Raw genomic sequence first — 55338 nt, 5'->3', positions numbered from 1 at the left:
GCGCCGCCGGTGTTCGCGGAGACGTCGACGGAGCGGGCGTCACCGCTGACGTAGGCGACCTTGATCCAGTAGGTCCCGGCCTTGCCGACCACGACGTCGTTGAAGCGGAGCTTGCCGCCGAGGTACAGGTTGCCGATCTTCTTGCCGCCGGAGCAGGTGGAGCAGTCGGCCGGGGAGGCGTTGCCGCCGAGGGCGTTCGCCGGGGACTCGGCCTCGTAGGCGGTCGTGGTGAGCGCGCTGCCCTGCGGGGTGACGGTGAAGAGGCGGGAGCCGTGGGCCGGGAGGGCCTGGGTGACCTTGTTCTTGTACGTGCCGAGGTCCTCGTGGTTCCACAGGTCACGGACGGCGGCCTTGCCGGTGAAGCCGAGGGTGGACCAGTCGGCGGTGACGGCGGCGGGCGCGTCGGCGAGGTTGAACAGGGCGACGGTGTAGGTGCCGTTCGGGTTCTTCGCGGCCCACACCTGCTGGGGGTCGGAGGCGGTCACCGGGCGCGCGGGCGGGGCGGCGCCCTGGTTGAGGGCGATGACCTCGCGGTTGGTCAGCAGGGACAGGCCGTAGGAGTCGAGGCGGGTGAGGTCGTCGCCGGTGTAGAGCGGGGACTTGGCGATGGCCCACAGGGTGGCGTAGCTCTGCCGCTCGGCCTTGGTGAGGCCGTCCATATCGCCGTTGCCGACGTCCAGGGCGTCGAGGTCGTTCCAGCCGCCGGGGCCGGCGTGCCGGGTCCAGGCGGGGGTGTCGTCCCAGCGGTCGTCGACGGAGTTCTCCCAGCTGACCAGCGTGTTGCAGTAGCACTCGACGTCGGTGTCGATGCGCCAGCCGTTGGAGTACTTCTTCCAGTCGGCGGCGTGGCCGATGTCGAGGGACCAGGACAGCTCGAGGTGGATGGGGCGGCCCGCACCGGCTATCGCCTTGTTCCAGGCGGCCACGTCGGCAATGTTGTCGTACTGGTCGCCGCTCTTGCCGGAGCCGGGGCCGACGCCGTCGAGCTTGAGGAAGTCGTAGCCCCAGTCGGCGATGAGCTGTGCCTGGGAGTCGATGTACTTCTGGGTGCAGGGGCGGGAGAAGTCGAGTTTGTAGGAGCTGTCCCAGCCGTTGGTGGTGCGCAGGTCGCCGTAGACGATGTCGGCGGTCGTGCAGCCCTCGGCGTTCCGGACCGGGACCTTGCCGGCGCCGTACGCCTCCTTCTCCAGGCCGGCGGGCAGGTAGATGCCGGCCTTGAGGCCCTTGGCGTGGATGCGGTCGGCGACGGCCTTCATGCCGCTGGGGAAGCGGACCGGGTCGGCCTTCTGGCGCCCGTACTCGTCGAAGGCGGGCTTCCAGGCGCTGTCCCGCCACCAGCCGGCGTCGATGTTGACGTACTCGTAGCCGTACTTCTTGAGCTTGGCGGCCATGGCGTCGGTCTGCTTGAGGACGTTCGCCTCGGTCAGGTAGCTGTACTCGCCGTCCGGGTTGAGGCCGGGGTACTTGGACGACTGCATGCTCCAGCTCGACCAGCCCATGTAGGGCTTGGCGGCGAGCTCCGGGGCGGCCGTGACGGCCTGCGCCACCGGGGCGGCGGTGACGGCTCCGGCTGCGAGGGCCAGGACCACCACGGCTCTGAGGGCGCGTGCGGGCAGGACGGAGTACGAGGATGACCACATGGGTCGTACCTCCCGGGGTCGGCTCTGCGGGTGGGCGGGTGGGTGGGTGGTCGGGGCGCGCGAGGGCACGCTCTAGGTGTCGGCTCGGATGAAGGACTGGATGGCGGTGGCCGCGGCCCCGCGCGCCCACTCCTCGAAGGGCAGCGGGCGGGTCTGTACGTCGCACTGCGCGGCGGAGCCGAAGGCGGCCGCGGCGAAGGAGTCGCGGATCTGCTCGGCGAACAGGTCGTGGGCGGCCAGGCCCTCGCCGGAGATGATCACGCGCTCGGGGCCGAGGAGGTTGGCCACGGTGGCGATGCCCCGGCCGATCGCCTCGCCCGCGCGCGCGTACGCCTCGCGGGCTCCGGGAACCCCGCGGCGGGCGAGCCGTACGGCTTCCGCCGTGTCGGCGACCTCGACGCCCGTGGTCTCGCGGATCCGTCTGAGGATCGCGGCGTCTCCCGCGATCGCCTCCACGCAGCCGCGGTTGCCGCAGTGGCACAAGGGTCCGGCCGGGTCGACGGTCACATGACCGATCTCGCCCGCCACGCCATACGCACCGGCGACCACCCGGCCGTGTACGACGAGGCCGCAGCCGATGCCGGCACCGACCGTCACCACGGCGAAGTCGGACAGGCCGACGCCCGCGCCGAACCACTGCTCGGCGACGGTCAGCGCGCGCACGTCGTTGTCGACGGTGACGGGCAACCCCGTGGTCGTGGCGGTGAGTTCGGCGAGCGGGACGTCGCGCCACTCCAGGAAGGGCGAGTAGCGGACGACACCCGCGCCGCGATCGACGTCACCGGAGACGGCGATACCGAGGCCCAGGACGCCCACACCAAGACCGGCCGCCTCGGTCAGTAGTTCCTGGACCACGTCCGCCGTCCCGGCCAGCACCACCTTGAGGTCACGGTCCGTCAGCGGTACGTGGCAGGCGGCGCGGATCCGGCAGCACAGGTCGGTGAGCACGCCGATGATCTCGTCGCCGGTCACCTTGATCCCGAGGAAGAGCGCCCGCCCGCCGTCGACCCGCACCAGGTTCGCCGGCCGCCCGAGCGCGGGTCGCGCCTCCTCGTCGGCGTCCTCCACCAGGTATCCGGTCTCGATCAGCGGCCGTACCGCCTTGGTGACGGCGGCCGGTGACAGCCCGGCCCGCCGGGCCACCTCCAGGCGGGCGAGGGGGCCTTGGGACAGGACGATGGTGAAGATCTGGGCGGCGGCCGGGGTGTTGACGGGGAACGTCTCGGCGCTGTGCGTCTGGCGCATGGCCGGGAACCTAGAGGGGTTCTTTTCTGTCGTCAATAAAAGAAGCAGAATTCGCATCGCGGTGCGGCCACTTCTGGAACGGCCGTGGACCTCTTCGCGAAATGGTCGATTTCAGGCAATTCGGAAGCGATACTGCGCTATCCGCATCGCGCAGTGATCACCGAGTGGCCAACCGTGTGCCCATTGTGCGGATGTGACTCGCCGACAGAAACAGGAGAGCAGTCGCATGGCATCTGCAATGGCGCGCAGGGGCACAGTGGTGGGGGCGGTTCTGCTGTCCTTGCTGGCGGTTCCCGCGCAGGCCGCACCCCGGGAATCGACGGCCATCGAAGCCGGCACGACCGCGGCGGGCACGCTGCCCAAACCCGATCTCGCCGGTCTGCGCGGTGTCCTGCGCAAGGCACTGAAGCAGGGCGCGCCCGGCGCGATGGCCCGGATCGACGACGGCGGCACGGTTCGCCTGGCCGCCGCGGGCGTCGCGAACCGGAAGACACTGCGGGCCATCGGCGACGCCGACCGCTTCCGCATCGGCAGCGTCACCAAGGTCTTCACCGCGACGGTGCTGCTGCAACTGGTCGACGAGAAGAAGCTGAAGCTGGGCTCGTCGGTCAACCGCTATCTGCCGGGTCTGCTGCCGGACGGCCGGATCACGGTGCGGCACGTGCTGAGCCATCGCAGCGGGCTGTACGACTACACGAACGATATGTTCGCGAGGACGGTCCCGGGGTTCGAGGCCGTCCGCACCAAGGTCTTCACCCCCCGCCAGTTGGTGGAGCGGTCGCTGCGCCGGCCGCGGACCAACGCGCCGGGCGCCGCCTACTCCTACTCCAACACCAACTTCGTCGTCGCGGGGATGCTCGTCGAGAAGCTGACCGGCCACTCCCTGCGGACCGAGTACCAGAACCGGATCATCAACCCGCTGAAGCTGAGCGACACCTTCTACGCACACCCCGGTACGAAGATCCCCGGCCGCCACGCCCGCGGCTATCTCACCCCCGACCAGGCGGGCGCCGCACTGGTCGACGCCACCCGGCAGACCGTGTCCTGGGCGCAGGGCGCGGGCGCGCTCATCTCCAGCACCCGGGACCTCAACACCTTCCTCACCGCCCTGCTCAGCGGCCGGCTGACCTCGGCCGCGCAGCTGGCGCGGATGCAGCGGTGGATGCCGGCGGGCACTTCGCAGGCGTACGGGCTCGGCCTGCGCCGCCGCAACCTGTCGTGCGGTGTGTCCGTGTACGGCCACACGGGCGCCGTCCAGGGCTACTACACGTACGCCTTCACCACGAAGGACGGTGGACGCAGCCTCAGCGCGCTCGCCAACACCTCCAACAACGGGGAGGTCCTCAACACGATGCTGGGCACGCTGGAGTCCGCGTTCTGCGGCAAGCGGACGAAGGCGGCGCGCGGCGTTGCCGCTCCCGTCGAACGGCATGAGGACATCGCTCCGGGGATCGCCCTGGACTGACCCGGGTGGGCGGGCGAGGCGGGGAACGCTCGCGCGCTGACGCACGTTGTCCGGACGACCCCCCAGGGGTCCCGAACGACGACATCAGGGCGGCACGATGAGCGAGTTGGTCCCCGGGGGCAATCTGCCCCTCCCGGGCGGTCCCGTGACCGTCCGGGTCCCCGGCCCGTTCGACGTGTCCGCGCTCATCACGGACGACGACGGCAAGGTCGGGGGCGACGACGACTTCGTCTTCTACAACCAGCCGGCCGCTCCGGGCGCCCGCCTGCACGGCGACACGCTGATCGTCGACCCACCGCGGTTGCGCGCCGGCGCCACCCGGCTCACCGTGCTGGTCAGCCCGGCCGATCCCGCCACCTCGCTGGGCCGGCTGCCCGCCCCCACCCTGCACGTCACCAACGCGAGCGGCCGTCCCCTGGGCCGGTTCGTCCCGCCACGCCCGCGCCAGGAGACCGTCCTGCTCCTCGCGGAGATCTACCGGCGCGGCGACGGCTGGAAGCTGCGGGCGCTGGGCCAGGGATACGCCGACGGACTGGCGGGCCTGGCCCGCGACTTCGGGGTGGACGTCGCCGACGACCCACCGGCGCCGACGACCCGCCCGGCGCCGTCCCCCTCCTTCCCGGCAACCCGGCCGCCACGGACGGCACGCCGGATATCGTCGGCCCCCGACCCCGACGGCTTCCTCGGCCTGGTCAACTCCGCCCGGGCCGCCGCCGGTTCACCTCCGGTCGCCCTCGACACGCGTCTGGCCACCGCGGCGCACGCCCACGCGTCCGTCATGGCCTCGGCGGGGCGGCTCGGCGTCGAGGGTGCGGACGGCGTCTCCCTCCACCAGCGCGTCGCCGCCACCGGATACGCGTATGTCACCGTCGGCGAGCACCTGGTCTCCGGCCCGCGCACCCCCGCCGAGTTCGTCGCGTACTGCCTGCGCACCGAACAGCCCCGGCGCACCCTGCACGACCCGGCGTTCACCCACGCCGGACTGGCATACATCACCGACGGCCGATCAGGCGACACGTTCTGGACCGCGCTCTGGGCCAAACCCCTCACGCCCGCCGAGCTGGCGCGAACGCAGGCCGACGTCGTCGAACTCACCAACCGGGAACGGGCCCGGGCCGGATTGCCGCGCCTCGCGGTGGATCCGCCGCTGGCCGCCGCCGCGCAGGCGTACAGCACGGACATGGCGGCCCGCGCGTTCTACTCCCACACCTCGCCCGAGGGCACGCAGCCCTGGGACCGGGCCGCCGCCGCGGGCTCCACTCTGCGTTCGATCGGCGAGAACATCGCCTGCGGGCAGCGCTCCCCCGCCGAGGTCGTGGAGGGCTGGATGAACAGCCCCGGTCACCGTGCCAACATCCTCAAGCCCACCTTCACCCGCATAGGGGTCGGCTTCGCGGGCGGCGGCCCGGCGGGCACGTACTGGACACAGCTGTTCGGTGCCTGAAGCTGCCGTTCCCGAGACGGGCTCGGCCGGGACAGCCGGACCGGAGGAAAACGCCCCGACCCGCGATCTTGGCGGAGGGCATCCCTCCGGGACAGGATGCCTGCATGAAGGGTGACCTGTTTTCCAGCGAGCACATGGTGCAGCCGGCCTCCGCGCCGGGCATGACGGTCGAGAACTCCAAGTGCATCAAGTACGCGGTGCACGGCGAGATGCTGGCCCGCCAGGGGGCGATGGTCGCCTACCGCGGCAATCTGCAGTTCGAACGCAAGGGCCAAGGCGTGGGCGGCATGCTCAAGCGCGCGGTCACCGGGGAGGGCCTCGCGCTCATGGCCGTGCGCGGGCAGGGCGAGGCCTGGTTCGCTCACGAGGCGCAGAACTGTTTCGTCGTCGAGGTGGACCCCGGCGACGAGTTCACCGTCAACGGCCGCAACGTCCTGTGTTTCGACGCCACGTTGTCGTACCGGATAGCCACCGTGAAGGGCGCCGGCATCACCGGCGGCGGTCTCTTCAACAGCGTCTTCACCGGTCACGGGAGGCTGGGCCTGGTGTGCGAGGGCAACCCGCTGGTCATTCCGGTCTCGCCGCAGTACCCGGTCTACGTCGACACGGACGCGGTCGTCGGCTGGACGGCGGGACTGGGAACCTCGCTGCACCGTTCGCAGTCCATCGGGTCGATGCTGCGCGGCGGTTCCGGAGAGGCCGTGCAGCTGATGCTCCAGGGCCAGGGCTACGTCGTCGTCCGGCCGAGCGAGGCCACGCCCCAGAAGGCCCAGCAGCACTGAGCCCCATGAAGTGATCTGCGCCTCACGGGCAACCCGTTCGGCTCCGTCCGCGTCTTGATCGGCAACAGACCAAGCCCCGGCCTTCGGGCCGGGGCTGATTTCCGACGCACTATACGCTCTATGTATACATGCAATGTATAGACAAGGTGTATACCGACCGAAAGGCATGCATGTACGGCAAGGCATTCGCCCCGGAGTACCAGGGCGCCCTCACCACTCTGTCCGTGAACTCCTCGCTGACCGACGTACTGGCCGCCGGCACCGAGCAGTTGAGGGCCGCCGAGCGAGCCGGTCAGCACGGGGAGGCGGCCCGCTCCGGGCTGGCGGTCGCCGAGGCACACCGCCGGCTGGGCCGGATCGGGGAGGCGGACCGGGCGTGGAAGGCGAGTTACCGTGCGGCCCGGGCGGCCGGGGACATCGCAGCGATGGCCTGGGCGCTGTGGAGCGGCGGCACGCTGGCCCGGCAGCGCGGCTCCCTGGCGCTGGCCCGGCGACTGCTTCACCTCGCGGCCGAACTGGGAGAGCGCGGCGGCGACATCGTCGTCCGCGGCTACTCCCTCGCGGGCCTCGCCGAGACCGGCCGCATCCAGGGTGACTACGAGGCTGTCGGCAGGCTGCACGAGCAGCTGCTCTCCGAAGCCCGTCGGCGCGGCGAGGCGCGGCACACGGTATGGGCCCTGGAGGGCATCGCGCAGATGCACCGCAACACCGGCGCGTACGACATGGCATACGCGATGTTCGAGGAGGCGGCCGGTATCGCCGCGCGCGCCGACGACCGGCGGGGGCACGCCTGGGCGCTGCGCGGCCTCGCCGACGTCGTCTCCGTGCGCGACGGCGACACCGAGCGGGCGCTCGCCCTACTGTCCGAGGCGGAAACGACGTGCCGCGCGATGAAGCTGTCCGGCGCGTTGGCCTACAACCACAAGATGCGCGGCAACGTCCTCTACCGCGCCGGGCGTTACGGCGAGGCCCGGGACCAGTACGAGAGGGCGCTGGCGGAGTTCCGTGCCATGAGCGAGCCGCGCGGGGAGGCCCTGGCCCGGCTCGGGCTGGCCAAGTCCCTGGCCCGGCTGGGCCGCGACCGCGCCGATACCGCAGCCGAACTGGCCGACCTGGCGGTGGCGTTGGAGCGGATCGGCCTGCGGCACGCGCGCACGATGGTGGCGCGGGCGGAAGAGGAGTTCGGCCTGCGGGCACAGGGGCAGGACAGCTCGCGGGGGCAGGAACACTCCGGCCTGCGGGTCCAGAAGGCGTCCGGGCTGCCGGCACCGGGGCAGGACAGCTCGCGGGCGCGGGAACACTCCGGCCTGCGGGCGGAGGTCGTGCGGTGACGGCGCTGACGTCGGCCACAGCCGCGCCCGAAGTCCTCGGCCGCTGCCGCACATTGGTGCGGCCCGCGTTGCGGGAAGCCGTCGGGCGGATGCATCCGTGGGTCGGTGAGATGGCCGCGTACTCCTTCGGCTGGTGCGAGGTCGGCGGCGGGCCCACCCTCGCACCCGGCGGCAAGGGGCTGCGGCAGGCCCTCGCCGTACTCGGGGCCGAGGCGGCCGGTGCGCCCGGGCCGGCCGGGGTACCGGCGGCGGTCGCGGTCGAGCTGGTGCACACCTTCTCCCTGCTGCACGACGACATCATGGACGGCGACGCGGCCCGGCGCCGCCGCCCGACCGTGTGGAAGGCGTACGGGACGGGTCCGGCGGTCCTCGCGGGTGACGCGCTGTTCGCCCTGGCCGTGGAGACGCTCGCCGCGACACCGACCGGCCCCGGGGCCCTGCGCCTGCTGTCCGTCGCGTTGGGCGACCTGGTGCGCGGCCAGGCCGACGACCTGCTGTTCGCCACGCGCCCGTGGACGGGGCCGCGCCGGGTGCGGCCGGGCGAGTACCGCACGATGGCCGAGCACAAGACCGGCGCGCTGCTGGGCTGCGCGGCCGCGCTGGGCGCCCTGCTCGGCGGAGCGCCGCCCGCCGTGGTCAGCGCCTTCGACCGGGCCGGACGGCATCTCGGGATCGCGTTCCAGGTCGTCGACGACGTCCTGGGGATCTGGGGCGACCCGGCCGTCACCGGTAAGCCCGTCCACGGCGATCTGCGGGAGGGCAAGAAGACCTTCCCGGTGCTGGCGGCGCTCGACTCGACAGGTCCCGTGGCCGGACGGCTCGCCGCTGTCCTGGAAGGCGCCGGGGAGCCCGAGGAGGCTGCCGCGCTGATCGACGAGACGGGTGGCCGGGCAGCGGCGCTTGCCGAGACGCGCCGTCATGTCGCCGCCGTCGAGTCGGCCATCGCCGACGTGCCGATCGTGGCGGGCGCGGCCGACGACCTGCGGTCGCTGCTGGACTTCCTCGTACGGCGCGACCTCTGATGCCGGGTTCACCCGCGTAATACCGGGTTGACCCGCGCCGCCTCGCACGCCAGAGTGCGAGACGGCCTGGATCATCGCCCCGCGCCGGGAGGATGAGTGCCTTGATCGGGATCACGGACATCGAGCACGCGGCCGAGCAGATCGCCGGACACGTCGTACGCACCCCGACGGTGCCGAGCCCCGGCCTGTCCGCGCTGCTCGGTGTCCCTGTCACGGCAAAGCTGGAACTGCTTCAGCGCACCGGCTCCTTCAAGGCGCGCGGGGCCACGGCCAGGCTGCTCGCGCTGACCGGGGCCGAGCGGGCGGCCGGGGTCGCGGCGGTGAGCGGCGGCAACCACGGGATCGCCCTCGCGGCCATGGCGGCGGCCCTCGGCGTGAAGGCGACGGTCGTCATGCCGGGTTCGGCGCCCGCCCGTTCCGTCGAGATCGTGCGGGAGGCGGGCGCGTCGGTGCGACTCACCGACGGTATGGACGCCGCGTTCTCGCTCGCGACCCGGCTCCGGGACGAGGGGCTGACGCTGGTGCACCCGTTCGACGATCCCGTGGTGATCGCCGGACAGGGCACCGTCGGCCTGGAGTTCGCCGAGGATGCCGACGACCTCACCGACGTCCTGGTGAGTGTCGGGGGCGGCGGGCTGATCGCCGGTGTCGCTGCGGCGTTGCGCGCCCGCCGTCCGGGGCTGCGGATCTGGGGTGTGGAGACCGAGGGCGCCGAGGCCATGTCCCGGGCGCTGGCGGCGGGCGGGCCGGTACCGGTCCCGCTGTCGTCGATCGTGTCCACGCTGAGCGCGCCGTCCGTGTCGCAACTGACGTACGACCATGCGTCGGCCCTGGTCACCGAGGTGCTCGTGGTCTCCGACCGGGAGGCGGTGCGGGGCTCGCTCGAACTCGCCGAGCACGCCAAGGTGTGGGCCGAACCCGCTGCCGGCTGCCTGCTTCCCGCGGCCCGGCGGGTCCTGCAGCGGGTCGGTGAGAGCGCCCGGCTGGGACTCGTGGTGTGCGGGGGCAATACGACGACCGGTGACGTCCTGGCCTGGTCCGAGCGGTTCGGACTGCGCTGAGGTGTCAACTCCGGTCGTCGACGGACAGTTCCTACTGACCGGTCGTACAGCGGATGAACAAAAGAAAAGAGACGCCGTTCAGTTGAGGATTCATTGAACATATCCCGCCGCGGCCACCGTACCTCTGTGAAAGGTGAGAGCCAGGGGTTCAGCGAGGGATGACCATGGTCAAGGCGCACGTCTCCACACACGAGTTGGTCGCCGGAAGGTACCGGCTCCTGGAGGTCCTCCACCGCGAGACCAACCGCATCTGCTGGTACGGCGAGGACATCCAGGTCGAGCGCCCCTGTCTGCTCACCCAGATCGGGCTGCCGGCCGACCCGGACGGGGAGAACGCCCGCCGGGTCACCGCGCGGATCATCCACATGTCGGAGACCCTGGGGCTGCTGTGCCCCGGCCGGATCACCCCGGTCGTCGACGCCGTCGTGGAGTCCGACACCCTGTGGACCGTCACCGATTGCATCGACGGCATCCCGCTGGGCGAAGTGATCGGCCGACACGGCCCGTTCAACTACGTGCGGGCCGCACGCATCGGCCTGGAGCTGCTCGACGTGCTGGAGGCGGCGCACGGCGAGGGCATCACGCACGGCGAACTCAGCCCCGGTCAGGTGTTCGTACGGGAGGGAGGCACCGTCGTCGTCACCGGCTTCGGGCTGGCCGGCGCGACCCTCGCACCCAGGGTCGCTGTGCCGTCGTACGCCTCCCCGGAACAGGCCCGCGACGAACGCATCGGGCCGGCCGCCGATCTGTGGGCGCTGGGCGCGATCCTCTACACGATGATCGAGGGCCGTCCGCCCTACCGCGACCGGGACCGGCCCGAGTCCACCCTCAAGGGCGTGGACCGGCTGCCGCTGCGGGCGCCGTTGCGGGCCGGGCCGCTCACCCAGACCGTACAGGGTCTGCTGCGCAAGAACTCCACGGAACGCCTCACCCGCCCGGTGGTCCGCGACGCTCTCACCCGCGTCCTCAACGAGGACCCGGACATGGCCATGAGCTCGATGCCCAGGCCCCGGCTGCGCGGGATGTACACGGCGGGCCCGGGGTGGAGCAGGCGCACCATGGTCGCCGGTACCGCCCTGGCCGTCGTCACGGTCGCCGTCGCCGTCCTGGCCGTGACCCGCCAACTGCCGGGCACCAGCACCTCCGCGAGCGACGCGCCGCCGAGTCCCTCCCCCTCCGCCTCCGCCGTCGCACCCGGCGACGGCACCGGCGGACAGACCTCCCGGCCGCCGGCGACACCGTCACCCACAACGCCGACACCCACACCTACACCCACGCCCACCCCGACACCGACACCGACCCCGACGGTGACCCCGGAGGGCAACGGCCTGCATTCCGGATACAGCGTCTACCACTCCCCCGAGGGCTTCTCCGTGGCCCTCCCCAAGGGCTGGAAGCCGCTGAGCACCACGCGCCAGTCCGATCTGGCGTACCGCGTGGTCCTCGGCGCGAAGGACGACCCGCGCACGCTCGCCGTCACCTACAGCGAACGCGTGGGCGAGGACGCCGTCGCCGTGTGGCGGGACGACGTCGAGCCGGACCTCAAGACGTCGGGGGACTACCGGCGGATCGGCGAGATACGCGCCAGGACGTACCAGGGGCACGAGGCCGCCGACATGGAGTGGCTCGCCGACGTCGACGGCACCCGCGTGCGCACGTTCGGCCGCGGCTTCCTCATCGGAGGAGGCCGCGGCTACTCGCTGCGCTGGACGACCCCGGCCGCGGACTGGAACGACAGCGCGAACCGGGAGGCGCTGGACACCTTCCTCGACACCTTCCGACAGCCCTCAGACTGACCCGCGAGGAGCCTTCATCGAGCGGATCCGCCCGCCGTGCAGCGGCTGCGTGCTCCACCGCGCCGTAAAGGTCCGGTCGGTGAGCGAGCACGTCACCACCAGGTGGTGCGGGGTCTCCAGGCAGGCCAGGTCGACGACAAGGGTGCCCGCGTCGGTCCATCCCCCGTCGGACGCGACGGGAACCGGCTCCTCGGTGACCGTCCAACCGCCCAGCCCGAACGGCAGGTCCAGCCGGTGGCCGTCCTCGACCAGCGTCAGGCACCAGCCCTCTCCGTCCGCCGACACCCGCGCCTCGGTCAGCGCCCGCAGGGTCCGGCGCACGACGTCGTCAGGGGTGAACTCGGCGCCGGACCAGGCCTCCACCCGATCCGGCGGCGCCGGCTTGCCCGGGGCCGGCGGCAGCGCCAGTCGGCCCATCCGTTCGGCCAGGGCCGCGTCCTCCTCCTGCCGGCCAGGCAGTGGTTCGGGCCCGAAGGCGGGCAGCAGATGCTCCCAGGCCAGATCCAGGACCGCCTGCATGTCCTCGCTCGCCGAGGTCATCGCGACGACCACGTCGTGCTCGGGCAGCACCAGGCAGTACTGCCCGTACGCCCCGTCGCCGCGGTATCCGTGCCGGGACCTCCAGAACTGGAAGCCGTAGCCCTGCCGCCAGTCGGGCAGCGTGCCGTCGTCGTTCGCGACGTGCACGCTGGTCGCCTCGGCCACCCACCCGTCGGGCAGCAGCCGCTCGCCCTCCCACACCCCGTCCCGCAGGTACAGCAGGCCGAGCCGGGCGATGGCGTCGGTGGTGGCGTGCAGCCCGCTGAAACCCAGCTCACGGCCCGCCCGGTCCCGCGTCCACGCCACCTCGCCGATGCCCAGGGGATCCAACAGGCGCGGCCGCAGGTACGCGCTCACCGACTGGCCGGTGACCCGCTCGATGATCGCGGCCAGCGTGTACGTGGTGGGCTGGCTGTAGGCGAAGACGCTCCCCGGATCCCGGTCCGGCGGCAGCAGCAGGAAGCCGCGGACCAGCTCGTGCGGGTCGAGTGCGTGCGCCCGTTCGTAGGTCTCCTCGAGGTGACCGCTGGCCATGGACGCCACATGCCGTACGAGCATCGCGCGGCTGCGCGGGTCGGTGATGTCGGCGTCGAACTCCGGGAAGTACGAGATCACCGGGTCGTCCAGGCCCAGGAGCCCCTCGCCGGCCGCGAGGCCCACGGCCGTCGCGGTGAAGCTCTTGCTGAGGGAGTACAGGAGATGGAGGCGGTCCGGGGTGTACGGCGCCCACCAGCCCGACGCCACCACATGATCGTGCCGCAGGATCATCAGGCCGTGCGGCTCGATGCCCGGGTCGGCTTCCAGGGCGTCGAGGAAGGCGTGGACGCCCGACGCGTCGACGCCCTGGGCGGCGGGGGCACTCGTGGACAAGCGGCGAGGAGGAAGACGGCGAGCAGTCATGCGGGCATCCTCTCCCGAGCCCCCCGCGGTGATCGAGAGGCCGCGATCGGCCGTTTTCCCTGCCACTGACCGGGGACCCGGCCCTTATGGTGCAAATCGGATACACGATGATGACCGAACAGACCGGCCCTCGTGAACTCGTCGACCATGTGGTGCGGGCCGAGGAGGTGGGCTACGACTTCTCGGTGACCTCGGACCACTACTTTCCGTGGCTGCGCTCCCAGGGTCACTCGCCGTACGCGTGGAGCGTGCTGGGCGCCGCCGCCCAGGCGACCTCGCGCATTCCGCTGATGACGTACGTCACGTGTCCCACCGTCCGCTACCACCCGGCGATCGTGGCGCAGAAGGCCGCGACGACGCAGCTGCTGTCTCAGGGCCGGTTCCGGCTGGGGCTCGGCTCGGGCGAGAACCTCAACGAACATGTGGTGGGCGGCGGTTGGCCGTCCGTCGACGTGCGGCACGAGATGCTCGAGGAAGCGGTGGAGATCATCCGCGCGCTCTTCAAGGGCGGCCATGTGAACCACCGCGGGACGCACTTCGACGTCGAGTCGGCCCGGCTGTGGGACCTGCCCGACCAGCCGCCGCCGATCGGCATCGCCGTCTCCGGCGAGCAGTCCTGCGACCTCGCGGGCCGACTGGCCGACCTGGTCATCGCCACGGAGCCCAAGGCGGGGCTCCTCGACGCCTTCGACCGGCACGGCGGCGCGGGCAAGCCGCGCGTGGGCCAGCTGCCGGTCTGTTACGACGCCGACCGGGACGCGGCCGTCAAGCGCGCCCACGCCCAGTTCCGCTGGTTCGGCAACGGCTGGAAGGTCAACTCCGAGCTGCCGCACCCCGATGCCTTCGAGTCGGCCACGCAGTTCGTCACGCCCGACGACGTCGCCGACTCCATCCCGTGCGGCGACGACCCGGAGGACTTCGTCGAGGCGGTACGGCCATACGCCCAGGCCGGTTTCACCGAGATCGCGCTGGTGCAGATCGGCGGGGACTCGCAGCCCGCGTATCTCGACTGGGCGGAGAAGACCCTGCTGCCGGCGCTGCACGACGCGTTCGACTGAGCGGGCCCGGGCCGCCCGGGCGGCACCCGGAGGTGCAATAGGCTTCCGAGCCGCGCAGTGTGCGCTCCGACCAGCCTGCCCAGGAGAATGACCCGTGACCCTTGCGATCGTCCCGTCCGAGACGTCCCCCGTGCCCCTGTCCGACCTCGTGGCGCGGGACGCCCGCGAGTTCGGCGTCTATGCGCGGACCGGAGGCTGGGCCTTCGGCCTGATGGTGGCCCGCAGCGTGCGGCCCGGCGGCCAGGGCGCGGACGAGACGCCGAAGGTGTCGGCGAAGGAGTTCGCCGAACTGGCCGGCTGCTCGCCCGAGCGCGTCATGCGCTACTACAAGGCCTGGGACCGGGCCGCCGACGACGGTCTCGTCCCGCAGTTCGAGGCGCTGGCACCGGGCCAGGAGGTCGAACTGCCGGACGCCGACGTGTGGCTCGGCTACTACGTCTCCCGCAACAGTGCCACCTCCGAGCGCGGCACCGCCATCGCGGAGGCCGCCGAGGCCGAGGGCATCCGCCCGACCAAGGCGCTGGAGGTCGCCGAGAACCCGACCGCGCTGCGCGCCGCGATCCTCGCCGACCCCTCCACCGCCCGCGCGGCCCGCAGCGCGCTCCTGGACCGGCTGCGGGAAGACCCCGAACTCCAGGCCGAGTTGGCGCGTGACATCGTGCGCACCGACGACCTGAAGAAGGCCGTCGCCACCGAGAGCCGGGCGGCCGACCGGATCGGATACGTGCGCCAGATCGCCGAGTCCGGCCAGGTCAGGACCCCCGCCGGGCAGACCGTCGAGGCGCCCGTCGACCTCCGCCAGGAAGCCGAGCGGCATCTGTCGCTCCTGGACGAGCTGGAGGAGAACGAGGACACCGGCGAGTGGGCGACCGAGGCGTACGACACCATGAAGTCGCTCGTCGTCGAGGCCGTGGAGGCCGATCCCGAACTCCGTGTTCAGGAACGGCGGACGAAGTTCTACAGCAGCCTGCAGAAGGCCACGAAGGTGTTCGAGGAACTCACCTTCGACGACGCCCAGGAGTTCTACGAGGACGACATGGTCCAGCGCCTGGAGGAACTCCAGGGCGCCATCACCACCTGCATCACGGCGCTGCGCGGAGCGCGCGGGAATCACCCGTTGGGCTGAGCATCTTGTGCGCGACGGGGGTACTAGAGGGCTCTACGACTGTTCCTTCCGGAGGCCCTCTCGTGAACTCCTTCGTGCACAAGACCCTCGTCGTGCAGCTGCAGGCCGGCGCCTCGGACCGGTGTCCGGTGCTCGCCCACCTGAGCTACGACGCGGCGGACCCGTTCGCCGTCACCGCGGTGTTCAGCCATGACGGCCGGGTGCTGGCGCGGTGGCGGCTGGACCGGGAGATGCTCATGGAGGGGCTGGACCGCCCGGTCGGGGTGGGCGACGTGCGCATGCGTCCCGTCTCGACCGGGGTGTGGGAGGAGCTGTGCCTGGAGTTCCTCGGAGACGCCCGCCCGGACGGAGGCCGCCAGCGCGCGGTGGTCTTCGCCTGGGCTCCGGCGCTCGCGACCTTCCTGAGGGAGACCCGGGAGGTCGTGGCGCCGGGGCGGGAAGAGGTGCGGGTCGACGACTTCCTGCAGGAGGTCATCGCCGGGAACTGACGCGGGCGCACGGGTCAGGAGTTGTCACTTCTGCGTGTGGCGGCGCCGCGTCAGCATCGGTACGACGAACCAGCACAGCAGGTACCAGAGGACCACTCCGGCCACCAGCCAGGGCACATACCCGTCGTCGGTCGCGACCCGGAGGATCAGCAGGAGGGCGGCCGTCATGGTGGCGAGCAGCAGCACCAGGCCGACGAAGGTCAGTCGGGAGGCCCACTCGACCGCCTGCGGTTTGACCCTGCGCCCCGACACCAGGCGATGCAGGGACACCGGGCCGATCAGGGCGCCGGTGGCGGCGGCGCCCAGGACGACCGTGACGATGTAGATGTTCTTGTCCGTGCTCGTGAGGTCGACGTACCTCGGCGTGAACACGACGGTGAGCAGGAAGCCGAACAGGATCTGCACACCCGTCTGGGCGACCCTGACCTCCTGGATGAGCTCCGCCCACTTCCGGTCGGCTCTCTCCTCCTCGGTCTCGTTGCGCCCTGTGCCGGTGGTGCCCGCTGCGCGTCCCCTGGCCGACAAGCTTCCTCCCTGCCCGAACCCCGCTTCGTTCCTGTGCACCGGGTTCCCTGTTTCGAGTGTTTCTGACCGGTCGCGACAGCTGAGGAAACGACCGTGACGGAACGTGTTTGCGAGGGAGTCGAACGGCAATCCGGACTCCATGACGGAATCGGACAAGGACACGAGCAAGAAGACAGCAACCGCCTCGACCGCCGCGGACAAGACGCGGCAGAGCGCGGACAAGGCGACGGCCCCGGCGGCGCGGACCGCGCGCGAGGTGGCCACGAAGACCGACGAGGCGGCGTCGGCCGCGAAGGCGGGCGCGCAGCGGGCGGCCGACGCGACGAGCGCGGCCGCGCACACCGCGGCCAGGAGCGTCGAGGTGGGCCGACAGGCGGTCGTCTCGGCCTCGGGCCAGGTCGCGGCCGGCGCGAAGACGGCATGGACGGTGCTCAGCCACCGAAAGCTGGTCGCCGCGGGCGTCGGGGCGGGCCTGACCGCGCTGGGCGCGGCCTCCTTCGCGGCGGGCCGCCGGGCGGAGCGCCACACGTACGGGCCGGTCACCCGGCTGACCGGCGGCCGCATCTAGGGGCGCGGCCGGGGCGGGCGGCTGTTTCGGCGATCACCGGGCGGTTACCCGGAGCGTGAGACGAACGGCGTGACGGCCACGGCCGTCACGCCCGCCCCTTACGCCGACCGTTCGAGGAGTCCCGTTGACCACGCCCGGCACCGAACTCACCGTCACGCTCTCCGGCGGCAGCGCCGCCGACGCGCAGAAGGTCGTACGGGCTCTGGAGCCCGCCTTCGGCGCTCCCGACGAGCTGCCCGCCGACGAGAACGCCACCGTCCACACGGCCACCTTCGCCGCCGGTGGGGGCGGGACCTCTCGGGGGACCGCCGGTCACCTGTCCGCGCCGGTCACGGTCACCGTGCAGGGTGCGCCGGAGGCGGTCGAGAAGGCGAGCGACACCCTGGCCCGCGCCTTCTCCGCGCACGACCAGGGAACCGCGTCGGGCGACCAGGAGCAGGACCGACAGCTGCTCCTCACGCCCTGACCGGGCCGGAGGCCATACCGGTGGACACCTACCAGCGGCCTTCCACCTGGTCCTTGATCCGCCGGTCGTACAGCTCGCGGATCGCGGTGAGCGTCGCCTCCGGCAGGTCCGGCAGCTTCGCGGCGGCCGCGTTGGCGCGGGCCTGCTCGGGCGAGCGGGCGCCGGGGATCACGGTGGTGACGCCGGGCTGCTGGATGATCCAGCGCAGGGCCAGCTGGGCCGGGGTGTGCCCCTCGGGGGCGAGCGCGGCGAACTCCGCGGCGGCCTCGACGCCGGTCGTGTAGTCCACGCCGGAGAAGGTCTCGCCCTGGTCGAAGGACTCGCCGTGCCGGTTGTAGGTGCGGTGGTCGTTCTCGGGGAAGACGGTGTCCTTGGTGTACTTGCCGGACAGCAGGCCCGAGGCCAGCGGGACGCGGGCGATGATGCCGACGCCGGCCTCCCGGGCAGCGGGCAGCACCTCGTCGAGGGGCTTCATGCGGAACGGGTTCAGGATGATCTGCACGCCGGCCACGCCCGGCCGGGCGATCGCGGTCAACGCCTCCTGGCAGGTCTCGACGCTGACGCCGTAGTGGGCGATGCGCTCCTCCTCGACCAGGGTGTCGAGGGCGTCGAAGACCTCGTCCGTGGAGTACACGGGCGTGGGCGGGCAGTGCAGCTGGACCAGGTCGAGGCGGTCGACGCCGAGGTTGCGCCGGGAACGGTCGTTCCACTCCCGGAAGTTGTCCAGGACGTAGTTCTCCGGGATCTGGTCGACGCGGCGGCCCATCTTCGTCGCGACCAGCACGTGCAGATCGGGCCGGCTGCGCAGGAAGGTGGCGATGGTCTGCTCGCTGCGGCCGTCGCCGTACACGTCGGCCGTGTCGAAGAAGGTGACTCCCGACTCGGCCGCCGTCTCCAGCACCGTGAGGGCTTCCTTGTCGTCGACGTCTCCCCAGTCGGCACCCAGCTGCCAGGTGCCGAGACCGACGACGGATGCGTGCTGTTGCGACCTGCCGAATGTGCGCTCGTCCATGGCGTCAGTCTGTCATCCGCCCTCGGCCGAGGCGGAACCGACTGCTCCGGCCGGTCACCTGTGCGTCTTCACCCACACGAGTGATTCGACGACAGGGAAGGCATGCACGTGTCAACAGGCCCCTAGCGTGATCCCGTGACTGATCGTGTAATGAGCAACCGCCCACCGGAAGACTCGTCGTGGACCCGCCGAGGCTTCCTCCGCTCCACCGCCGCCCTGGCCTCCGTACCCGTCCTGGTGGCCGCCGATCCGGCGGTCGCCGCCGAGGAGTTGCCGGACTTCCCGTCGGGCGTCGCCCTGTACCGCTCGGCGTACCGGAACTGGGTCGGCGAGATCACCGCCGACGGGCTGTGGGCCTGTGCCCCTCAGGACGGCGAGCAGGCGGTCGCCGTCGTCAACTGGGCCTGGCGGCACGGCTGGACGGTGCGGGCCCGGGGTTCCTCGCACGGCTGGTCGCCGCTGACCGTCACGGAGGGGACGGCGCCGGACGCGCCAGTCCTCCTCGTCGACACCGCCTCCCATCTCACCGGGCTGGCCCTGGAGTCAGCCTCGTCCGTCCGCTCCGGCACCGGCGTCACGCTGGAGGCGCTGCTCAGCTTCCTGGAGGAGCACGGCCTCGGCGTCACGGCCGCGCCCGCGCCCGGCGACCTCACGCTCGGCGGCGCCCTGGCCGTCGACGCGCACGGCACCGCCGTACCGGCCGAGGGCGAGCGGCGGCAGGCCGGGCACACGTACGGCTCGCTGAGCAACCTGGTGCTGTCGCTGACGGCGGTGGTGTGGGACGAGGCCGGCGGTGCCTACGAACTGCGGACCTTCCGCCGCGACGAGGCGGACTGTGCCGCGCTCCTCACCCACCTCGGGCGGGCCCTGGTCGTCGAGGTGGTACTGCGGGTGGGCGCGAACACCAGCCTGCGGTGTGTGAGCCGGGTGGACATCCCGGCGGGCGAGCTGTTCGCGGGCCCCGGCGAGCAGGGTCGGACGTTCGCGAGCTTCCTGGAGGAGTCCGGGCGGGTCGAGGCGATCTGGTTCGCCTTCACCGAGTTCCCGTGGCTGAAGGTGTGGAGCGTCTCCCCCACCCGGCCGCTCACCTCGCGGCACGTGACGTCGCCGTACAACTACCCGTTCTCCGACAACGTCCCGACCCCGGTGGCGGACCTGGCCGGGCGGATGGTGTCGGACGCGGCCTGGTATCTGGCCCCGGTACTCGGCAACGCGCAGTACGACGCGGCGGCACTCGGGCTCGTGACCACACTGTCCGCCGACATCTGGGGACCCTCCAAGAACACACTGCTGTACCTCAAGCCCACCACGCTGCGGGTGACGGCGAACGGGTACGCGGTGCTCACCTCCCGGGCCCAAGTGCAGCGCGTCGTCGCCGAGTTCACCTCCTTCTACCGGGAGCGGCTCGCGGCGTACGCGGCCCGGGGCCGCTTCCCGGTCAACGGCACCGTCGAGATCCGGGTGACCGGCCTCGACGAAGGGGCCGACGTCGAGGTGGACGGAGCCCGTGCCCCGCTGCTGTCGGCGCTGCGGCCGAGCGAGGGCCACCCCGAGTGGGACACGGCCGTGTGGCTGGACGTGCTGACGCTGCCCGGCACGCCGTACGCGGAGATGTTCCTGCGCGAGATCGAGCGGTTCCTGCTGGACACGTACGACGGCGGGCACGCCCTCACCCGGGTCGAGTGGTCCAAGGGGTGGGCGTACACGAACGATGCCGTGTGGAGCGACGAGGAGGTGCTGGGCACGGTGGTGCCCGCCTCGTTCGGCGAGAGCGTGTGGGGGCAGGCGGCCGGCACACTCGACCGGCTCGACCCGCACCGCGTCTTCGGGAACGCCTTCCTCGACCGGTTGTTCCGATGAGGTGCTCCGGCAAAGCTACTCGCCTGAGGCCGGCGCCCACGCGTGCACGGTCCGCGCCACCTTCGGTCCGAGCCGGCGTTTGAACCTGCGCAGCGCCTCCAGTCGTCGAACTCCAGGCGCGCCACCGCATCTCCCCGGCGTGGTCGGCCTCGACGGCAGCCATCGCACGATTTGCTCCGAAGATCACGGGTACCCGCGCGGGGCAACCCGACGAGACGAAGGAGGCGATGACCCGTGTCGCAGGTCGAGGAATCCATCGAGGTCGGCGTCCCCGTGCACACGGCCTACAACCAGTGGACGCAGTTCGAGACCTTCCCCGAGTTCATGAGCGGGGTGGAGCGCATCGAACAACGCACGGACACGCTCACGCACTGGGTGACCAATGTGAACGGGGTCCACCGGGAGTTCGACGCGGAGATCACGGAACAGATCCCGGACGAGCGGGTCGCCTGGACCACGGTCGCGGGCGAGACCGAGCAGGCCGGTGCGGTGACCTTCCACCGGCTCGACGACCAGCACACCAAGGTCATGCTCCAGATGGACTTCCATCCGGACAGCGTCACCGAGAAGGTCGGTGACAAGCTCGGGTTCGTGAAGCGGCAGACCAAGGGTGACCTGGAACGCTTCAAGAAGTTCATCGAGGAGCGCGGTCAGGAGACCGGGGAATGGCGCGGCGTGGTCGTGTGACCTCAAGTCCGCGCGCTATCCGGCAGCCGCCGTGCGGCACTCCGGGCGCTATCCGGCAGCCGCCGTGCGGCACTCCGGATGGCCCCAGCCCTGATCGTTCTTGGCGATGGGTTCCCCGGCCGCGTACGGGCGTCCGCAGACGCAGCGGCCGGGGAACTTCGCCTTGATGGTCCGTGCGGAGCCGCCGCTCTTGCCGGACGCCTTGGCCCCACCGGGCCGCTTGCGCGGGCCGCGGGCCGCGGGCGTGTCCGGTGCGGGCGGCGGCTCCGGCGAACCGAGACCGCTGCCCGCGGGCTCCTGCACGGTCGCCGCCTGGCTGGCGGCGCGGTCGGCGAAGTCGTTGAGCCGGTCGCCGTCGACCTGGTGGGCGGGCACGTAGCGGAACTCGACCGAACGGCCGTCGAGCAGTTCGTCGATGCGTACGACGAGATCCTGGTTGGCGACCGGCTTGCCGCCGGACGTCTTCCAGCCGTTGCGCTTCCAGCCGGGCAGCCAGGTGGTGACCGCCTTCATGGCGTACTGCGAGTCCATCCGGACCTCGAGCGGTACGTCCGGGTCGGTCGACGCCAACAGGCGTTCCAGCGCGGTCAGTTCGGCGACGTTGTTGGTGGCCTTGCCGAGCGGTCCCGCCTCCCAGCGGGAGGGGGTCTCCGACTCGTCCGCGACCACCCAGGCCCAGCCCGCCGGTCCCGGGTTTCCCTTCGAAGCCCCGTCGCACGCGGCCACCACACGTTCACCCATGCGCCCGATCATGCCATGGCCGCGCGGCGCGTTCGGAGGCCGTTCAGGTTACGTCCGCGACCTGCGGCATCTCTCCCGAGGTCGTCGTGACGTCGATCACCGAGAAGCTCGCGCCCTGCGGGTCGCTGAGCGCGGCGAACCGGCCGAACGGGGTGTCCATCGGGCCGAAGCGGAGGACTCCGCCGAGCTTGGTGGCGCGGGCGACGGCGTCGTCGCAGTTGTCGACGGTGAAGTAGACGTTGATGTACGGCGGCACCTCGGGCGGGAAGTCGTCCCCCATCTTCATGCGGCCGAGGACCGTGTTGCCGTCGATGTCGAACAGGCGGAAGTCGACCGCGTCGTCCTGCATCTGCTTCGCGGTGTACGGGAAGACGGCCGGGAAGAACGCGTCCGACTTCTCCGGCTCACGGGTGAAGACCTCGGCCCAGCAGAACGCGCCGGGCTGCTCGGGCGGCGCCTCGAACCCCTCGTGGGTGCCGGCCTGCCACACGCCGAAGACGACGCCACTGGGATCGCGACCCAGGCACATGGTGCCGAAGTCGCCGACCTGCATCGGCTCCATCACCACCTCGCCGCCGTTGTCTCGGATCTTGCCGGCGGTGGCGGCGGCGTCCTCAGACGCGAAGTACAGGCACCACTGCGACTGCCCCTCCTGGCCGGGCATCGGCGGTACGACGGCGGCGACGGCCTTGCCGTCCGCGTAGGCCTGCGTGTAGTTGCCGTACTCCGACGACGCCTCGCCGAAGGTCCAGCCCAGGACGTCGCCGTAGAAGTTCTTGGCTCCCTCGACGTCGGTGAACATCGCATCGGCCCAACAGGGGGTTCCTTCAGGTTGTACGGCCATGACTGCGGCCCTCTCCGATGGGTGGGTGGTCCGTTTCCGGCTGTCCGTTTCCTCACGCTAGCCATCGGTTCACCGGACCGCGCGTCGAACGGTCCGGTCCGTTTCAGACTGGACACAAGAGGGCGGCTTTCGACAGAACCCGACCAGAACTTCGGCGGGACGGCGACGGGACGGGGAACGGTATGACGGACGGAATGATGCGGGCGTGGTCCGTGGTGAGACCGGGACCGGTCGAGGAGGGGCCGCTCCGGCTCGTCGGGAAACCGGTGCCGGCGCCCGGGGTCGACGAGCTGCTTCTGCACGTGCGCGCGTGCGGGGTGTGCCGTACCGATCTGCACGTCGCCGAGGGCGATCTGCCGGTGCACCGGCCGGGGGTGACACCCGGGCACGAGATCGTGGGGACGGTGGCGGAACTCGGGGCCGCGGTGCGCGGCTTCACGCCCGGGGACCGGGTGGGCGTGGCGTGGCTGCGCCGCACCGACGGCACCTGCGCCCACTGCCTGCGCGGGGCCGAGAACCTCTGCCCGGCCTCGCACTACACGGGCTGGGACGCCGACGGCGGTTACGCGCAGTACGTGACCGTCCCCGCCGCCTTCGCATACCGGCTGCCCGACGGCCTCGACGACGTGTCCGCGGCGCCCCTGCTGTGCGCCGGGATCATCGGGTACCGCGCGTTGCGGCGGTCGGCGCCGCCTCCGGGCGGACGGCTCGGGCTGTACGGCTTCGGCGGCAGCGCCCACCTGTGTGCGCAGGTCGCGCTGGCCGAGGGCGCCACCGTCCACGTCATGACGCGGGGCGCCGACGCGCGGCGGCTGGCGCTGTCCCTGGGCGCCGCCTCCGCGCAGGACGCGTACGCCCCGCCGCCCGAGCCGCTGGACAGCGCGATCCTGTTCGCGCCGGTCGGCGACCTGGTCCCGGTCGCATTGCGGGCCCTGGACCGGGGCGGTGTCCTCGCGGTCGCCGGCATCCATCTGAGCGACATCCCGTCGCTGCGCTACGAGAGCGAGCTGTTCTACGAAAAGGAGCTGCGCAGTGTCACGTCCAACACGCGCGAGGACGGCCGCGAGTTCCTGGCCCTCGCCGCGCGGTACGGCGTGCGCGCCACCACCCACACTTATCCGCTGTCACGGGCCGGCGAGGCACTGCGGGACCTCAAGGCCGGCCGTTTCGACGGGGCGGCGGTGCTGGTGAACGACCTGGGCTGAACCCGACTGTGCTCCTCCGCGGCCGTGCGGTGGTCCCGATCGGTCGGTGGGGAGCGCGGGGCCTGGTCGGCCGTGCGCCGCTCGGGCGGCCTGCACTCCGGGGGCCCAGGGGCGTCCGACCGGCGCGTGATCACACGTGCTTTCGTCTTCCAACTCGATGAGGTGTTTGCACCTCCCGGTCACCGAAGCCGCCCCGTTCGCGCCACCGTCGGGCCTCGGCCGGTCCTGGGTCTTCCGCCCTGTGCCCGGGTGTGCTTGCCTGGGGAGCCGTTTCGCTGGCCGGGGCGGGAGTGGTTATGCGCGGTGTGTGGGTCGTGGGGGTGCTGCTGTCCGGGCTGCTGCTCGGCGCGTGCACGGATCCGTCGTCCGGTCCGGGGGATGCGCCGCCCTCCCCCGCCATGCCGGCCTCGTCCGCCGCCACCGAGCACCGGCGGCCGGCCGCCTCGCCGCATGCCCAGGTGAAGGCGCCCACCGTGCTGTACCTGGGCGACTCCCTCGCGATGGAGAACCAGCGGGTGCTCGGCCAGGAGCTGCGCCGGGACCTGGGCGCGAAGTACACGAGCGCCCCCCATTCGGGGACCACACTGTGCGACTACCTGGAGGGCACCGGTGCGCGGTCGCTCGTACCGGACCGGGACAAGGCGGCCGTCCTGGTGCGGTCGCTGCATCCGGAATTCGTGGTCCTGCAGTTCTGGGGCAACGCCTGGGGCTACACCTGGTGCATGGACGGGATCACCCACAACGCCTCGCCCACCGAGTACTTCGAGCGGTACGCGGCCGACGCGAAACGGCTCACCGAGCAGATCGCCGCGGCCGGCGGCGGGAAGCGGCCGCGGATCGTGTGGGTGCTGCAGGGCCCGGACCCGATGACTCCCGACCGGGTCCGGCGCGTGAACAGCCTCTACGAGGAGCGGGCCGCCGCCTCGGGCGACCTTGTCGCCGACGCGGGCAGGACGGTCAGCCCCGCCGGTGCCCGTCAGTCCTGGGCCCAGTACCTGCCGTGCACCGCCTACGAGCACGACCACCCGGACTACTGCACCCAGCCCGACCGGGACCGCACCGCCCTCCACCTGGACAAGGACCCCCTGCACTTCTGCCTGGCCCCCACGACTCCCGAGCCGAAGCCCTGCCCGGTCCGCTCCCCCGGCATCCTGCGCATCGCCCGGGAGATCACGCGGGTGGTCGGCGAGAGCCTCGGCGGGTAGGGGTCACTCGCCCGCCGCCGCCTTTTCCAGGGCGGCGATGTCGATCTTGCCCATCTCCATCATGGCCTTGAACGCGCGGCCCGCCTTCTCCTGGTCCGGGTCGGTGGTCAGCTCGATGAGGCGGTCGGGGACGACCTGCCAGGACACGCCGTACCTGTCCTTCAGCCAGCCGCAGGGGCCGGGCTCGCCGCCGCCCTCGGTGAGCTTGGTCCAGTAGTGGTCGACCTCCTCCTGGTCCTGACAGAAGATCATGAAGGAGATCGCCTCGGTGAACTTGAACTCGGGTCCGCCGTTGAGCGCGAGGAACTTGTGGCCGTTGGCCGTGAACTCGACGGTCAGCACGCCGCCGGCCGGCTGGGGCGCTCCCTCTCCGTAGCGCGAGACCTTGCCGACGCTGGAGTTCTTGAAGACCGAGACGTAGTAGTGGGCGGCCTCCTCGGCCTGGCCGTCGAACCAGAGACACGTGGTGAATCCGTCGGTGGTCATGGGTACCTCCTGGGCTTGTGGAACACGGTCACCTGTGTCGACCGATCCTCGCCCCGGAACTCATCGGTCGCAGGGCGATCAATCCAGGTGGCCTCTACACCGTTCGGAACTAGCATCGCGGCCATGACGTCATCGCCCGCCCCCAGCGGCATCCAGCCCTTCCGCATCGACATCCCGCAGAGCGATCTCGACGACCTGCACGACCGGCTCGACCGCACCCGCTGGCCGGACGAGTTGCCGGGGGTGGGCTGGGCGTACGGCGTCCCGTCGGACTACCTGCGCGAGCTGGTGCGCCACTGGCGGCACGAGTACGACTGGCGGGCGGCCGAGACGCGGCTGAACGAGTGGCCGCAGTTCACGACCGAGATCGACGGCGCGCACGTGCACTTCGCGCACATCCGCTCCCCCGAGCCCGACGCCACGCCGCTGGTCATCACACACGGCTGGCCGGGGTCGATCGTCGAATTCCTCGACATCGTCGGGCCGTTGACGGACCCGGCCGCGCACGGCGGTGATCCCGCCGACGCCTTCCACGTCGTGCTGCCGAGCATTCCCGGCTTCGGGTTCTCCGGTCCCACCCGCGACACCGGCTGGGAATCGCGCCGGATCGCCGACGCGTGGGTCGAGCTGATGACCCGCCTCGGCTACGAGCGGTTCGGCGCCCAGGGCGGCGACTGGGGCGCGGGCATCTCCCGCGAACTGGGCCGGGTCCACCCCGACCGGGTCATCGGCATCCACCTCAACCTGCTGCCCGGCGCGCAGGCGGCCACCGAGCCGACCCCCGAGGAGCTGTCCGGGCTGAGCCCTGAGGAACGCGAGCGAACGCTGACCTCGTGGCGCCGGTGGGCCGAGTGGTTCCGGGACGGGACGGGCTACTTCCACGTGCAGTCCACCCGGCCGCAGACCCTGTCGTACGCGCTCACGGACACGCCCGTCGGCCAACTCGCCTGGATCGTCGAGAAGTTCAAGGAGTGGACCGACTCCGAGGAGCTGCCCGAGGAGGCCGTCGACCGGGACCTGATGCTGACCAACGTGATGCTGTACTGGCTGACGGGGACGGCGGGTTCGTCCGCCCGGGTCTATTACGAGCGTGCCCACGCCAGGGGCGAGCGGATCGCCGCTCCGCACGAGCCCTCGACCGCCCCGACCGCGGTGGCCTCCTTCCTGGGCGACCCACAGATCCCGCTGCGCCACAGGGCGGAGCGGACGGAGAACATCGTGCGTTGGACGGAGTTCGACCGGGGCGGCCACTTCGCGGCGATGGAGGAGCCGGACCTGCTGGTCGGCGACGTGCGGGCGTTCTTCCGGCAGCTGCGGGACAAGAGCCTGGGATGACCGCTCTGCCCACGGCGAATCTGCTACGGGCCTAGAAATCCCCGGCAGGGTCCGGCCCGAGCCCAGAGTGGAGATCACGACGACTCGACAGAGGAGTGCTGATGTTGTCTCCACTCACGGCCGGTCCAAGGCCGGCCCTGCTGCCCCGCGCCGAGGAGGGCGACACCCCTCCCACGCGCTTCGACGACCACCTGGCCGCCCAGTTGCTCGCGCAGCGCATCGTCCTCCTGGGCACCCAGGTCGACGAGGTCTCCGCGAACCGGGTCTGCGCGCAGCTGCTGATCCTGTCGGCGGAGGACCCGCGCACCGACATCAGCCTGTACATCAACAGCCCGGGTGGTTCCGTGCACGCGGGCCTGGCCATCTACGACACGATGCAGCTGATCCCCAACGACGTCGCGACTCTCGCGATGGGCTTCGCGGCGAGCATGGGACAATTCCTGCTCAGTGTGGGCGCGCCCGGCAAGCGCCACGCGCTCCCCAACGCGCGGATCATGATGCACCAGCCGTCCGCGGGCATCGGCGGCACCACCGCGGACATCGAGATCCAGGCGGAGAACCTGGAGCACACCAAGCGGACCATCGAGCGGATCACCGCCGATCACACCGGGCAGAGCCCGCAGACCATCTCCCGGGACGGCGACCGGGACCGCTGGTTCACGGCCGAGGAGGCCAGGGAGTACGGCATGGTCGACCGGGTCGTGGAGTCCCTCGCGGACGTCCGCCCGGCCGCCTCGAAGCGACGGATGGGACTGTGACATGGGGAGCTACACGATTCCGAACGTCGTCGAGCGGACCCCGCAGGGCGAGCGGTCCTACGACGTGTTCAGCCGGCTGCTGTCGGAGCGGATCATCTTCCTCGGCACCGAGATCGACGACGGCGTGGCGAACGTCGTCATCGCGCAGCTCCTTCACCTGGAGTCGGCCGCCCCGGAGAACGAGATCGCGATCTACCTCAACTCCCCCGGGGGATCGTTCACTTCGCTGATGGCGATCTACGACACGATGATGTACGTGAAGGCGCCGATCTCGACGTTCTGTGTCGGACAGGCGGCCTCCACGGCGGCCGTACTGCTGGCCGGAGGAGATCCGGGACGGCGGTTCGTGCTCGAGCACGCGCGCGTGCTGCTCGGGCAGCCGGCCAGCGGGGGGCGGCAGGGCACGGTGTCCGATCTCGCGCTCCAGGCCAAGGAGATGGTGCGGATCCGCTCCCAGGTGGAGGAGGTGCTGGCGCGGCACACGCACCACGACATCGCGACGCTGCGCGCGGACATGGACCGCGACAAGGTGTTCACCGCCGAGGAGGCGGTGGCGTACGGGCTCGCCGACGAAGTACTGAGCCCGCGCCTCGTCGCGGTCTGAGGGCCGGCTCGCGGGTTGGTCAGGCGGCCAGGCAGAGCCCGTTGTACGGCGCCGTGGAGCGGCCGTGGCTCCTGACGGGCCGGGACCGGCGGGTGAGCTCGCCCTGCGCCAGCGACAGCAGGTCGCCGAGGCCGAGGCCCAGGGCGTGGGCTGCGGCCGCGAGGACTTCCGAGGATGCCTCCTTGCGGCCGCGCTCCACCTCGGAGAGGTACGGCATGGAGATCCGGGCGGCGTCGGCGACGTCCTTGAGCGTGCGCTCCTGGGCGAGGCGCTCGCGCCGCAGGACGTCTCCGACCAGGTCGCGCCAGAGGGGTTCCCTGGCGGCGGGCTCGGCAGGGGCGGTGGCGGGGCGTTCGGACGTCGGGCCGGCGGTCCCGGGGCGCGCGGAGGGCGGGCGCAGGGGGATCACGCGGGCTTGGCTCGGCGCTTGGCTGCTCACCTCCTCAGGATAATTTCGCTGGAAGCCAGGGGAAGGGATCGGCATTCTGCCCTGGGTGGAATCCGGGGCTGTACGACCGGGTGCGTCCCCGCGATCCCCGTGCCCTGGTCCACGAGTTGGCGCGGGTCGCGGCCTCAGGGCCGGACAGCCGGGTCCTGGAGGTGGCCCCGGGGACCGGCCAACTCACCCTTTCGCTCGCGGAGTTCGGCTGCCGGATCACCGGCGTGGAGCTGGGTCCCGCCATGGCTGCCGTGGCCCGACGGCGGCTGCGGGAGTTTCCCCTGGCCGACGTGGAGGTGGCTGACTTCGAGCACTGGCCGCTGCCGCACCGGCCGTTCGACCTGGTGGTGTGCCCCACCGCGTTCCACTGGCTCGACCCGGCCGTGCGCGTGCGGAAGGCGGCGGACGCCCTGCGCCCCGGAGGCCGGCTCGCGGTCGTCACCACCGAGCACGTGGCGGCGGCGCCACGGACTTCTTCGCGCGCGCCCAACGCTGTTACGAACGCTGGGATCCGGCCACTGAGCCCGGGTTACGACTGCGGGACGAGTCCGGGATCGCCACCGACACCGGCGAGTTGGCGGGGGGGCAGGCGCTTCGAGAACGTCGTGGCGACCCGGTACCTGGTCGGCCACAGGGGCGGGCATCGGCGTCCTCGGCCCGCACCGCCACCGATTTTTCGCCGCATGGACACAGAACAAGCATGCGCCGTCACAGCCCGGGTACGCGCTACTCACAAGCACCTGCTCAGCGGTCGGCGTGCATACATCGCCGCGGTCCGGGTACTCGCAGCGGACGAGTGCTGAGCAGGACCGAAGACAACCGAGGCCGAAGAGGCAGACGTCGAGCCGTGACTTTCGTGGGAGAGGTAATGGACACCGCCGTGATCCGGTCGGAGGCACAGGTAGTCGAGGAGACCGCCAGGACCAGGACGACGGGTGACGGACCACTGCCGGGAGTCGAGAACCCGCGGACCGTGGCTCCGCGGGACGCGCGAGAGCTGTCCCGCCAGTTCTTCCAGCGCCTGACCGAACTCGAAGAAGGCACGCACGAATACCAGTACGCGCGCAACACGCTCATCGAGATGAACATGTCCCTCGTGCGCTTCGCGGCCGGCCGGTTCCGCGGCCGCGGGGACGACATGGAGGACATCGTCCAGACCGGGATGATCGGCCTGATCAAGGCCATCGACCGCTTCGAACTGGCGCGCGAGGTCGAGTTCACGTCGTTCGCGCTGCCCTACATCGTCGGTGAGATCAAGCGGTTCTTCCGTGACACCACATGGGCGGTACACGTGCCGCGCCGGCTCCAGGAGCTGCGCGTGGAGCTGGCCAAGGCCCGCGAGGAACTCGCCAGCCGCCTGGACCGCGAGCCGACCGTCGCCGAGCTCGCCACCCTGATGAACATCGCCGAGAACGAGGTCGTCGAGGCGCAGATCGCCTCCAACGGCTACAACTCCTCGTCTCTGGACGCCGCGCTCACGGGCGACGGCCCCGAGGGCGGCGAGGCGGTCCTCGCCGACTTCATCGGCGTGGAGGAGAACGGCCTGCGGCTCGTGGAGGACTTCCAGTCACTGGCCCCGCTCATGGCCGAACTGAGCGAACGTGACCGGCAGATCATCCATATGCGGTTCGTGGAGGAGGCCACCCAGGCGGAGATCGGTGAACGCCTCGGCTGCTCCCAGATGCATGTGTCGCGGCTGATCAAGCGGATCATCATGCGGCTGCGCGAGGGCATGCTGGGCGAGCTCGGCTACGCCTGACCCGAACACACCGAGAGCGAGTGCCGCCCCAGGTGCTGGAAGGAATGGGGCGGCACCCGCGACCGGGACGGCTCGACGGATCAGTCTCCGCCCGGACGAATCAGTCCGGACGAATCAGTCTCTGCCCAGGCCCACGACGGCGCGCACCCGCTTGCCGACCGGCACGCGTTCGACGGCCAGGTCGGTCGCCAGTACGTGGACTATTTCCAGCCCGTGCCGACCGATGCGCTGCGGATCCTTGGGGAACCGCCGGGGCAGGGCGGCGCTGCTGTCGTAGACGATCACCGCCACCGCGGCGTCCGTGCCCTCCAGCTCCAGGATGTACGGCCCGTTGCTGTGCCGGTCGGCGTTGGTGACCAGTTCGCTCACCACCAGGAGCACCGCGTCCTCGGCCCGGTCCTCGACCTCGGCACACCACTCGGTCCTGAGCTGATGAAGGAAGTCCGCGGCGAAGGACCTCGCCTCGGCTATGGACCCCGGTTCGCCCGTGTAGTGCGCCGCCCGCCGGAGCGGTTCCACGGGCACGTCGAAACCAGTCGGTATCGCTGTCCCGTCCAGATGCTCGATCATGCGTTTCTCTCTCGGAAGCCGGACTGGCCGGACGCTGCTGCACCAGTGCTCGTACCCCGAGCCGCGCGCCGCAGTCCCCGACTCCCCGTGCCGGCGTTTACGCCGTGGTCGAACAGCCCGGTCGGGTCACGTCGCCGGGGACGTCGAGGGCGGGCCGAGAGGCGCGGACTGTGTCGTCGCCTCGGACGTCAGAGGGGGCCGTGGAGGCGAGGACTCGGGCGACGGCGGCTCGGTCGTGTCCGGGGCGAGGCTGGGCGGCTCGGAGCTCGACGGGGGCGAGGACGGGGCGGTCGACGTGGACGGGCACGGGCTCGCAGAACCGGGTGGCGTCCGCGTCGGGTCGGAGAGGGAGACGCACGGTGACGGGGAGCCGGGCGGCGGGGACTCCGACGGGGACACACTCACCGACGGCGTGGGCTGATGCGCGGGCGGGTCGGTCTTCTTGTCCTTCTTCCCGGTGTCGCCGCGGTGCCGGGCGAACCAGTCGCCGCGGTCGGGGTCGTAGATCACGAAGATGTTGACGACCTGAACCGAGGGGACGACCACGGTCACGTTCGAGGGCTGGTACGACGGCCAGGAGTCGCCGGTGCGCCGGGGCGTGGTCCGCTGCGCGACGGGCGGGGTGAGCGGGTTGCCGCAGGCGCAGCGGACGCGGGGCACTCCGTGGTCGTCGACGAGGACCGCGGTGCCGGACTGCAGGACGGCCTGGTAGCTGGTGGCGGCGTCGTCGCGGTAGCCGTGGTTGGTGACGCGGGTGTCCATGCGCAGTTGCACGGGCGTGAGGGAGCGCAGGTAGGCCGGGACCTCGGTGGGACCGACACCGGCGACGTCGGCGAACGCCCTGTTCTTCGCCGGGGCCGCCTGGAGGGCGGTGATCTGCTTCTCCACGTCGCAGCTGGCGACCTTGCGGGTACCGCCGTAGAGGCCGGGCGCCCCTCCGTCGACGCCGCGCAGCGCGTTGGCGGGGGCAGACTCGGTGGTCGGGGAGGGCGAGAGCGGTGGGGCGGAGTTGTCCGTCGCCGTGGACTCGGTGTAGGGGTCGGGGCCGGACTTGCCCGCGGCCTGGAGGAAGACCTCGCCGCTCTTGCCCGAGCCGCCGCCGTCGGACCGGGTGAAGACGACAGTGAGGACCACCGCGGCCACCAGCAGGGTGGCGAGGATCGCGACGCGCGGGGCGGACCGCCACCAGGGGCGGCCCGGCTCCGGTGCATGCGCTCCGCCGCTTCCCGGGGGCTGCGAGGGCGGGCCCGAGGGCGGCTGGGACGGACCCGACAGCGGCCCGGAAGGGGGCCCTGTGGGGCGGCCGGCGGACGGCGGTTCGACACTCACGAGTTCTTCTTCCCGACGAGGGATTCCAGCGACTCGGCCAGGCTTTTGTCGCTTATCTCCGCAACATCCCCATTGTGTGCTCCGCTCCCGTGCCTCCCGCAAGCCGACGCGGACGGCCCTCCCGGCGGGCGCGCCACCCGGGCGCTGCTTAGCGTGGCAGGGTGAGTGTCCGAACCCGCTCCGACCCGGCAGTCCTCGCCCGTCACGGCTGGGTGCAGGCGGTGGCCACGGTCCTGGGCGCGCTGATCGCCATGGGCGTGGTCGCCTCGCTGGGGCTGTGGGCGGCCGGTGCGGCGGACCTTCCGGACAACGCGTTCCCCCGGGTGGTGGCGGCGACCGTGGTCACGGCGGTCGGCGGCACGATCGAGCTGTCGGGAGACGCCGGAGGCCTCGCGGACACGAATGCGGGGCTCACCGTGATCCCGCTCTCGGTCACCCTCGTAGGGGCGCTGGTGCTGGGTGCGGGCTTTCTGCGGCCCTTGCGGCACCGGGCGGTCGCGGGCGCCGGGGAGCTGGCCGGGTGGGCGGCGCGGATCGCCGTACTGTGGCTGCTCGGGCTCCTCGGGTCGGCCCTGGCGGCCCGCCAGACCTTCACGCTCTCGCTCGGGGAGGGCACGCTGAGCGACCTCGGCGATGTGTTCGGCGTGTCGCCGAAGGTCGGCTTCACCACCGACGTGCCGCCGACGCTGTTCTTCGGGCTGCTGTGGCTGGCGGGGGTGCTGATGGTGGCCCTGGCGGTCTCGCGCGGGGCGCCGCTGCCGCCCCGGCTGCTGCGGTTCCAGGCGTCGGTGCGGCCGGCCGCGTACGCCATGGTCGTGCTGCTGCTCGCATGCGTCGCCGTCGGCGTCCTCATCGCCCTGATCGTCGCCGCGACGAAGGGCCACGCGGCGGAGACGCTCGCGGTGATCCTGCTCGGCATGCCCAACCTCGTCTGGCTCACCCTCACGATCGGCCTCGGTGCCACCTGGAACGGCCGGGTGGAAGGACCCTTCGGGCTGCCGATGCCGCACGTCCTCGACGAGGTGCTGCGGTCCTCGGACACCGCCACGCTCAGTCTGAGCACGCTCGCCGAGCACGACGGCAGGGTGTGGTGGCTCGTGGTCGTGGACGCGGTATTGCTGCTGGCCGCCGCCTTCGTCATGGCGGCCCGCTCGCCGGCCCGGATGCGCGCCTGGCAGCACGCCGTGCACACGGCGGTCGCCCTCGCCCTCACGGTGCTCATGATCTGCCTCGTCGGCCGCATCACCGCGCACTACGGCCTGTCCGTCCTCGGCATCGGCGACCTGGGCGGAGACTTGGGCGGAGACCTGTTCCTGAAACCCGAGCTGTGGTCCGCGGTGGGCCTGGCCCTGCTGTGGGGCCTTGTCACCGGCTTCCTGGGCGGACTGCTGGCCAGGCCGGTCCGGCGCCGCGGCCCAGCCGGAAACGGCTCGAAACGGTGACGTCGAGTAGGTAACGTGCGCCCGGTCGAAGAAGGGCAGGGCATGACACTGGCACTCGAAGACCGACTGGCCGTCACCGAGTTGATCGCACTGCACGGGCATCTGATGGACGCCGGGGAACTGCACCGCTCGGTGGAGCTCTTCACACCGGACGTCGTCCACGACCTGTCCGACTTCGGCCAGGGCCGGGTCATCGGGATCGCCGCTCTCACGGCGGCGGCTCTGGCTCTTGGCGCGGCGAACCCCGTCGCGCACCACGTCACCAACGTGGTGATCGAAGAGGCGGCCGGGGACCGGGTGCGTGCGCGGTCCAAGGGGCTGGCCGTGATGGCGGACGGCTCCTGCGGATCCGTGACGTACGAGGACACCGTGGTGCGCGTCGCCGAGGGCTGGCGCATCTGCCACCGCAAGGTGGTGGCGCGGCGCGTGCCGCTGAACGGGCTCGGTCAGGGCTGACGGCCTACCGCTGCCCGAAGACCGGCTCGGCCCACCGTGGCGGGGGCTTCGGCCGGTCCTGATCCGGTTCCACGACGCTCAGGACGACCTCTGTCGGCGGATGGCCGACCGCCGGGGCACCACGCAGGGCCGCGACGAAGGCGAGGCAGGAGTCGTAGCGGTCGTCGGGGGTCTTGGCGAGGGCCTTGGCGAACACCGTGTCGAGGTACGGGGCGAGGCCGGGACGGGCCTCGGTCAACGGGGGCGGTTCGTCGTACTGGTGGGCCCACAGCAGGGCCATGTCGTCGTCGCGGCGGAAGGGCGGGCGGCCGGCGAGGGTCTCGTAGACGACGCAGGCGAAGCCGTAGACGTCGCAGCGGCCGTCGACGGGGCGGCCGGAGATCTGTTCGGGGGCCACGTAGTCGAGCGTGCCGACGAACTGGCCCACGGTGGTGAAGCCGGTGAGGGACAGGGACTTCTTCGTCAGGCCGAAGTCGGTGAGGTAGACGTGCTCGGGGTGGTCGCTGTCGGTGCCGCGGGCCACCAGGATGTTGCCGGGCTTGACGTCGCGGTGGACGAGGCCGTGCTCGTGGGCCGCGTCCAGTGCGGACCCGACCTGGGCGGCGATCCGGACCGCGGTCGCGAGCGGCAGGGGGCCGTCGCGGTCCAGGAGATGGCGCAGGTCGCTGCCGGGGACGTAGCGCATCGCGATGTACAGGACGCCGTCCGTCTCGCCCGCCTCGAAGACCGGCACGATGTTCGGGTGGTCGATCGCGGCGGCCACATGGGACTCGTGGGTGAAGCGGCGGCGGAAGGTGTCGTTGCGGGCGAGTTCGGGGGCGAGCAGCTTGAGGGCGACGGTCCGGTCCAGGCGCAGGTCCCGGGCGCGGTAGACGACGGCCATACCGCCGCGGCCGATCTCGTGCTCGAGACGGTAGCCCGCGACCTGCTTGCCGACCAGCTCGGAGGGCCGGCCGGAGAAGAAGCTCGCCTCACGTGCCATCGGGCGTCACGACCTGGGTGGGGGCGTGCCCGGGATCCGCGGCGGCGGCGCGGGGCCCGTCGTCCGTGACGTAGGTGCTCAGCCTCGTGCCGTCCGTGTACGCCCACCTGCCCTCCTCGGCGTCGTAGAGCCACATCGACTCCCCGTCCACGACGACGCCGAGCCGCAGTCCCCGCGTCCGCACGCGGAAGGCCTCGCCCTCCAGGCCGCCGGCCGCCAGTTCCTCGACGGCGGCCCGGTAGCGGGCCAGCGTCCGTTCGGCGCGGGTGAGCAGGGGTCGGGGGTCGGCGGTGCGGGTGAGGGAACCGTCGGCGAGCGGCGGGTCCTGGGGTACGGCGACCAGGTGGCGGCCGTCGACCCAGGCGGACCAGCCGTTGGCGCACAGGACGTGGCCCCAGTCGCCGCGTCGTTCGACGAGCTGGACCGGCAGGAGCGCGTCGAGGGGCACGGTCGGCCGGGCGGGGTCCGGGGCCTCCCAGGCGGGCATCCCGTTCTGGGGGACGACGTGGGTGGGCCGGAAGCCGGGGGTCGTCATCGCGGCCCCCTACTTCCGCATCACGGCGGGTTCGTGCCGGCGCAGCAGCCGGGCGACGAGGTATCCGAAGACCGCCGACAGCACGATCAGCATGGCGATGTTCAGCAGCCACACCCCGGCCGAGTGTTTGAACAACGGGTCGCCGGTCAGCTCGCCGGGCACGATCCGGGCCAGGCCGACGGTGCCGGCCATCGCGCCGAGCGCCCACCGCGAGGGCACCAGCCACGCCAGCTGTTCCAGGCCCGGCACGCCGTCGAGCTTCAGCAGGGCGCCGCAGAAGACCACTTGGACGATGGCGAGCAGTACGAGCAGCGGCATCGTCACCTCTTCCTTGCGCACCAGCGCGGAGACCAGCAGGCCGAGCATCATCGCGGTGAACGCCAGCAGGGCGACCGCGACGGTGATTTCGGCAAGGGGCGGCATCAACACGCCTTCTCCGCCTGGCGCGTTGAGGTCGACGCCGAGCAGGGCGACCAGGGTCAGCACCACGGCCTGCAGCACGGTGATGGTGCCGAGGACGACGACCTTGGACATCAGGTACGCCGATCTGGACAGGCCCACGGCCCGCTCCCGCTGGTAGATCACCCGCTCCTTGACGAGTTCGCGCACGGCGTTGGCCGCGCCGGTGAGGACTCCGCCGACACACAGGATGAGCAGGGCGTTCATCGCCGTTTCCTGGGTCAGCTTGCTGCCGGCCAGGGCCCGGCCCATGGCGCCCATCACGAACGGCAGCGCGATCATGATGGCGAGGAAGGTGCGGTCGGCGCTGAGGGCGGCCGCGTACCGGCGCACGAGGGTGCCGAGCTGGGCGCCGCGGCTGCGCGGTCTGGCCGGGGGTGTGATGAGGACCGGGCCCTCGCGGGGCCGCCGGGGCTGCGCGCTGGCGTCCAGGACGTACTGGCGCCGGGAGGGCGAGGTGTGGAACTCGCCCGCCCAGTCGCGGTCGCGGTCCCGTTCGAAGGCCTCGAAGGCCTCCGGCCACTGGGCGAAGCCGAAGAAGGCGAGGGCGTCCTCTGGTGGGCCGTAATACGCGATCTTCCCGCCCGGCGCGAGCACGAGGAGCCGGTCGCAGACGTCGAGGCTGAGGACGCTGTGCGTGACCACGATGACGGTACGGCCGTCGTCGGCGAGGCCGCGCAGCATGTGCATCACCGAGCGGTCCATGCCGGGGTCCAGGCCCGAGGTCGGCTCGTCGAGGAACAGCAGGGACGGCTTGGTCAGCAGCTCCAGGGCCACGCTGACCCGCTTGCGCTGGCCGCCGGACAGGCTGTGCACGGGCTGCCCGGCGCGCTCCTGAAGGCCGAGTTCCCGGATGACCTCGTCGACCCTGGCCCGGCGCTCGGCCTTGGCGGTGTCCTGCGGGAAGCGCAGTTCGGCGGCGTAGGACAGGGCGCTGTGGACGGTCAGCTGGGCGTGCAGGATGTCGTCCTGCGGGACCAGGCCGATGCGCTGGCGCAGTTCGGCGTAGTCGCGGTAGAGGTCGCGGCCGTCGTACAGGACGGTGCCGTGGTCGGCGGGGCGCTGGCCGGTCAGGGCGTTGAGGAGCGTGGACTTCCCGGCGCCGCTCGGGCCGACGACCGCGAGCAGGCACTTCTCCCCCACCGGGAACGACACATGGTCGAGGAGGGTCTTGCGGCCGCGGTCGACGGCGACCGTGAGGTCCTGCACGTCGAGGGAGACCTCGCCGGTGTCGACATACTCCTGCAGTTGGTCGCCGACCAGGCTGAACGCCGAGTGGCCGATGCCTATGATGTCGCCGGGCCGGACGAGGGCGCGCGTGATGGCCAGGCCGTTGAGGAACGTGCCGTTGTGGCTGCCCAGGTCGACGATCTCGTACGGCCCGTTCGGCAGGGCGCGCAGCTCGGCGTGCCGGCGGGAGACGACCAGGTCGTCGATGACCAGGTCGTTGTCCTCGGCGCGGCCGATGCGCACCGTGCGGGTGGGCAGCGGCCGTACGCTGGTCGGCTGCCGGAAGGTGCCGGTCAGCTTGGGCATCGAGACGGCCGAAGGACGCTCCGGCGCCGGGGGCGGGAGGCCGGCCAGGACGGCGCACGGTCCGTCGGCGGGGCTGCCGAAGCGGATGACGCTGCCGGGGCCGACGCCCCACTCGTGGACGCGGCGGCCGTCGGCGTACGTGCCGTTGGTGCTGTTCTCGTCCTCGAGGGTCCAGTGGCCGTCCTCGGGCCGCAGCACCGCGTGGTGCCAGGAGACCCGGGCGTCGTCGATGACGATGTCGCACAAGGGATCGCGACCGACGTGGTAGTCGTGGCCCGGACTCATCACCGTGGAGCCGGTGTCGGTCTCCACCACGAGTTCGGGCGCCGTTGGTGCCACCGGCCGCTCCGCCATACCGGAATTCTACCGATTAGTACGGACATCTGCCCGGCGTCGCCGGTCAGGCCACGGGCGTGAACAGCGTCGAGGCGGTCCGCTGCATCCGCAGGGCGTCCACGGACTCGGCCAGCAGTTCGTACTCGGTGGTGTCGTCGCTGGCGGCGATCCGCACCAGCCGTCCCGCGGCCAACTCGTCGGCGACCAGCGCCTGTCGGTCGGGGTCCCCGCACCAGGACCGGAGCACGGCGGGCACGTCGAGCACCGTGTCCGCCACCGGGACGAGCGCACCCGCCGGTAAGTGCTCGGACTCCGGCTGGGGGTCGAGGCGCTCGGCGATCCAGGCGGCGCGGTCGCGCAGCCACCACAGGGCGAGGGCGAGGGTGGGGGCCCGGTAGGTTCCGAGCGGCACACCGATGCGCCGGCCGCCGCAAGTGCCGTACCCCGTGACATGGCACAGGAATTCGTCGTGCACGATCCACTCCCCCGCTGCTTCGTCAGGCTGTCGGCCGGACCTCGCTTTCCATGCGGCTCATGTGCTGTGCGTGACGGGAGCTTCGCTGGATGTGAAGTCCTAACAGTCGAGTATGTTCACTACTGAAACACTGTCACCACGACTTTTTGGCCAGTCTCCTGGCATATTCACCTTCCAGCATGGCCGAAATATGACGAGTACATGCGGACGCCGTCATTACCTGAGGGGTAATCGACCGTCGGGATCGCTCCGGTGCATGGTTTCGGTACCGGGCCGCCACCCGCGGATCCGGGTTCCGACCAGCAGATACGTCCTCGATGGAGGCTGATCACCCATGCCCGCGAACTCCGACCGTTACGAGAGTGCCGTCGCCCGCTACTTCGAGGCCTGGAACGCCCGGGAGACCGAGGCGCGGAACAAAGCGGTCGCCGCCGCCTGGGCCGCGGACGGCACTTACACCGACCCGTTCAGCGATGTCGGCGGCCACGAACAGGTCGCGGCCGTCATCGCAGGCACCCACGAGCAGTTCCCGGGCTTCGCCTTCCGGCTCACCGGCGCGGTGGACGGCCACCACGACACGGCGCGCTTCTCCTGGGAGCTGGTGAGCGAGAGCGACGGCTCGGCGCCCGTGGCCGGCTCCGACGTGATCACACTGGACGCCGACGGCCGGATCACAACCGTGCTCGGCTTCCTGGACCGGGTGCCCGCCGGGGCCTGAGGGACCGGTCAGCGATGAGTTTCTCCGCTCCCGGCGGTCTCTTGAGAAGGAGAACCACCGGGAGCGGAGAACATCATGGGTACGACCGGAAAACTGGACGCGGAATTCACCGCCGTGCTGCGCAAGAGCCCGCAGAAGGGCGGCTGGACCTATCTGGTCTGGCCCGAGTCCGTCGCGTTCTTCGGCACCCGAGGGCTGGTCAAGGTGCGCGGCACGATCGACGGGCACCCCTTCCGCAGCTCCTTCATGGCCCTGGGCGACGGCACCCACAAGCTGCCCGTGAAGGCCGAGCTGCGCAAGGCGATCGGGAAGGCGGAGGGCGACACCGTGACCGTGCGGCTCGAGGAGCGGATTACGGCTTGATCACCGCGTCGATGCGGGCCAGCTCGTCCGCGTCGAAGTCCAGGTTGGCGAGGGCGCCGACGCTGTCCTCCAGCTGCTGCGGGCTGCTCGCGCCGACCAGGGCGGAGGTCACCCGGCCGCCGCGCAGCACCCAGGCCAGCGCCAGCTGGGCGAGGGACTGGCCGCGGGACTTGGCGATGTCGTCGAGGGCGCGCAGCCGGCCCACCAGGTCCTCGGTGAGCGCGTCCGAGTTCAGGAACGGGCTGTCGCTGGCCGCCCGCGAGTCCTCGGGGATGCCGTCGAGGTAGCGGCCGGTCAGCAGGCCCTGCTCCAGCGGGGAGAAGACGATGGAACCGACCTGGAGCTCGTCCAGCGCGTCCAGCAGGCCCTCGTCCTCCGGGCGGCGGTCGAGCATCGAGTAGCGCGGCTGGTGGATGAGGAGGGGGGTGCCCAGCTCGCCCAGGATGCGGGCGGCCTGACGGGTCTGCTCCGCGGAGTAGTTGGAGATGCCGACGTACAGCGCCTTGCCCTGCTGGACCGCCGAGTGCAGGGCGCCCATCGTCTCCTCCAGGGGAGTCTCCGGGTCCGGGCGGTGCGAGTAGAAGATGTCGACGTAGTCGAGGCCCATCCGCTTCAGGCTCTGGTCGAGCGAGGACAGCACGTACTTGCGCGAACCCCACTCGCCGTACGGGCCGGGCCACATCAGATAGCCGGCCTTGGTCGAGATGACCAGCTCGTCGCGGTACGGCGCGAAGTCGTCCTTCAGTGCCTCGCCGAACGCGGACTCGGCCGCGCCGGGGGGCGGGCCGTAGTTGTTGGCCAGGTCGAAGTGGGTGACGCCGAGGTCGAAGGCGCGGCGCAGGATGGCGCGCTGCGTCTCGACCGTGCGGTCCGCGGGGCCGAAGTTGTGCCACAGGCCGAGCGACAGCGCGGGAAGCTTCAGGCCACTGCGTCCGGTGCGCCGGTAGGGCATGTCCGCGTAGCGGTCGGGGTGTGCGGTGTACAACGCGACTCCAGAAGGGTTGGCATGGTGGAACCAGGTTCCCTGAGAACCGCTGCCCACTCTTTCGCGACCTGGGGTCAGTGGTCCAACAGAAGAATCCGATGGAATTCAGCGGATAAGCTTCTCAATCATGGAACTGCGCCATCTTCAGCACTTCGTGGCGGTCGCCGAGGACCAGCACTTCACCCGGGCCGCCGAACGGCTGTTGGTATCCCAGTCCGGCCTGTCCGCCTCCATTCGCGCTCTGGAGCGGGAGCTGGGGACCCCGCTGTTCGTCCGGACGACCCGCCGGGTGACGCTCACCGAGGCCGGGCGGGCGCTGCTCTCAGAGGCCGAGCGGATCCTGGCGCAGGTGCGGTCCGCGCACGAGGCCGTCGCCGCCGTGCAGGGCGTGCTGCGCGGCACGCTGGCGCTGGGCACCGAGCAGTGCATCGCGGGCGTGCAGGTGGCGAGGCTGCTGGCCGCGTTCCGGCGGCTGCATCCGGATGTGGAGATCCGGCTGCGGCAGGCGGGTGCGGGCGCCCTCGCCGAGGAGGTCGGCGCGGGCCGGCTCGACCTGGCGTTCGCGGTCCGTACCCAGGCCGACTCCGACCAGCTGCGTTCCGTTCCGCTGACCAGTGAGCCGATGACGGTGCTGTGCCATCCCAGCCACCGGCTCGCGACCGTGGGCGCGGCGGTGACGCCGGACGAGATCGGCGGCGAGGTCTTCGTCGACTTCCACCCGGACTGGGGGCCGCGCCGGATCACCGACGCCGCGTTCGCCGCGGCGGGCGTACGGCGGACGGTGTCCCTGGAGGTGAACGACGTGCACAGTCTGCTCGACCTGGTGGACGAGAACCTGGGCATCGCCGTCGTGCCGCGGCACTTCCGGCACAAGCGGGAGGAACTCACCGTCCTCGCGCTGAAGGGCACCGACGAGGCGGTGTACGAGACGGTCGCGCTGCTGCCGCCGCCGGAGGCGGCCAGTCCGGCGGCGCGGGCACTGATGACCCTTCTGGAGACAGAGGGCGCGTGACGGACGCGGATGCGCGATGGTGGAGCGTATGCATGCCAAGGACATCCTCATCGACGCGTACAGCCGCATCCAGGAAGAAGTCCACGCCGCCGTCGAGGGCCTCGGCCCCGACGACCTCCACGCCCGACCCGCCCCCGACGCCAACTCCGTCGCGTGGCTGGTCTGGCACCTCACCCGGGTCCAGGACGACCATGTGGCCGACGCCTCAGGGCTCGACCAGGTCTGGTTGTCACAGGGCTGGGAGAAGCGCTTCGGACTCGACCTCCCCCGCGGGGACACCGGCTACGGGCACAGCCCGGCGAAGGTCGCCAGGGTGCGGGTCGACTCCGCCGACCTGCTGACCGGGTACTACGACGCCGTGCACGAGCAGACCCTCGAGTACCTGCGCGGGCTGGCCGCCAAGGACTTCGAGCGCATCGTGGACGAACGCTGGGATCCGCCGGTCACCCTGGCCGTACGGCTGGTCAGCGTCCTGTCCGACGATCTGCAGCACGTCGGACAGGCCGCCTACCTCCGGGGGCTGCTTCAGAGCGCGGCCTCGTAGCCCGGCAGGACGACGTCCTCGATCAGGGCCCGGCGCTCGTCGAACGGGAGGAACGCGCTCTTCAGGGCGTTCACCGTGACCGTGCGCAGGTCCTCGACCGTCCAGCCGGCCTCCTCGACCAGCAGGGACAACTCTCGGGTCATGGTCGTGCCCGACACCAGACGGTTGTCGGTGTTGACGGTGACCCGGAAGCACGAGGTTCTTCAGTTCGGTGATCGGGTGCTCGGCGATCGAGGTGGACGCGCCGGTCTGGAGGTTGGAGGTCGGGCACATCTCCAGGGCGATACGGCGGTCGCGCACCCAGCCGGCCAGTCGGCCGAGCTTGCCGTCCACGATGTCGTCGGTGATGCGGACGCCGTGGCCGATGCGCTCGGCGCCGCACACCTGCAGGGCCTGGTGGATGCTGGGCAGACCGTGTGCCTCGCCGGCGTGGATGGTGAACGGGACGCTCTCCCGGCGCAGGTGCTCGAAGGCGGCCAGGTGGTCGGCGGGCGGGAAGCCGTCCTCGGCGCCGGCGATGTCGAAGCCGACGACGCCCGCGTCGCGGAAGGCGACGGCCAGGTCGGCGGTCTCCCTGGTGCGGTCGAACATCCGCATCCCGCACAGCAGGGTGCCGACCCGGACCGGCGTGCCCGCGGCCGCCGCCTTCGCCATGCCCGCCGCCAGGCCCTCCTGGACGGCCTCGACGACCTCGGGCAGCGCCAGCCCGCCGTTGACCATCAGCTCGGGGGCGTAGCGCACCTCGCCGTAGATCACGCCGTCGGCGGCGAGGTCGAGGACGTACTCCTCGGCGGTTCGCAGCAGGCCCTCGCGGGACTGCAGCACGGCGAGGGTGTGCTCGAAGGTGGCTATGTAGCGGACCAGGTCACCGGAGTTGGCGGCTTCGACGTACCAGGCGGCCAGCGCGTCCGGGTCGGTGGTGGGCAGGGTGTGGCCGACCGCGTCCGCCAGCTCCACCAGGGTGGCGGGGCGCAGGCCGCCGTCGAGGTGGTCGTGCAGCACGGCCTTGGGCAGCCGGCGGAGGGTCTCGGTGTCGATGCGGGGCGCGGTCATGTGCGTGGTGTCTTTCTCGGGCTCAGGCAGTGGTGGCCGGCTGGAGCAGGTCCCAGCGGTTTCCGTACAGGTCCTGGAAGACGGCGACCGAGCCGTAGGGCTCGTGGCGCGGCGCCTCCAGGAAGATCACGCCCGCCGCGAGCATGCGGGCGTGGTCGCGGGCGAAGTCGTCGGTGTGCAGGAAGAAGCCGACCCGCCCGCCGGTCTGGTCGCCCACCCGGCTCTGCTGCGAGTCGCCCTTGGCCCTGGCCAGCAGGAGATCCGCTCCGGCCTCCTGCGGGCCGGGCCGGACGACGACCCAGCGGGAGCCGTCGGGGCGCGGGGCGTCCTCGACGAGCCGGAAACCGAGGGCCTCGGTGTAGAAGCGGATCGCCTCGTCGTAGTCGTCGACGACGAGGGTGACCAGGGCGACGCGTCTCATCGGGGCCTTTCGGGACGGGTGATTGACGGGAGAGGTTATACGTAAAACTTCACGGCCGCCAGTCAGCCGGGAGGGGGCGTCGATGCGGCCCGATCGGTCCGTGACAGGCTGGAGATCACGTCCAGGGGCTCGACCCCGTCCCGTACTGCCGCACAGGAGTCGAGCATCATGACCGAACTGCCGAAGCCGACCGGTGCCCCGGCCCACCAGAACGTCACCTTCCCCAGTGGCGGGAGCACCGCGCACGGCTATCTGGCGCTGCCGCCGTCCGGGCGCGGGCCGGGCGTCATCGTCATCCAGGAGTGGTGGGGCCTGACCGACCACATCGCCGACGTCGCCGACCGGCTCGCGCGCAAGGGGTTGGAAACTGCTGGGGTCTGACTGAGCACGAGTGCGTTCTGGCCTGTGTGAGTGAGTGCTGAGGCTCCCGGTCGGCGGCTGGGTGTTGCTGTCCCGGGATGGGAATCAGAGTTCGCCTGTCAAATGTGTGACCTTTTCGGGTGGTGCTCGTTGGGTGTGATGACCGGCTTTTCGAGGGGCTGTATGGGGGGTGTGGGGTGGGCGGGTTGCGTGAGCTTGCGGAGTCGTTTGTCGTGCCCGGTCCCACGGGTGTGGCGGTCCGCACCCGGCTGAAGCAGCTCGCGCCCGCCGATGAGAAGGTCCTCGCGCTGGTGGGCGCGCACCTCGGCTCGCTCGCCTCCGGTGATCTGAGGGCGCGGTGCGCGGATGGGCTGGAGCACTCCGCGGAAACGTGGGCTGCCCGTAAGCGGGGCCTGACGCCGGTGTCGTCGTCCCGCTGGGCCGGTTCGATCACCAAGGCCAGCCACGACCAGTGGGCGCTCGCCCGCCGTGGCCAGCTCGCCCACATCCAGTCCCTGGAGGCTGGGATCCGCACCACCGCGCACCGGCTGTCCCTGCCGGTCGGCGAGAAGGGCTCGAAGAAGGCGCCGGGCGGCTACCGCAGCAGGCAGGAGTGGCACGCCAAGTCCCGCCGCCTGCACGTCCTGGAGGACCGGCTGGAGCGCGAGCGCGCCGACCGCGAGGCCGGGACCGTCCACGTCGTACGGGGCGGCAAGGGTCTGGCACGCACCCGGCACCACCTGCCCGCAGCGCAGCTCACCGAGACCCAGTGGCGCCGGCGGTGGGAAGCGTCACGCTGGTTCCTGCAGGCCGACGGCGAATCCGGCAAGAGGTACGGCAACGAGACCCTCCGCGTCAGCCCGGACGGCGAGGTCAGCATCAAGCTCCCGGCCCCGCTCGCCGAGCTGGCCAACGCGACACATGGCCGGTACGTCCTGGCCTGCCAGGTCGCCTTCCCGCACCGGGGGCAGGAGTGGGCGGACCGGGTGGCGGCGAACCGGGCGGTGGCCTACCGCATCAACTGGGACGTGGCCCGTGGCCGCTGGTACCTCACCGCGTCCTGGCAGATCCCGGTGTCGAAGACCATCCCCCTGGCCGCCGCCCTCGCGCAGGGCGTGATCGGCGTCGACACGAATGCCGATCACCTCGCCGCCTGGCGCCTCGACACCCACGGCAACCCGATCGGGAACCCGCGCCGGTTCTTCTTCGACCTCTCCGGCAACACCCAGCACCGTGACGCCCAGGTCCGCCACGCCCTCACCCGGCTGCTGCACTGGGCCAAGGCCTGCGGAGTGAAGGCCATCGCTGTCGAGGACCTGGACTTCACGGCGGAGAAGACCCGCGAGAAACACGGCCGCAAACGCCGGTTCAGGCAGTTGATCTCCGGGATGCCCACCGGCAGACTCCGCGCCCGCCTGACCTCCATGGCCGACCAGACCGGCATCGCCATCATCGCGGTGGACCCGGCCTACACCAGCCGCTGGGGCGCCCAGCACTGGCAGAAGCCCCTCAATCACGGCAACAGGAAGACCACTCGCCACGACACGGCCGCCGTGGCGATCGGACGGCGCGCCCAAGGGCACCCGATCCGGCGACGGACGACACCGCCCCACGACGACCAGAGCGATCGTCGTGGGCATCGGACCGTCCAGGCCGGATCGGGAACCCGTGGGCGTGAGGAAACCCGCCCCCGCATCCCCGGACCACGGACACGATCCGTGTCACCGGACCGCGGAGCGAACGCGGGCAACCAGAACGCCCAACACCGTTCGGGGCGTTCGGCTGAGCATGAATCCTGGCAACAGGACTCACTCCCGCTCAGTCTTTAGGAACGGTTCGTCGCGCTCGCCCCCGATACGGGGGCGATGTGGCCCACGAGAGCCAGGAGGCTTTGCGGATGATGCAGGCCTGCCGGTGTCACGCGGTGTCGAGCTGCTGTCCGGCGCCGTCGACCATCTGCTGTCACTGCCCGAGGTCACCTCGGACACGGTCGGCGCGGTCGGTTTCTGCATGGGCGGCGGCTTCGTGCTGTACCTGGCCGCCGCCGACCCGCGGGTGAGCGCCGCCGTGCCGTTCTACGGCGTCATCCAGGGCGAGTTGCCCGACTTCACGGGGCTCAAGGCGCAGGTCCTCGGGCACTTCGGCGAACTCGACCAGAGCATCCCGGCCGAGACCGTCGACGGGCTGGCCGAGGCCGTCCGGCAGCAGTCGGGGATCACCCCGGCCTTCCACCGCTACCCTGCCGACCACGCCTTCTTCAACGACGGCCGCCCCGTCCACCACCCCGAGTCGGCCGCCCGCGCCTGGCAGCGCACCGTGCCCTTCCTGCACGAACAGCTGGGCTGAACCGCCCCTACGGGTGCAGGACGGAGAACAGCCCCTGGGCACGTGTGCCGTCCGGCGTGTTCCAAGGAGCGGCGATGTGGCCGATCGCGCCGTGCGGCGGAAGGGCCACGTCGTCCGGGGCGGGGCGCAGGACCCGGGGCAGGCGGAGCGTCGCGCCCTCCGGGAGGGACAGCTCGGTGCCCGCTTCGGTGTCGGCGACCGTGAGCGCGGCGGAAGGGGCGGGGGCGTCACCCGCGTAGGAGCGGATGACGTCCCGGTCGGGGGTGTCGTTGATGCTCTGCGCCTGGGCCTGCGCACGACCCTCGATCAGGGCGAGCAACTGGGCCACCAGCACCGGGTCGTGGCAGCCGTCGTAAGCCCAGCGCTGTCCCAGCACCCCGTGCTCCATGGTGCCGACGAGGGCGTGCTCCGCGCCGTCGAGCGGGGCGCCACGATAGGTGAGCGGCACGAGGTAGGTGACCGGGTGGGTGCCGGAGGTGTCGGTGGCCGCCATGAACTCGATGCCGACCTCACCCTCCGGGTCGTCCAGCCGGAACCCGCCGGCCTTGGTCAGCTCCGGTTCGCCGGGGCCGCCGGAGTACCAGGGGCAGGTGGGGAGCCAGGCGGTGAGCAGTTCAAGCTTGGTCGGCTTGAGGGTGGTGTGGTGGATGACGGCCATGCCGAAGGGTCTCTTTCCTTTGATCGGATGCGGGCCTTCACACTCTGCCACCTGCACGGCACCGAGCGGGCGGCCATTCCGGCAAGATCCGCAGAGCGACCTAGGTCTCCGGCCCGAGGCGGCGAGAGGGGCGGACGGGTAGCGTCCCCGGCATGAAGATCACCGAGCCGCCCCGTACCGCCGAGCAGCGCAAGCGTGACGTACTGGCCCGTCTGGAACGGGAGTTGGACGTTTGGGTGGCGTCGGCCGACTCCGCCGGGCTGCCGTGTCTGGTCGCGCTGTGGTTCGTCTGGGACGGCGAGGCCGTGTGGGTATCGACGCGGCCGACCAATCCCACGGGACGCAATCTCCGCGACGGCCGCCGGGCTCGGTTGGCGTTCGGGGACACCCAGGATGTCGTCCTTCTCGACGGGGAGGTGCGGTCGTTCGAGGGGCAGGACGTGCCGGACTCGGCTGCCGACGCGTTCGCGGCGAAGACGGGCTGGGATCCACGCCGGGACAGCGCGTCGTACGGGTTCTTCCGCATCCTGCCGCGCGCCGTGCAGGCCTGGCACGGGGAGCACGAGTTGCGCGGGCGGCATCTGATGCGTGACGGCGTGTGGGCCGTCTGAGCCCGATCGCTCCCCTCAACCGGCATTCTGGTGCAGGGCGTTGAGTGTGGCCAGTTCCTCGTCGGTGAGGCGCAGGGCGCCCGCGGCCACGTTCTCCGTCAGGTGGCCGGGATTGCCGGTGCCGGGGATGGCCAGGACGTGTGGCCCCTGGTGCAGGGTCCAGGCGATGCGGACCTGGGCGGGGCTCGCCTCGTGGGCCCGCGCGATGGCGTGCACCTCGTCGTCATGGTGGGTGGTGGCACCCGTGGAGCCGGCGTCGCCCGCGACGGCGAAGAACGGCACGAAGGCGATGCCCTGTTCGCCGCACAGGCGCAGGACTTCGTCGGTGGCGGGGTTGTGCGAGTCGAGCCCGAACCGGTTCTGCACGCACACCACCGGCGCGATGGCCTGCGCCTCCGCCAGGTGCCGGGGCTCGACGCCGGAGATGCCGAGGTGACGTATCAGGCCCTCCTCGCGCAGTTCGGCGAGGGCCTCGAAGTGCTCGGCGATCGAGTCCTGTCCCATACGGCGGAGGTTGACGACGTCGAGGTGGTCGCGGCCGAGTTGGCGCAGGTTCTCCTGGACATGTCCGCGCAGGTCGTGCGGGCGGGCCGGGGTGCCCCACTCCCCCGAGTAATCGCGGAAAGGGCCGACCTTGGCAACGATGACCAGGTCGTCGCCGTACGGCGACAACGCGCTGTTGATGAGTTCGTTGGCGGAGCGCAGGGTGGAGAAGTAGAAGGCGGCCGTGTCGATGTGGTTCACACCGAGCTCGACCGCCTTGCGCAGTACGGCGATCGAGCGTTCCCGGTCACTCGGCGTCCCGTGGTGGAAGGCCGCGCTGCCCGTCAGCCGCATCGCGCCGAAGCCGACGCGGTTGACGGTGAGGTCGCCGAGTTTCCAGGTGCCCGCGACGTCCGCGGTGATCGTTTCGGAGGTCATCGGCGGAGTCTGACACACGTCCGGCACGTCGCGTCACGCACCTGACGAACTCCTGTCCGACCCCTCAGCAGTACAGATTGCCGCCCGGCGAGACCCCGAGAATCTGGGCGAACTGCTGGTACTTGGTCACCCGGCTCTGCACCTGCGCCGGGTTCTTGCCGTCGCACTCCAGGGAGCCGTTGATGCTGCGGATCGTCTGGCCGAAGCCGGCGGAGTTCACCATGGCGTTGTGCGGGGTCATGGTGCCGGGTCCGCTCTGGGTGTTCCAGTACCACAGGGCCGTCTTCCAGGCGACGGCCGCGTCGTTCTGCACCAGCCAGGGATTGTTGAGGAGGTCGATGCCGAGTGCGTCACCCGCGGCCTTGTAGTTGAAGTTCCAGCTGAGCTGGATCGGGCCGCGTCCGTAGTACGCCGCCTGCCCGGCCGGACAACCGTACGGCTGGCTCCAGTCGCAGTAGTGCGGATAGTTGGCGGTGTTCTGCTCGACCACGTACACCAACCCGCCGGTCTCGTGGCTGGCGTTGGCGAGGAAGGCCGCCGCCTCCTGCTTCTTCACGGTGTCACTGCCGGTGTTGGCGAAGCCGGGGTAGGCGCTGAGGGCGGCGGTCAGACCGCTGTACGTGTAGAACGCGTTCCGGCTCGGGAACATCTGGTTGAACTGCGCCTCGCTCACCACGAAGGTGCCGACGGGCGTGGATCCGCCGTCGCAGGCGTAGGGCTCCCAGTACCAGGTGCTGATGGTCGGGTCGTAGCCCGGGTTGTCGTGTTCGGCGATGTAGGCCTTGCCGTCGGTGTAGCGCACGATGTTGCCGGTGACGTACGACCTTCCGGCGACCCAGCCCGGGTAGCTGGAGCACGCGGCGGCGGAGGCGGGAGCCGCCGGCAGCAGGACCGGCACGGCGGCGCCGAGGGCGAGAGCGGTGACCACGGCGGAGATACGGCGTCTCGACACAGGATCAACTCCTTTGCGGAGCACGGCCGCACCCGGACAAGGGCAGGGCGTAGCCAGGCCTTGTGCGCACGTGCCGGACTGACCGGCGACGGCGTGGGCGCGGCCGTGGTGGGGGGTGGTGGTGGCACACTCAACTCCTATGGTCTGTACCAGTCAAGGGTGTAGACCAGTCAACTCGCCCGGAGTGGGGAGTTGGTCGGAGAAGGTGAGGAGATGAGCGAGCAGCATGTCGACGTGTGGGCGGCCGGCGATGCCTATGAGCGGTACATGGGCCGGTGGAGCCGGCCCGTCGCGGCCCGGTTCGTGTCCTGGCTCGGCTGCGAGGCCGGTCTGCGCTGGCTGGACGTGGGCTGCGGCTCGGGGGCGTTGACCCAGGCGGTAGCCACCCACTGCCGCCCCCGGACGCTGCTGGGGTTGGAGCGGTCCCCCGGGTTCGTGGCCACGGCCCGTACTTCCGTCCGCGCACCGGCGCGCTTCGCCCTGGCGGACGCACAGTCGCTGCCCGTGCCCAACGCCGTTCTCGACGTGGCCGTCAGCGGGCTGGTTCTGAACTTCCTGCCCGAGCCGGGCATCGCGGTGGCCGAGGCGGCCGGGCGGTGCGGCCGGGTGGGCTGGTCGCCGCGTATGTGTGGGACTACGCCGGAGGCATGGAGTTCCTACGCCACTTCTGGGATGCCGCGATCGCGGTGGATCCGTCGGCCAGGGCGCTGGACGAGGGTGTCCGGTTCCCGCTGTGCCGCCCTGAGCCGCTGCGGGAGCTGTGGACCGAGGCAGGACTGGTGGAGACGACCGCCACCCCGATCGAGGTCCCGACCCGCTTCGCCGGGTTCGCCGATCTGTGGGACCCGTTCCTGGCAGGCCAAGGCCCGGCTCCGGGTTACGCGGCAGCGCTGTCACCGGACGTACGAGCCCTGCTGCGGGAGACCCTGCGGGAGGCGGTGCCAACCGGTCCGGACGGAACGATCGAGCTCAAGGCCCGCGCATGGGCGGTCCGCGGTCACCGGCCCGCCGCCGGCACAGAAGCGGCGGGCCCGGACCTTCACCGTCTCAGCTGAGCGGCTTGCTCAGCACCGCCTTGCGGTGGCTGAACGTCTCGATCGAGTAGCGGCCGTGGTAGTTGCCCATGCCGCTGTCCCCCACGCCGCCGAACGGCAGGTCAGAGACCGTGAGATGGGCGAGCGGCAGGCCGTACCCGAGGCCGCCGGACGAGGTCTCGTCGGCGATCCGGCGCCGCGTCCGGTCGGACTCCGAGAAGACGTACAGCGCAAGGGGCTTGTCGCGGTCGTTGATGAAGTCGATCGCCTCGTCGAGGCCGGAGACCGTGACGATGGGCAGAATCGGGCCGAAGATCTCCTCCTCCATGACGGGCGACTTGGGGTCGACGTCGGCGAGGACGGTGGGCGCGAGGTACTTCGTCGTACGGTCACCGACGCCGCCGGCGACCACCCGGCCCGAGTCGAGCAGGCCGGACAGGCGGTCGAAGTGCCGTTCGTTGACGATCCGGCCGTACTCGCCGGAATCCGCCGGGTCGGTGCCGTACAGCGCCTCGACGGCCCGGACGAGCTCCGGTTCCAGGGCGGCGGCGGTGGCCGGGTCGGTCAGGACGTAGTCGGGCGCGACACAGGTCTGCCCGGCGTTGAGGAACCTGCCTCGGGCCAGCCGATCAGCGACGACCCGCAGGTCGGTGTCGCGGTCGACGAACGCCGGGGACTTGCCGCCGAGTTCGAGGGTGACCGGGGTCAGGTGCTCGGCGGCGGCGCGCATCACGATGCGGCCGACCGTGCCGTTGCCGGTGTAGAAGATGTGGTCGAAGCGCTCGGCCAGCAGGGCCGTGGTCTCGGGGATGCCGCCCTCGACGACGGCGACGGCGTCGGTGTCGAGGTAGGCGGGCAGCAGCCGGGCCAGGGCGGCGGAGGTGGCGGGGGCCATCTCGCTCGGCTTGGCGACCACCGCGTTGCCGGAGGCCAGGGCGCCGACCACAGGGGCGAGCAGAAGCTGGGCCGGATAGTTCCACGGGGCGATGACGAGGACGACGCCGAGGGCGTCGTACTGCGTCCAGGCCGTCGCGTCGGCGCCGAGGTGCGCCGGGACCGGGGCCGGCTCGGGACGCAGCCAGTCGGCGAGGTGCTCCAAGGTATGATCGATCTCGCGGACGGTGAAGTCGATCTCGGTGCGGTGGGCCTCGGTGGAGCTCTTGCCCAGGTCCGCGTGGAGAGCGGCGGCCAGGTCCGCGCCGTTCTCCGTGAGCATCTCGCGCAGGCGGCGCAGCTGGGTCGTACGCCACTCGACGGACTTGGTGCGGCCGGTGCTGAAGGTGGCGCGCAGGCGGGCCACGATGTCGGCGGGCTGCTCGGGGCTGGGCTGGTTCACGGTGCCTCGCTGCTGGTATCAGGTGTATAGGCCAACCATATCAGGTGTATAGACCAACCATTTGGGTGCAGGCGTGATTCCCGGCATGTATGAACTACCGTACGTAATCGATAGGTGCCAAAGCGTGATCAGCGAGCGGGCTCCGCCGACGCCCCTTCGAGGGTGTCGACGAGCCGCTCCAGCAGGCCGCGCAGCAGTTCGTCGTCGCTGTCGTTCAGCACCGGCCAGTGTTCGCGCACCTCACGGTTGATCCGCCCCCAGTAACTCTGGCCGCGCGGGGTGAGGTGGGCGAGTATGCGACGGCGGTCGAGGGGGTCGACCCGCCGGAAGACGAGGTTCTGGTCGACGAGGTGGTCGACCAGCTTGGTGAGCGTCGGCGGCGGCAGGAACACCGCTTCGGCCACCGCCGTCATGTTGTGACCCCCGCCGTCGGCGAGCAGGGCCAGTACCCGCCAGGAATCGAGTGAGCAGCCGTCCTCGTCGAGGACGGCCTGGAGCCTCCGCGCGGCCAGTCGTTCGGCCCGCGTCAACAGCTGCATCAGATTCTGGGGCTGGCGCGGAGGTGCGGTGGGCATCCTTCTCCTCGGTCCCGGGGTGCAGACATCGTACAAGTGGCGCTCTCCAAAGGATCGCTGCCTTCTCGCGCTCCTCCCCCACCGTCCCCTCCGCCGACCGGTCCACGAGACGGACTGGAGTTCACCGGGCGAAGCCGGAATCATGACCGCATGCCGGAGCTCGATCCCCACCCGCTCGACTGGTTCACAGTCGACGACTCGGCGATCAGCGTGGCACTGGTGTTTCCCATGCAGGGCGCGGCGGGGATCTTCGGACCGGCCTGTGAGCTGTGCGCGCGGCTGGCCGCGGAGGAGGTCAACCACGCGGGCGGGGTGCTCGGCAAGGAGCTGCGGCTGCTTCCGGTCGACGGCGGCGCCGAACCGCGGGAGATCGCCGACCGCGTCGAGGCGCTGGTGCGGCTGGGTGTCGTCCAGGGCGTCACCGGGTGGCACATCTCCTCGGTACGCCAGGCGCTGGCCCCCCGAATCGCGCACCGCGTGCCGTACGTCTACACCGCGCTGTACGAGGGCGGCGAGCACACCACGGGCGTCTTCCTGACCAGCGAGACACCGGACGACCAACTCCGTCCGGCGATGCGCCTGTTGGCGGGCGAGCGCAGGGTGCGGCGCTGGTTCGTGGTCGGCAACGACTACGTGTGGCCGCGTCGCACCGCGCGGGCCGCCCGCGCCTACGCACGGGAGTCCGGGGGCGGCGTTTGCGGCCAGGCCTATCTCCCGCTGGGCACCCACGAGTTCGCCCCGGTGCTGCGCCGCATCGAGGAGTCGGAGGCGGATGCCGTCCTGATGCTCCTGGTGGGCTCTGACGCGGTCCGCTTCAACCGGGCGTTCGCCGCCGCCGGGCTCGACCAGCGGTGCCTGCGGCTGAGCACGCTCATGGACGAGAACATGCTGATGGCCAGCGGTCCCACGGCCACGGCGGACCTGTACAGCACCGCGGGGTTCTTCACCTCGCTGGCGAACCAGGACACCCTCGACTTCCACGGCCGGTACGCCCGGAGGTTCGGCGTTCAGGCGCCGGCCGCGGGCAGTCTCGGCGAATCCTGTTACGAGGGGGTGCTGTTGCTCGCCGCGCTCATCGCCCGCGCCCGCACGCTGGACGTGACGGCGATCGGCAGGACCGCCGACTCGGTGTCCTACGAGGGGCCGCGGGGACTGCTGCGGTTGCGCGGCGGCCATGTGCGGCAGCGGATCTACCTGGCCCGGGCCGACGGCGTGGACTTCGACGTCCTCACCCAGCTCGACCTCGACCCGGCCCGCCCTTGACATGTACTCACTCCGCCCAGATACTTCACGTAGGAAGTAATTAGAATGCCTCGGGCGACGTGTGAATTCCGGTCAGGAAATCGGCCCGAGGTTTTTCTGTGTCCCGTTTCGTTTCCTGCGGAGAGCCGGAAGATACAGCCGAGCACATCTCGCGAAACGCGCTCGAAACAGGCTCACCTGAGGCTGTGGACCGCACTTCAGGGAACCAGCCGGTACACCAACAAGGGAAAGCTGGACACTCGCGCCACCACCGCACCTGAAGGGCAGTTGATTCCATCCCTTTCAGGTGTCCTCCAGGGGACAAGGAGGTTCTTTTGTCCAGCGTTCCCAGCATTCACCGGCGTCGGCTTCTGGCCGGTACCGCGGCGCTCGCAGCTGTCGTCGCGCTCTCCGCGTGCGGCGCGAAGACCGACGCGGCGGACTCGTCCGACAAGGCCGCGAAGATCGACGACAGCGGCGACACGGTCAAGGTCGGCCTGCTCAACTCGCTCTCCGGCACGATGGCGATCAGCGAGGTGACCGTACGCAACTCGCTGCAGCTCGCCATCTCGGAGATCAACGCCAAGGGCGGTGTTCTCGGCAAGAAGATCAAGCCGATCAGCGAGGACGGCGCCTCCGACTGGCCGACGTTCGCCGAGAAGGCGACCAAGCTGATCAAGGAGGACGGGGTCGCGGCCACCTTCGGCTGCTGGACCTCCGCCAGCCGCAAGGCCGTCAAGCCGGTCTTCGAGAAGAACAAGTCGCTGCTCTTCTACCCCGTGCAGTACGAGGGCCTGGAGGAGTCGCCGTACATCTTCTACACGGGCGCGACCACCAACCAGCAGATCATCCCGGCTCTCGACTACCTCAAGAGCCAGGGCAAGAAGAAGCTCTACCTGGTCGGCAGCGACTACGTCTTCCCGCGTACCGCCAACAAGGAGATCAAGGCGTACGCGAAGGCCAACGGCATGACGATCCTCGGTGAGGACTACGCGCCGCTGGGCTCCACGGAGTTCAGCACGATCGCCAACAAGGTGAAGGCGTCGAAGGCGGACGCCGTCTTCAACACCCTCAACGGCGACTCGAACGTGGCCTTCTTCAAGGAGTACAAGTCCGCCGGCCTGAGCGCCGCGACCATGCCGGTCGTCTCGGTGTCGATCGCCGAGGAGGAGGTCAAGTCGATCGGGACGCAGTACCTGGAAGGGCAGTTGACGGCCTGGAACTACTACCAGACCACTCCGGGCGCGGCGAACACCACGTTCGTGAAGGCGTACAAGGCCAAGTACGGCGCGGACAAGCCGACCAGTGACCCGATGGAGGCCGCGTACACCTCGGTCTACCTGTGGAAGGCGATGGTCGAGAAGGCGAAGTCCTTCGACCCGGAGAAGGTGAAGGCCGCCTCCGACGGCATCACCTTCGACGCGCCCGAGGGCCTGGTCACCGTGGACGGTGCCTCGCAGCACATCTACAAGACCGCCCGGATCGGCAAGGTCGGCAGCGACGGTCTGATCGAGCAGGTGTGGGACTCCGGCAAGCCCATCAAGCCGGACCCGTTCCTCAAGGGCTACTCCTGGGCCTCCGGCCTGTCCTGACCGCTCGTCGCGGGGGGGGCGCGCCCCCCCGGGCCCCCCCCCCCCGCCCCCCCCCCCCCCGCGCCCCCCGAATGAAGGGAGGAAAGCGGTCTCCAAAACCCGC

At 71.1% G+C, this 55338-nt stretch carries 52 protein-coding genes and 6 pseudogenes (1 of these 58 only partly in view); 35 read left to right on the top strand and 23 right to left on the bottom strand.

The genetic code is table 11. The features are described from left to right. On the bottom strand, positions 1-1640 hold the 5' portion of the coding sequence (locus ACFYO2_RS37425; protein WP_388358512.1) for an alpha-galactosidase D. The gene continues 157 nt to the left of window position 1, outside the view; only the first 1640 of its 1797 coding nucleotides appear in the window; it begins with the start codon at positions 1638-1640; its stop codon lies off the left edge, out of view. Between the two features lie 72 nt (positions 1641-1712). Then, positions 1713-2885: an ROK family protein gene (locus ACFYO2_RS37420; protein ID WP_388358510.1), complete on the bottom strand. Its 1173-nt coding sequence runs from the start codon at positions 2883-2885 to the stop codon at positions 1713-1715. Positions 2886-3111: 226 nt separating this feature from the next. Between ACFYO2_RS37420 and ACFYO2_RS37415 the strand changes: the two genes are divergently transcribed. From ACFYO2_RS37415 to ACFYO2_RS37385, 7 genes are all read left to right on the top strand, one after another. Further along, positions 3112-4350, top strand: a complete 1239-nt coding sequence (locus tag ACFYO2_RS37415) for a serine hydrolase domain-containing protein (protein ID WP_388358508.1) — start codon at positions 3112-3114, stop codon at positions 4348-4350. A gap of 97 nt (positions 4351-4447) precedes the next feature. Next, a complete protein-coding gene (locus ACFYO2_RS37410) occupies positions 4448-5794 on the top strand; it encodes a CAP domain-containing protein (RefSeq protein WP_388358506.1) in 1347 nt (448 codons plus the stop codon). 104 nt (positions 5795-5898) lie between these two features. Continuing rightward, positions 5899-6576, top strand: a complete 678-nt coding sequence (locus ACFYO2_RS37405; RefSeq protein WP_388358504.1) for an AIM24 family protein — start codon at positions 5899-5901, stop codon at positions 6574-6576. Between the two features lie 170 nt (positions 6577-6746). Beyond that, positions 6747-7907 carry a tetratricopeptide repeat protein gene (locus ACFYO2_RS37400; RefSeq protein ID WP_388358501.1) on the top strand — a complete coding sequence of 387 codons (1161 nt, stop codon included), beginning with the start codon at positions 6747-6749 and terminating at the stop codon, positions 7905-7907. After that, on the top strand, positions 7904-8929 hold the full coding sequence (locus ACFYO2_RS37395) for a polyprenyl synthetase family protein (RefSeq protein ID WP_388358498.1): 1026 nt from the start codon (positions 7904-7906) through the stop codon (positions 8927-8929). Before ACFYO2_RS37400 ends, ACFYO2_RS37395 begins: the two co-directional genes overlap by 4 nt. 101 nt (positions 8930-9030) lie before the next feature. Next, positions 9031-9990 (top strand): threonine/serine dehydratase, encoded by a 960-nt coding sequence (locus tag ACFYO2_RS37390; protein ID WP_388358495.1) that lies wholly within the window; start codon positions 9031-9033, stop codon positions 9988-9990. A gap of 158 nt (positions 9991-10148) precedes the next feature. Further along, the gene (locus tag ACFYO2_RS37385) at positions 10149-11786 is read left to right on the top strand and encodes a serine/threonine protein kinase (RefSeq protein ID WP_388358493.1); all 1638 of its coding nucleotides are present in this window, start codon (positions 10149-10151) and stop codon (positions 11784-11786) included. Here the strand turns inward: ACFYO2_RS37385 and ACFYO2_RS37380 are convergent. After that, positions 11778-13226, bottom strand: a complete 1449-nt coding sequence (locus ACFYO2_RS37380; protein WP_388358490.1) for a serine hydrolase domain-containing protein — start codon at positions 13224-13226, stop codon at positions 11778-11780. The two genes, ACFYO2_RS37385 and ACFYO2_RS37380, sit on opposite strands and share 9 nt — an antisense overlap. 86 nt (positions 13227-13312) lie before the next feature. Here ACFYO2_RS37380 and ACFYO2_RS37375 point away from each other — a divergent pair, with 86 nt between their 5' ends. From ACFYO2_RS37375 to ACFYO2_RS37365, 3 genes are all read left to right on the top strand, one after another. Next, complete coding sequence (locus ACFYO2_RS37375) at positions 13313-14284, top strand: LLM class F420-dependent oxidoreductase (protein WP_388358488.1); 972 nt, start codon at positions 13313-13315, stop codon at positions 14282-14284. 94 nt (positions 14285-14378) lie between these two features. Further along, positions 14379-15410, top strand: a complete 1032-nt coding sequence (locus ACFYO2_RS37370) for a hypothetical protein (protein WP_388358486.1) — start codon at positions 14379-14381, stop codon at positions 15408-15410. Between the two features lie 62 nt (positions 15411-15472). Beyond that, positions 15473-15898: an SsgA family sporulation/cell division regulator gene (locus tag ACFYO2_RS37365; protein WP_388358484.1), complete on the top strand. Its 426-nt coding sequence runs from the start codon at positions 15473-15475 to the stop codon at positions 15896-15898. Positions 15899-15922: 24 nt separating this feature from the next. On the opposite strand, the gene ACFYO2_RS37360 is transcribed toward ACFYO2_RS37365, so the two are convergent. Next, positions 15923-16423, bottom strand: a complete 501-nt coding sequence (locus ACFYO2_RS37360; RefSeq protein WP_388358482.1) for a DUF6328 family protein — start codon at positions 16421-16423, stop codon at positions 15923-15925. A gap of 139 nt (positions 16424-16562) precedes the next feature. Here ACFYO2_RS37360 and ACFYO2_RS37355 point away from each other — a divergent pair, with 139 nt between their 5' ends. Beyond that, positions 16563-16991 (top strand): hypothetical protein, encoded by a 429-nt coding sequence (locus tag ACFYO2_RS37355; protein ID WP_388358481.1) that lies wholly within the window; start codon positions 16563-16565, stop codon positions 16989-16991. A 124-nt stretch (positions 16992-17115) separates the two neighbouring features. Next, a complete protein-coding gene (locus ACFYO2_RS37350; protein ID WP_388358479.1) occupies positions 17116-17457 on the top strand; it encodes a hypothetical protein in 342 nt (113 codons plus the stop codon). Positions 17458-17485: 28 nt separating this feature from the next. Here ACFYO2_RS37350 and ACFYO2_RS37345 read toward each other — a convergent pair whose 3' ends face one another. Continuing rightward, on the bottom strand, positions 17486-18469 hold the full coding sequence (locus ACFYO2_RS37345; protein WP_388358477.1) for an aldo/keto reductase: 984 nt from the start codon (positions 18467-18469) through the stop codon (positions 17486-17488). Positions 18470-18619: 150 nt separating this feature from the next. Here ACFYO2_RS37345 and ACFYO2_RS37340 point away from each other — a divergent pair, with 150 nt between their 5' ends. Beyond that, entirely contained in the window at positions 18620-20329 is a 1710-nt protein-coding gene (locus ACFYO2_RS37340) for a cholesterol oxidase substrate-binding domain-containing protein (protein ID WP_388358658.1), read from the top strand. A 234-nt stretch (positions 20330-20563) separates the two neighbouring features. After that, positions 20564-21016, top strand: a complete 453-nt coding sequence (locus tag ACFYO2_RS37335) for an SRPBCC family protein (RefSeq protein ID WP_388358475.1) — start codon at positions 20564-20566, stop codon at positions 21014-21016. Positions 21017-21064: 48 nt separating this feature from the next. Here the strand turns inward: ACFYO2_RS37335 and ACFYO2_RS37330 are convergent, their stop codons facing one another. Both ACFYO2_RS37330 and ACFYO2_RS37325 read right to left on the bottom strand, forming a co-directional pair. Next, the gene (locus ACFYO2_RS37330; RefSeq protein ID WP_388358473.1) at positions 21065-21769 is read right to left on the bottom strand and encodes a ribonuclease H; all 705 of its coding nucleotides are present in this window, start codon (positions 21767-21769) and stop codon (positions 21065-21067) included. Between the two features lie 31 nt (positions 21770-21800). Further along, complete coding sequence (locus tag ACFYO2_RS37325; protein WP_388358471.1) at positions 21801-22601, bottom strand: VOC family protein; 801 nt, start codon at positions 22599-22601, stop codon at positions 21801-21803. A 197-nt stretch (positions 22602-22798) separates the two neighbouring features. On the opposite strand from ACFYO2_RS37325, the gene ACFYO2_RS37320 reads away from it, so the two are divergent. Beyond that, a complete protein-coding gene (locus ACFYO2_RS37320; RefSeq protein ID WP_388358655.1) occupies positions 22799-23806 on the top strand; it encodes a zinc-binding alcohol dehydrogenase family protein in 1008 nt (335 codons plus the stop codon). Between the two features lie 296 nt (positions 23807-24102). Continuing rightward, positions 24103-25011, top strand: a complete 909-nt coding sequence (locus ACFYO2_RS37315; protein ID WP_388358469.1) for an SGNH/GDSL hydrolase family protein — start codon at positions 24103-24105, stop codon at positions 25009-25011. Positions 25012-25014: 3 nt separating this feature from the next. On the opposite strand, the gene ACFYO2_RS37310 is transcribed toward ACFYO2_RS37315, so the two are convergent. After that, positions 25015-25497: a VOC family protein gene (locus ACFYO2_RS37310; RefSeq protein ID WP_388358467.1), complete on the bottom strand. Its 483-nt coding sequence runs from the start codon at positions 25495-25497 to the stop codon at positions 25015-25017. 123 nt (positions 25498-25620) lie between these two features. Between ACFYO2_RS37310 and ACFYO2_RS37305 the strand changes: the two genes are divergently transcribed. The 3 genes from ACFYO2_RS37305 (at position 25621) to ACFYO2_RS37295 (ending at position 28194) form a co-directional block, all read left to right on the top strand. Continuing rightward, positions 25621-26832, top strand: coding sequence for an epoxide hydrolase family protein (locus tag ACFYO2_RS37305; RefSeq protein ID WP_388358464.1), 1212 nt, complete (start codon positions 25621-25623; stop codon positions 26830-26832). A gap of 104 nt (positions 26833-26936) precedes the next feature. Next, entirely contained in the window at positions 26937-27590 is a 654-nt protein-coding gene (locus ACFYO2_RS37300; protein ID WP_388358653.1) for an ATP-dependent Clp protease proteolytic subunit, read from the top strand. Between the two features lies 1 nt (position 27591). Beyond that, entirely contained in the window at positions 27592-28194 is a 603-nt protein-coding gene (locus tag ACFYO2_RS37295; RefSeq protein ID WP_388358461.1) for a ClpP family protease, read from the top strand. A gap of 19 nt (positions 28195-28213) precedes the next feature. Here the strand turns inward: ACFYO2_RS37295 and ACFYO2_RS37290 are convergent, their stop codons facing one another. Then, positions 28214-28633: a helix-turn-helix domain-containing protein gene (locus tag ACFYO2_RS37290; protein WP_388358458.1), complete on the bottom strand. Its 420-nt coding sequence runs from the start codon at positions 28631-28633 to the stop codon at positions 28214-28216. Between the two features lie 68 nt (positions 28634-28701). Between ACFYO2_RS37290 and ACFYO2_RS37285 the strand changes: the two are divergent. After that, positions 28702-29168, top strand: a pseudogene (locus ACFYO2_RS37285) (class I SAM-dependent methyltransferase); the annotation flags it as partial. A 333-nt stretch (positions 29169-29501) separates the two neighbouring features. Then, positions 29502-30392, top strand: coding sequence for an RNA polymerase sigma factor SigF (locus tag ACFYO2_RS37280; RefSeq protein ID WP_388358455.1), 891 nt, complete (start codon positions 29502-29504; stop codon positions 30390-30392). A 114-nt stretch (positions 30393-30506) separates the two neighbouring features. Here ACFYO2_RS37280 and ACFYO2_RS37275 read toward each other — a convergent pair whose 3' ends face one another. Together ACFYO2_RS37275 and ACFYO2_RS37270 are read right to left on the bottom strand one after the other, a co-directional pair. After that, entirely contained in the window at positions 30507-30962 is a 456-nt protein-coding gene (locus tag ACFYO2_RS37275) for an ATP-binding protein (protein WP_388358453.1), read from the bottom strand. Positions 30963-31088: 126 nt separating this feature from the next. Beyond that, positions 31089-32291 (bottom strand): DUF6777 domain-containing protein, encoded by a 1203-nt coding sequence (locus ACFYO2_RS37270; protein ID WP_388358450.1) that lies wholly within the window; start codon positions 32289-32291, stop codon positions 31089-31091. A 161-nt stretch (positions 32292-32452) separates the two neighbouring features. Between ACFYO2_RS37270 and ACFYO2_RS37265 the strand changes: the two genes are divergently transcribed. Beyond that, the gene (locus ACFYO2_RS37265) at positions 32453-33733 is read left to right on the top strand and encodes a streptophobe family protein (protein ID WP_388358447.1); all 1281 of its coding nucleotides are present in this window, start codon (positions 32453-32455) and stop codon (positions 33731-33733) included. A gap of 42 nt (positions 33734-33775) precedes the next feature. Continuing rightward, a complete protein-coding gene (locus ACFYO2_RS37260) occupies positions 33776-34189 on the top strand; it encodes a nuclear transport factor 2 family protein (RefSeq protein WP_388358445.1) in 414 nt (137 codons plus the stop codon). 4 nt (positions 34190-34193) lie between these two features. On the opposite strand, the gene ACFYO2_RS37255 is transcribed toward ACFYO2_RS37260, so the two are convergent. From ACFYO2_RS37255 to ACFYO2_RS37240, 4 genes are read right to left on the bottom strand one after another with little or no spacing between them, the layout of a single operon-like run. Further along, positions 34194-35171, bottom strand: a complete 978-nt coding sequence (locus ACFYO2_RS37255; protein ID WP_388358442.1) for a serine/threonine-protein kinase — start codon at positions 35169-35171, stop codon at positions 34194-34196. Then, complete coding sequence (locus tag ACFYO2_RS37250; RefSeq protein WP_388358440.1) at positions 35161-35706, bottom strand: hypothetical protein; 546 nt, start codon at positions 35704-35706, stop codon at positions 35161-35163. Before ACFYO2_RS37250 ends, ACFYO2_RS37255 begins: the two co-directional genes overlap by 11 nt. Before the next feature lie 9 nt (positions 35707-35715). After that, on the bottom strand, positions 35716-38055 hold the full coding sequence (locus tag ACFYO2_RS37245; protein WP_388358437.1) for an FHA domain-containing protein: 2340 nt from the start codon (positions 38053-38055) through the stop codon (positions 35716-35718). Between the two features lie 46 nt (positions 38056-38101). Then, positions 38102-38512: a hypothetical protein gene (locus tag ACFYO2_RS37240; protein WP_388358435.1), complete on the bottom strand. Its 411-nt coding sequence runs from the start codon at positions 38510-38512 to the stop codon at positions 38102-38104. Positions 38513-38846: 334 nt separating this feature from the next. Between ACFYO2_RS37240 and ACFYO2_RS37235 the strand changes: the two genes are divergently transcribed. Continuing rightward, the gene (locus ACFYO2_RS37235; protein WP_388358432.1) at positions 38847-39230 is read left to right on the top strand and encodes a nuclear transport factor 2 family protein; all 384 of its coding nucleotides are present in this window, start codon (positions 38847-38849) and stop codon (positions 39228-39230) included. Between the two features lie 75 nt (positions 39231-39305). Then, complete coding sequence (locus tag ACFYO2_RS37230) at positions 39306-39593, top strand: DUF1905 domain-containing protein (protein ID WP_388358430.1); 288 nt, start codon at positions 39306-39308, stop codon at positions 39591-39593. Here the strand turns inward: ACFYO2_RS37230 and mgrA are convergent. Continuing rightward, the gene (gene mgrA / locus ACFYO2_RS37225; protein WP_388358427.1) at positions 39583-40578 is read right to left on the bottom strand and encodes an L-glyceraldehyde 3-phosphate reductase; all 996 of its coding nucleotides are present in this window, start codon (positions 40576-40578) and stop codon (positions 39583-39585) included. The genes ACFYO2_RS37230 and mgrA overlap by 11 nt on opposite strands. Positions 40579-40705: 127 nt before the next feature. Between mgrA and ACFYO2_RS37220 the strand changes: the two genes are divergently transcribed. Next, the gene (locus ACFYO2_RS37220; protein ID WP_388358424.1) at positions 40706-41590 is read left to right on the top strand and encodes a LysR substrate-binding domain-containing protein; all 885 of its coding nucleotides are present in this window, start codon (positions 40706-40708) and stop codon (positions 41588-41590) included. A gap of 28 nt (positions 41591-41618) precedes the next feature. Further along, positions 41619-42134, top strand: coding sequence for a DUF664 domain-containing protein (locus ACFYO2_RS37215; RefSeq protein ID WP_388358650.1), 516 nt, complete (start codon positions 41619-41621; stop codon positions 42132-42134). On the opposite strand, the pseudogene ACFYO2_RS37210 reads toward ACFYO2_RS37215, so the two are convergent. Next, positions 42116-43187, bottom strand: a pseudogene (locus tag ACFYO2_RS37210) (adenosine deaminase). The gene ACFYO2_RS37215 and the pseudogene ACFYO2_RS37210 overlap by 19 nt on opposite strands. A gap of 22 nt (positions 43188-43209) precedes the next feature. Then, entirely contained in the window at positions 43210-43608 is a 399-nt protein-coding gene (locus tag ACFYO2_RS37205) for a VOC family protein (protein ID WP_388358421.1), read from the bottom strand. 168 nt (positions 43609-43776) lie between these two features. Between ACFYO2_RS37205 and ACFYO2_RS37200 the strand changes: the two are divergent. The 3 pseudogenes from ACFYO2_RS37200 to ACFYO2_RS37190 all read left to right on the top strand — a co-directional run. After that, a pseudogene (locus tag ACFYO2_RS37200) lies at positions 43777-43968 on the top strand (dienelactone hydrolase family protein); the annotation flags it as partial. A 197-nt stretch (positions 43969-44165) separates the two neighbouring features. Continuing rightward, a pseudogene (locus ACFYO2_RS37195) lies at positions 44166-45797 on the top strand (IS200/IS605 family accessory protein TnpB-related protein). Positions 45798-45817: 20 nt separating this feature from the next. Next, positions 45818-46314: pseudogene (locus tag ACFYO2_RS37190) on the top strand (dienelactone hydrolase family protein); the annotation flags it as partial. A 7-nt stretch (positions 46315-46321) separates the two neighbouring features. Here ACFYO2_RS37190 and ACFYO2_RS37185 read toward each other — a convergent pair. After that, the gene (locus ACFYO2_RS37185; protein WP_388358419.1) at positions 46322-46972 is read right to left on the bottom strand and encodes a 1,4-alpha-glucan branching protein; all 651 of its coding nucleotides are present in this window, start codon (positions 46970-46972) and stop codon (positions 46322-46324) included. Positions 46973-47124: 152 nt separating this feature from the next. Here ACFYO2_RS37185 and ACFYO2_RS37180 point away from each other — a divergent pair, with 152 nt between their 5' ends. Then, positions 47125-47583: a pyridoxamine 5'-phosphate oxidase family protein gene (locus tag ACFYO2_RS37180; protein ID WP_388358416.1), complete on the top strand. Its 459-nt coding sequence runs from the start codon at positions 47125-47127 to the stop codon at positions 47581-47583. Between the two features lie 15 nt (positions 47584-47598). Here the strand turns inward: ACFYO2_RS37180 and ACFYO2_RS37175 are convergent, their stop codons facing one another. Further along, the gene (locus ACFYO2_RS37175; protein WP_388358413.1) at positions 47599-48504 is read right to left on the bottom strand and encodes an oxidoreductase; all 906 of its coding nucleotides are present in this window, start codon (positions 48502-48504) and stop codon (positions 47599-47601) included. Positions 48505-48568: 64 nt separating this feature from the next. Beyond that, the gene (locus tag ACFYO2_RS37170) at positions 48569-49456 is read right to left on the bottom strand and encodes a glycoside hydrolase family 19 protein (RefSeq protein ID WP_388358410.1); all 888 of its coding nucleotides are present in this window, start codon (positions 49454-49456) and stop codon (positions 48569-48571) included. A gap of 213 nt (positions 49457-49669) precedes the next feature. Here ACFYO2_RS37170 and ACFYO2_RS37165 point away from each other — a divergent pair. Together ACFYO2_RS37165 and ACFYO2_RS37160 are read left to right on the top strand one after the other, a co-directional pair. Beyond that, a pseudogene (locus ACFYO2_RS37165) lies at positions 49670-49987 on the top strand (class I SAM-dependent methyltransferase); the annotation flags it as partial. A 65-nt stretch (positions 49988-50052) separates the two neighbouring features. Continuing rightward, entirely contained in the window at positions 50053-50511 is a 459-nt protein-coding gene (locus tag ACFYO2_RS37160; RefSeq protein WP_388358408.1) for a hypothetical protein, read from the top strand. Here ACFYO2_RS37160 and ACFYO2_RS37155 read toward each other — a convergent pair. Both ACFYO2_RS37155 and ACFYO2_RS37150 read right to left on the bottom strand, forming a co-directional pair. Beyond that, positions 50504-51826 carry an aldehyde dehydrogenase family protein gene (locus ACFYO2_RS37155; RefSeq protein WP_388358405.1) on the bottom strand — a complete coding sequence of 441 codons (1323 nt, stop codon included), beginning with the start codon at positions 51824-51826 and terminating at the stop codon, positions 50504-50506. The genes ACFYO2_RS37160 and ACFYO2_RS37155 overlap by 8 nt on opposite strands. A gap of 128 nt (positions 51827-51954) precedes the next feature. After that, positions 51955-52401 (bottom strand): MarR family winged helix-turn-helix transcriptional regulator, encoded by a 447-nt coding sequence (locus ACFYO2_RS37150; protein ID WP_388358402.1) that lies wholly within the window; start codon positions 52399-52401, stop codon positions 51955-51957. 150 nt (positions 52402-52551) lie between these two features. Here ACFYO2_RS37150 and ACFYO2_RS37145 point away from each other — a divergent pair, with 150 nt between their 5' ends. After that, the gene (locus ACFYO2_RS37145) at positions 52552-53664 is read left to right on the top strand and encodes a substrate-binding domain-containing protein (protein WP_388358399.1); all 1113 of its coding nucleotides are present in this window, start codon (positions 52552-52554) and stop codon (positions 53662-53664) included. Between the two features lie 314 nt (positions 53665-53978). Further along, entirely contained in the window at positions 53979-55235 is a 1257-nt protein-coding gene (urtA, locus tag ACFYO2_RS37140; protein WP_388358396.1) for an urea ABC transporter substrate-binding protein, read from the top strand. Positions 55236-55338 lie beyond the last annotated feature (103 nt).

Source organism: Streptomyces sp. NPDC006602, assembly GCF_042870385.1.
GTDB lineage: Bacteria > Actinomycetota > Actinomycetes > Streptomycetales > Streptomycetaceae > Streptomyces.
Note: the sequence above shows the minus strand (reverse complement) of the source record. Positions and strands in the feature narration are given on the sequence as shown.

What these genes read in the sequence shown, in the direction of transcription:
- ACFYO2_RS37345 (WP_388358477.1), bottom strand. Translation starts at nt 18,469, where the DNA reads ATGGACGAGCGCACATTCGGCAGGTCGCAACAGCACGCATCCGTCGTC.
- ACFYO2_RS37180 (WP_388358416.1), top strand. Translation starts at nt 47,125, where the DNA reads ATGAAGATCACCGAGCCGCCCCGTACCGCCGAGCAGCGCAAGCGTGAC.
- ACFYO2_RS37255 (WP_388358442.1), bottom strand. Translation starts at nt 35,171, where the DNA reads ATGGCACGTGAGGCGAGCTTCTTCTCCGGCCGGCCCTCCGAGCTGGTC.
- ACFYO2_RS37245 (WP_388358437.1), bottom strand. Translation starts at nt 38,055, where the DNA reads ATGGCGGAGCGGCCGGTGGCACCAACGGCGCCCGAACTCGTGGTGGAG.
- ACFYO2_RS37410 (WP_388358506.1), top strand. Translation starts at nt 4,448, where the DNA reads ATGAGCGAGTTGGTCCCCGGGGGCAATCTGCCCCTCCCGGGCGGTCCC.
- ACFYO2_RS37340 (WP_388358658.1), top strand. Translation starts at nt 18,620, where the DNA reads ATGAGCAACCGCCCACCGGAAGACTCGTCGTGGACCCGCCGAGGCTTC.
- ACFYO2_RS37260 (WP_388358445.1), top strand. Translation starts at nt 33,776, where the DNA reads ATGACACTGGCACTCGAAGACCGACTGGCCGTCACCGAGTTGATCGCA.
- ACFYO2_RS37380 (WP_388358490.1), bottom strand. Translation starts at nt 13,226, where the DNA reads ATGACTGCTCGCCGTCTTCCTCCTCGCCGCTTGTCCACGAGTGCCCCC.
- ACFYO2_RS37415 (WP_388358508.1), top strand. Translation starts at nt 3,112, where the DNA reads ATGGCATCTGCAATGGCGCGCAGGGGCACAGTGGTGGGGGCGGTTCTG.
- ACFYO2_RS37250 (WP_388358440.1), bottom strand. Translation starts at nt 35,706, where the DNA reads ATGACGACCCCCGGCTTCCGGCCCACCCACGTCGTCCCCCAGAACGGG.
- ACFYO2_RS37400 (WP_388358501.1), top strand. Translation starts at nt 6,747, where the DNA reads ATGTACGGCAAGGCATTCGCCCCGGAGTACCAGGGCGCCCTCACCACT.
- ACFYO2_RS37185 (WP_388358419.1), bottom strand. Translation starts at nt 46,972, where the DNA reads ATGGCCGTCATCCACCACACCACCCTCAAGCCGACCAAGCTTGAACTG.
- ACFYO2_RS37385 (WP_388358493.1), top strand. Translation starts at nt 10,149, where the DNA reads ATGACCATGGTCAAGGCGCACGTCTCCACACACGAGTTGGTCGCCGGA.
- ACFYO2_RS37355 (WP_388358481.1), top strand. Translation starts at nt 16,563, where the DNA reads ATGACGGAATCGGACAAGGACACGAGCAAGAAGACAGCAACCGCCTCG.
- ACFYO2_RS37315 (WP_388358469.1), top strand. Translation starts at nt 24,103, where the DNA reads ATGCGCGGTGTGTGGGTCGTGGGGGTGCTGCTGTCCGGGCTGCTGCTC.
- ACFYO2_RS37375 (WP_388358488.1), top strand. Translation starts at nt 13,313, where the DNA reads ATGGTGCAAATCGGATACACGATGATGACCGAACAGACCGGCCCTCGT.
- ACFYO2_RS37320 (WP_388358655.1), top strand. Translation starts at nt 22,799, where the DNA reads ATGCGGGCGTGGTCCGTGGTGAGACCGGGACCGGTCGAGGAGGGGCCG.
- ACFYO2_RS37230 (WP_388358430.1), top strand. Translation starts at nt 39,306, where the DNA reads ATGGGTACGACCGGAAAACTGGACGCGGAATTCACCGCCGTGCTGCGC.
- ACFYO2_RS37310 (WP_388358467.1), bottom strand. Translation starts at nt 25,497, where the DNA reads ATGACCACCGACGGATTCACCACGTGTCTCTGGTTCGACGGCCAGGCC.
- ACFYO2_RS37280 (WP_388358455.1), top strand. Translation starts at nt 29,502, where the DNA reads ATGGACACCGCCGTGATCCGGTCGGAGGCACAGGTAGTCGAGGAGACC.
- ACFYO2_RS37275 (WP_388358453.1), bottom strand. Translation starts at nt 30,962, where the DNA reads ATGATCGAGCATCTGGACGGGACAGCGATACCGACTGGTTTCGACGTG.
- ACFYO2_RS37220 (WP_388358424.1), top strand. Translation starts at nt 40,706, where the DNA reads ATGGAACTGCGCCATCTTCAGCACTTCGTGGCGGTCGCCGAGGACCAG.
- ACFYO2_RS37215 (WP_388358650.1), top strand. Translation starts at nt 41,619, where the DNA reads ATGCATGCCAAGGACATCCTCATCGACGCGTACAGCCGCATCCAGGAA.
- ACFYO2_RS37305 (WP_388358464.1), top strand. Translation starts at nt 25,621, where the DNA reads ATGACGTCATCGCCCGCCCCCAGCGGCATCCAGCCCTTCCGCATCGAC.
- ACFYO2_RS37330 (WP_388358473.1), bottom strand. Translation starts at nt 21,769, where the DNA reads ATGATCGGGCGCATGGGTGAACGTGTGGTGGCCGCGTGCGACGGGGCT.
- ACFYO2_RS37420 (WP_388358510.1), bottom strand. Translation starts at nt 2,885, where the DNA reads ATGCGCCAGACGCACAGCGCCGAGACGTTCCCCGTCAACACCCCGGCC.
- ACFYO2_RS37205 (WP_388358421.1), bottom strand. Translation starts at nt 43,608, where the DNA reads ATGAGACGCGTCGCCCTGGTCACCCTCGTCGTCGACGACTACGACGAG.
- ACFYO2_RS37325 (WP_388358471.1), bottom strand. Translation starts at nt 22,601, where the DNA reads ATGGCCGTACAACCTGAAGGAACCCCCTGTTGGGCCGATGCGATGTTC.
- ACFYO2_RS37150 (WP_388358402.1), bottom strand. Translation starts at nt 52,401, where the DNA reads ATGCCCACCGCACCTCCGCGCCAGCCCCAGAATCTGATGCAGCTGTTG.
- ACFYO2_RS37405 (WP_388358504.1), top strand. Translation starts at nt 5,899, where the DNA reads ATGAAGGGTGACCTGTTTTCCAGCGAGCACATGGTGCAGCCGGCCTCC.
- ACFYO2_RS37295 (WP_388358461.1), top strand. Translation starts at nt 27,592, where the DNA reads ATGGGGAGCTACACGATTCCGAACGTCGTCGAGCGGACCCCGCAGGGC.
- ACFYO2_RS37145 (WP_388358399.1), top strand. Translation starts at nt 52,552, where the DNA reads ATGCCGGAGCTCGATCCCCACCCGCTCGACTGGTTCACAGTCGACGAC.
- ACFYO2_RS37175 (WP_388358413.1), bottom strand. Translation starts at nt 48,504, where the DNA reads ATGACCTCCGAAACGATCACCGCGGACGTCGCGGGCACCTGGAAACTC.
- ACFYO2_RS37235 (WP_388358432.1), top strand. Translation starts at nt 38,847, where the DNA reads ATGCCCGCGAACTCCGACCGTTACGAGAGTGCCGTCGCCCGCTACTTC.